The organism is Amycolatopsis sp. NPDC043887, from assembly GCF_056435665.1.
In genome coordinates this window covers 30437-87322 of record NZ_JBWKEB010000008.1, presented here as the reverse complement: position 1 = coordinate 87322, position 56886 = coordinate 30437, and the positions used below count along the sequence as shown (strand labels likewise).

Here is a 56886-nt window from a genome sequence, read left to right as displayed (position 1 = left end):
GGTCCCGGCCGACGCGCTGGAGGCCACCGTGCGGCGGTTCAACGGCTTCGCCGGAAGCGGCGTGGACGAGGACTTCCACCGCGGGCGCAGCGCGTACGACCACTACTACGGCGACCCGCGGAACAAACCCAACCCGAGTCTGGGCCCGCTGGACGTCGCGCCGTACTACGCGGTGAAGATCGTGCCCGGCGACCTGGGTACCAAGGGCGGCTTGAGGATCGACCCGCACGCGCGTGTCCTGCGCGAAGACGGGTCGGTGATCGACGGACTTTACGCGGCGGGCAACACGAGCGCGGCGGTGATGGGCCGCACCTACGCCGGCCCAGGCGCGACGATCGGCCCGGCGATGGTGTTCGGCTACCTTGCGGCCGAGCATCTCGCGCAGCAAGATCACACCAAAGCGGGAGGCAGCCGATGACGACGGAATCCGTACGGCAGATCGACGCGGGCGCGCCCCCTTCGCGGTTCGCGCGCGGCTGGCACTGTCTCGGCCTGGCCGAGCCGTTCCGCGACGGGAAGCCGCACGCCATCACGGCGTTCGGGACGAAACTGGTGGTCTTCGCCGATTCGTCCGGCAAGCTGAACGTGCTCGACGGGTACTGCCGCCATATGGGCGGCGACCTCACCCAGGGCGAGGTCAAGGGTGACGAGATCGCCTGCCCGTTCCACGACTGGCGCTGGAACGGCAACGGCAAATGCGTCTCGATCCCCTACGCCAAACGGGTTCCGCTGCGGGCACGGACGAAGTCGTGGAGCGTGCTGGAGGAGAACAAACAGCTGTTCGTCTGGCACGACCCGGAGGGCAACCCGCCGCCCGAGGACGTCGTCATCCCGCGGATCGAGGGCGTGTTCACCGGCGGGTGGAGCAACTGGACCTGGGACTCGGTGCTCATCGAGGGCTCCAACTGCCGCGAGATCATCGACAACATGGTCGACATGGCGCACTTCTTCTACATCCACTACGCCTTCCCGACCTACTTCAAGAACGTGTTCGAGGGCCACATCGCCACGCAGTACCTGAACACGAAGGGCCGCCCGGACAAGGGAATGGCGTCGAACTACGGCGGCGAAGAGAACCTGCTGCGGTCGGAGGCGTCGTATTTCGGGCCGTCGTACATGATCAACAAGCTGCTCAACACGTACCAGGGTTTCGAGATCGAGAACGTGCTGATCAACTGCCACTACCCGGTCACCGAGAACTCGTTCGTGCTGCAGTGGGGCGTGAGCGTGAAGAAGTTCGAGGGCGTCTCGGACGAGCACGCGGACAAGATCGCCGCGAAGTTCGCCAAGGGCATCGGCGTCGGCTTCCTGCAGGACGTGGAGATCTGGCGCAACAAGACCCGCATCGACAACCCGTTGCTGTGCGAGGAGGACGGGCCGGTCTACCAGCTGCGCCGCTGGTACGACCAGTTCTATGTGGACGCGGCCGACGTCACCGAGGACATGACGCGCCGGTTCGAGTTCGAAGTGGACACCAGCCGCGCCAACGAGGTCTGGGCGGCGGAGGTGGCCGAGAACCTGGCGCGGCAGCAGGCGGAAGAGGCCGGGGTGTGAAGCCCGAGACCGTCGAGTTCCTCACCGCCGGGCTTCAGCCGCTGAGCTGCCGCTCGTGCGGGACCCGCGTGCTGGTCAAGAAGAACAGCGTGCAGCACACCAGCATCCAGTGGACGACCGACGCTTCCCGCAGCTGCCCGGTGTTCGCCGAGCAGAAGGCTTCCGGGGCGCAGACGGCGTTGCTCGACACCTGCGGCAATCTCAGCGAGAGCATCGAAGCCGCGTTGAAGGACGGCCTGCTGGAGGTGCCCGAATGAGCGGTCCCGTCACCGTGACCGTGGCCGAGGTGATCACCGAGACGGCCGACGCGCGGTCGATCGTGTTCGAGATCCCGGCCGAGCACGCTTCGGCTTTCGCATACGCCCCAGGGCAGTTCCTCACTCTGCGCGTGCCGAGCGACCGGACCGGGTCGGTGGCCCGCTGCTACTCGCTCTCCAGCGCGCCGCATGAGAACCGGGTGCAGGTCACCGTCAAGCGCACCGCCGACGGCTATGGGTCGAACTGGCTTTGCGACAACCTCCAGGCCGGGCAGGAGGTGCAGGTCCTGCCGCCGGCCGGAGTGTTCAGCCCCGCGTCGCTCGATGAGGACTTCCTGCTGCTCGCGGGCGGCAGCGGTATCACGCCGGTGATGTCGATCCTCAAGTCCGCGCTGGAGCACGGCACCGGCAAGGTGGTGCTGCTGTACGCCAATCGCGACGAGCGTTCGGTGATCTTCGCGCGGGAGCTGGCGGACCTCGCCGCCCGGTACCAGGACCGGCTGGTCGTCGTGCACTGGCTGGAGAGCCTGCAAGGACTTCCGACCGAGGCACACCTGCGCGCCTTGGTGGCGCCGTACACCGCGCACGAGGCGTTCATCTGCGGGCCTGGCCCGTTCATGGACGCCGCGCGCACGGTGCTCAAGGACCTCGGGTTGCCGCGCAAGCGGATCCACCTGGAGCGGTTCCTTTCCCTGGGCGGGAATCCGTTCGAAGTGGCCGAGCCGGTCGCCGTCGAAGAGGCCGAGACCCCGGCGTCGGTCGAGGTCACCCTCGACGGGGAAACGAAGAAGCTCACCTGGCCCCGCCGGACGAAACTGCTGGACCTGTTGCTGGAAAAGGGCTTCGACGCGCCGTACTCGTGCCGCGAGGGCCAGTGCAGCGCGTGCGCCTGCCGAGTCACCTCCGGTGAGGTGAAGATGCTGAACAACGAGGTCCTCGACGGCGACGACATCGCCGAAGGCATCGTTCTGGCGTGCCAGTCCCTGCCGCTGACCGACGACGTCACCGTCACCTACGAGTAGGAGTTCCGAACATGCGTGCTTGGAGCCGGATCTCGCGTGCTTGGAGCCGGATCACGCAGTTCCGCCCCCAAGCACGCGAGTTCCGCCCCCAAGCACGCGTGTTCGGTCTCCAAGCACGCACAAACCACAGCATCTGAGGAGTCTCCGTGCCCATCGATCCCTCGGTCGCGATCGGCGCCGACCTCGGCGAGGTGACCTTCGCCTGGACCGCGTCGGACGTGCAGCTCTACCACCTGGCGCTCGGTGCGGGCGCGGATCCGGCGAGCCCGCGCGAGCTGCGCTACACCTACGAGGACGGCCTCCAGGTGCTGCCGACGTTCGCCACCGTGGCGGCGAACCTGCGCGTGTTCGAGCCGCCCGCGGTCTCGTTCCCCGGTGTCGAGGTCGACCTCGGGAAAGTGTTGCACGGCAAGCAGGAGGTGATCGCGCACCGGCCGATCCCGGTCTCGGGGAAGGCCGTGGCGCGCACGCGGATCGTCGACGTCTTCGACAAGGGCAAGGCGGCCGTGATCGTGAACGAGACGGTCGCCACCGACTCGGACGGCACTCCACTGTGGACTTTGCGGTCGAGCATCTTCGCCCGTGGCGAAGGAGGTTTCGGCGGCGAGCGCGGCCCGTCCGACCGCGTCGAGCTGCCGTCGCGGGATCCGGACGCGGTCATCGACACGCCGACGTTGCCGCAGCAGGCGCTGCTCTACCGGCTCTGCGGGGACCGCAACCCCCTGCACGCCGATCCCGCGTTCGCCGCGGCGGCCGGGTTCGACAAGCCGATCCTGCACGGCCTGTGCACCTACGGCGTCATCGCGAAGGCCGTCACCGACGAATTCCTCGACGGCGACACCGCCCGCGTCGCGTCGTTCTCGGCCAAGTTCGCCGGCGTCGTCTTCCCGGGCGAACCGCTGCGGACCCGGGTCTGGCGCGAGCCCGCCGGGCTGCTGATCACCACCACGGCACCGGACCGGGACGAGGCTCCCGTCCTTTCCGACACTTTCTTGACCACGACAGACTGAATCATCGTTCCCGCAGGTAGCGGCTCTGGCTAGACTCGGGCAGGTGCGCCCCTTGATCTCGGACCCGTATGCCGAACTCGGCCGGGACTACGCGCGATCGAGACGCCCGGATCCCCGCATCGCCGCCGCCGTCACCGCCGCTCTCGGCGACGCGCGCTCGGTGGTCAACGTCGGGGCCGGAGCCGGTTCCTACGAGCCGGAAGACCGCGACGTGGTGGCCGTCGAGCCGTCGCGGCGGATGATCGCGCAGCGTGCGTCCACCGCGGCCCCGGCCGTGCAGGCGTGCGCGGAAGGGCTGCCCTTCCCCGACAGTGCCTTCGATGCCGCCCTGGCGGTGCTGACCGTGCACCACTGGACGGACGTGACCGCCGGGCTGGCCGAGCTGCGACGCGTGTCCCGCCGCCAGGTGATCGTGACCTGGGATCAGGCGGTGTTCGCGCGGTTCTGGCTGGTGCGGGACTACCTGCCGGAGATCGCCGAACACGAAAGCAGGCTGGCCTGTCTCGACAGGGTCGTCGAGGAACTGACCGCGGCAGGGCAGACTCCCACGGTGGTTCCGCTGCCGGTGCCGTCGGACTGCGTCGACGGGTTCCTCGGCGCGTATTGGCGCAGGCCCGAGGCCTACCTGTCCGAGCGCGTGCGTGCGGGGATGTCCGGGGTGGCGCTGCTGGACCAGAACGTCGTCGCGACGGCGGTCGAGCGGCTGCGCGCCGATCTCGCGGACGGGCATTGGCACCGGCATCACGTCGGCCTCCTCGGCCGGACGGAACTCGACCTCGGGTACCGGCTCGTCACCACGTGATTCAGCCAGGTGGCGGAGCTGAGATGCCCCAGGCAAAGGGCTATACGCATGAACCCGCTCCGGCCGAAGGCCCCGCGATCGCGGTGGTAGATCGCGGACGCGGGTTCCTCCAGATGATTCAGTACACAGTGGACGCCTCTCGCGACGTGAACGGCGGTCGACCGCGGCTGCGAGGCATGATATTCATGGCTTTCGTGACGGCAGGGGACGGGAGCGGCATGACGGCGGAGTACTTCGTGGTCCGTGGCCAGGTGGAGAAGGGCGATCAGCGGGGCAGGGAACTGGGCTTCCCGACCGCCAACATCGCGCTGCGCGACCAAGACGGCCAAGTCGGCGACGGAGTGTGGGCGGGCTGGGCCGAACGCGCCGACGGCACCCGGATCGCGGCGGCGGTCTCGGTCGGCAGGCGGCCGACCTACTACGGCGCGGACGGCTACCGGCTCGTCGAGGCGCATCTGCTGGACTTCAGCGGCGACCTCTACGGCGAGGTGCTGACCGTCTGGCTGGGCCACCACCTGCGCGAGCAGGAGGCGTACCCGTCGTCGGAGGCGCTGATCGTCGCGCTGAACAAGGACATCACCAACGCCGCGAAGTGGGCCGCGGACAACCCGGCAGAGGGCCTGCCGGACGTGGGCACCGCCGAGGCGGGCGTCGTGCGCCGCGTCCCGGTCTCGTAAGTGGCCTTCGCGACACACCCCAGAGGTCAGACGGCGGCGCCCAGCAGCATGTAGCCCATCCCCAGCCCCATGATCACCCGGCACACCCGCCGCGACATCTGACCGGACTCCTCCGCGCCCCGCGCCGCGAGTACCCCCGCGCGCACGGCGTCCGCCGCGAAATACGCGGCCACGGCACCGAAGATCAGCGAAAGCCACAGTGCCGAAGTGCCACCGGGGCCGGACATCACCAGCCACGGCCCGTGGGTGACCTCGCTGTGCGGCATGAACGTCACCATGAACAGCATCGCGGTGGCGGAGACGGCGTGGTGCCCGCACGAGGCGTGCCCGGACCGCCGCCCCTTCCACCACGAGACGGCGAACCAGCCCGCGGTCAGCGCCAGCACCGCCTGCCAGCCCGCCGCCGGGATCGGGCCACCGACCGGGGACCGCATCGCGACCATGGCGACGACGAGCAGCAGTTCGGCCAGGTCGCCGTTGCGGACCGCCGCGCCCTGCCTGCCGTAGTCCAACCGGACGAGTCTCAGCACGCAGGGCAGGACGAGCGCGGCGAACACCGCGGTCAGGGTCCACGCGACGACGATTGGTCCGGACATGGCACCTCCCGGCCGGTAACCCTTTCACCGTGGCAGGTACCGCTCTAGTACACCATCGGGCATTGAGGTGATGTCAGCCCGCGGTCAGGACCAGTCCGCTCGTGGGGACGCCGGTACCGGCGGTCACCAGCATCCGTGACGCGCCGTCGACCTGGTTGACGGCGTCGCCCCGGAGCTGCCGGACGCCCTCGGCGATCCCGTTCATCCCATGGATGTAGGCCTCCCCCAGCTGCCCGCCGTGCGGGTTGAGCGGGAGTTTCCCGTCGAGTTCCAGGGTTCCGCCGCCGATGAAGTCCTTGGCCTCGCCCTTCCCGCAGAAACCGAGTTCTTCCAGCTGCATCAGGACATAAGGGGTGAAATGGTCGTACAGCACGGCCAGGTCCATGTCGCCGGGCCCCAGCCCGGACTGCTCCCACAGCTGCCGTCCCACGACACCCATTTCGGGCAGCGCCGGGAGATCGTCACGGTAGTAGCTGGTCATCACGTACTGGTCCGGCCCGCTCCCCTGCGCGGCCGCCGCGATCACGGCAGGCCGGTGCGGCAGGTCACGCGCCCGCTCGGCGCTGACGATCACCAGGGCGACCCCGCCGTCGCTCTCCTGGCAGCAGTCCAGCAGGTGCAACGGCTCGGCGACCCAGCGGGAGGCCTGATGATCTTCGAGCGTGATCGGTTTGCCGTAGAACCACGCCTTGGGGTTGGTCGCCGCGCGGGCACGGTCGACGACGGCCACCTTGCCGAAATCCTCGCTGGTCGCGCCGTACTCGTGCATGTACCGCCGGGCGAGCATGGCGACGGTCGCGGCCGGGGTCGCGATCCCCATCGGGTAGTGGAACGCGTTGTCGACGCCGGAGGAGTTCACCTGCCCCGCCGCGGCCGAGGACACCTGCCCGAACCGCATGCCGGACCGTTCGTTGAACGCCCGGTACGCGACGACGACGTCCGCGACCCCGGTCGCGACGGCCATCGCGGCCTGCTGCACGGTCGCGGCCGCGGCCCCGCCGCCGTAATGGATCCGGCTGAAGAACTTGAGTTCGGGGATGCCCAGTTCCCGCGCGACGGCGATCTCGCTGTTGCCGTCCATGGTGAACGACACCAGACCGTCCACATCGGACGGAGTGAGCCCCGCGTCCTTCACCGCGCTCGATACCGCTTCCGCCGCCAGCCGCAGCTCACTGCGCCCGGAATCCTTCGAGAACTCCGTGGCACCGATACCGGCGATGGCCGCCCGACCGGACAGGGTCATCACTCGCCTCCCAGCGTCAGTGCCACGGTGCCCACCACGTGCTCACCGAGACTGTCCACACCGGACACCGAGACCACCACGTCGTCGCCGTCCCGTTCGGTGACCCGTCCGGTGAAGGTCAGCGTGTCGTAGGCGTAACAGGGCACGCCGAGCCGGATCTTGATCGACCGCACGAACGCCTCCGGCCCCGCCCAGTCGGTGACGAACCGCTGCACCAGGCCGGTGTCGGTGAGGATGTTGAGGAAGATGTCCTTGGACCCGCGTTGCACGGCGGCGTCGCGGTCGTGGTGGACGTCCTGGAAGTCCCGGGTCGCCAGCGCGGTGCTCACCACGAACGTCGGGGTGGCTTCGATCGTCAGCGGCGGCAGCTCGGTGCCGACCGAACAGTCCTTCATCGCGCGACCCTCCAAGCCGGCAGCGTCAGTTCCTCATCGATCTTCACGAAAGCCGCCTCCACCGGGAGTCCGATGTGGATGGTTTCGGGATCGGTGTCGAGCAGCTCACCCATCACCCGGACGCCTTCCTCCAGTTCGACGAGCGCGACCACGAACGGCAGATCCTTGCCGGGGACCTTAGGATGGTGGTGCACCACGTAGCTGTAGACCGTGCCCCGGCCGGACGCGACGACGTAATCCGGCTTCGCGCCGAGGTCGCCGTCCGGCGGCATCGGACCGGGCGGATGACGCAGGGTCTCGCCCCATCGCTGGATCCGCAGTTCCCCGTCACGCAGTCCTGCCCAGAAGAACTCGGTGTCCTTGCTGATCACCGGTCGCAGTACCGGGGCGGCCGCCTTGGCGGGCTCGGCTCCCGGCGGGCGGAACTTCAGCACCCGGAACACCATGTCCGCGACGGCTTCGTCGCCGACGTACCAGGTGGTCTTCGTCGTCACGAACCAGCCTTCGCCCAGCGCGGTGCGTTTCGGCCCGACGACACTCTCGAGTTTCGCGGTCGCTTCGACCCGTTCGCCGTGCCGGAGGTAGCGGAAGTAGTTCTGCTCGGAGTTCGTCGCGACGACCGAGGTGAACCCGGCTTCGTCGAGCACCTCCATCATCGCGCCGAGCGGATCGTCCGACGCCCTCGTCCAGTGCAGCCCGCCCATCGTCCATACCTGCGCCATCGCGGGCGGCGCGACGAGTCCCTTGTGGACACTCTTGGTGGCGAACTCTTCGTCCACGTACACCGGATTGCGGTCGCCGATGGCTTCGACCCAGTTGTTCACCATCGCCTGGTTGACCGCGTCGCGCGCGGCCCTCGGCGCGGATTCCCCGCGTGCGGCGATACGTTCGGCGGCCTCCTGGATGCTCATCGCGGCACCCTCGGCAGTCCGAGCCCGGCGGTGGCGATCAGCTCGCGCTGGATCTCGTTGACGCCGCCGCCGAAGGTCAGCACCAGATTGCGTTTGGCCACCACGTCCAGCCACAGCGCCAGTTCCGCGGTTTCGGCGTCGGCCTGGTCGCCGTGTCGCGCCACGATCTCCTCCAGTCTCCTGGCCAGCCGCTGGATGCGTTCGGAACCGAAGATCTTGGTGGCCGACGCGTCGGCCACCGCCACCGGCCCGGTCGCCGACGACGCCGCGACCTGCCAGTTCAGCAGTTCGTTGACCCGGGCGGTCGCCAGGGTTTCCGCGAGCACCTCCCGGACGTCGGGCAGCTCGAGCAACGGCGTGCCGTCCGGCGCTTTCCTGGACGCCGCCCACTCGCGGACGCGGTCGTGGAGACCGCCGATCCGCCCGGCGGGGCCGAGCATGACGCGTTCGTGGTTCAGCTGGGTGGTGATCAGCCGCCAGCCCTCGTTCTCCTTGCCCACCAACATGTTCGCGGGCACCCGGACGTCCGAGTAGTAGGTGGCGTTCACGTGGTGCGCGCCGTCGCAGGTGATGATCGGCGTCCACGAATAGCCCGGATCGCGGGTGTCCATGATGAGGATCGAGATCCCCTTGTGTTTCGGCGCGTCCGGCGCGGTCCGCACGGCGAGCCAGATGTAGTCGGCGTCGTGCCCGCCGGTGGTGAAGATCTTCTGGCCGTTCACGACGTACTCGTCCCCCTCGCGCACCGCTGTCGTGCGCAGCGCGGCGAGGTCCGTTCCCGCGTCGGGCTCGGTGTAACCGATGGCGAAATGCACCTCGCCGGCGAGAATCTTGGGCAGGAACAGGGATTTCTGCTCCTCGGTGCCGAACGCCTGCAGCGTGGGCCCGACGGTCTGCAAGGTCACCGACGGCAGCTGGACGTCGGCGCGGGCCGCCTCGTCGACGAAGATGTGCTGCTCGATCTCGCCGAAACCCCGGCCGCCGTACTGTTCGGGCCAGCCGACGCCGAGCCAGCCGTCGCGGCCCATCCGCCGCACGATCTCGCGGTACACCGGGCCGTGCCGCTCCCGCAGCATCGCGCGCCGCTCGTCGGCGCTCACGAGCCCGGCGAAGTACTTCCGCAGTTCGGAGCGCAACTCGTGTTGCGCCGCGGTCAGTTCGATCAGCATCGGTTCACCCCGCCATCAGTTCGCCCAGACCGGCCAGCCGATACGAGGCGCCGCCGAGCGTTCGTCCCAGATCCTTGACCGCCGACGAGAACCGGTGCAGCGGATACGTTTCGTCCACGCCGATCCCGCCGTGCAGGTGATGGCAGACGGCCAGCGCCGCGGGCGCCTCGTCCGCCAGCCAGTACGCCGCGATGTCGAGCTCCGCCTCGGCGTCGAGCCCCGCCGCGAGCCGCCAGACCGCCGACCGCGCGGCAAGCTGGACCGTCCGCGAGGCGACGTAGACGTCCGCGATCTGTTGCGCCACAGCCTGGAACGCCGCCAGCGGACGCCCGAACTGCTCCCGTTCGCCGACGTGTTTCGTGGTCAGCGCGAGCGCGCCGGCGAGCAGCCCGTCGCCGAACGCCACGGCCCCCGCGAGCGCGAACCGGTGCAGCGTCGCGATCGACTCGCCGGGGCCGTGCCCGTTGAGGAGATCGGCGTCGGTGACGGTCACCGAATCGAGCGTCATCGTGTAATCCGGTGTGCCGGAAGAGGTTCTCGTCGGGGTCAGCGTCACGCCGTCCGCGCGGGGATCGACCAGGAAGACGCCGGTGCCGCCGGGCAACGAGGCGGGCGTCAGGATCCGGGTCGCCTCCGCCGCGAAGGGCACGCCGATCTTGACGCCGCTCAGGCGCCAGTCGCCTGCCGACTCCGCGACGGTCGCGGGCCGGGTGGTGAACGGCGCGGAAGGCTCGTGCAGGGCGGCGGTGAGCACGGCTTCGCCCGCGGCGACCGGCGGGAGCAGCGCCGAGCGCTGGTCCGGGCCACCGAGCGCGGCGACCGGCAGGACTCCGAACGCCAGCGACGCCAGCGCGGGCGTCGGCGAGGCGACGCGCCCGAGTTCGGTCAGCACCAAGGCGACCTCGGCGACGCCGAGGCCGTCACCGCCGAGTTCGGCGGGCAGCGCCAGCGCGAGCAGACCGGCGTCGGCGAGCGCGCGCCACGTGTCCGCGGGCTCGCGCTCCTTGCCGAGGACACGCGCGGCCAGCGCGGTGACCTCGGTCTGCGTCTCGTCGAACTGGAAGTCCACACTGGCTCCTCACCGGGGCGAACGGGCACAATATTGAAACCTGTTCTAGTCTTAACCGGAAGGAGGCGTGACGGCAAGGGGTGAGGATCTAGGAGGTGGCTTTGAGCAGTTCCGCGAGCGCGTCGGTGAAATGGTCGGCGAGCGGCCACAGGTCGCCGGTGAGTTCGCGCGCGCCGAGCAGGCCGACGTCGACCCTGCCCGCGTTGGACAGCACGGTGACGTTGAGCCCGGCGCCGTGGAACACCGGGCCGAGCGGGTAGAGCCCGGTGATCCGGCACCCCAGCAGGTACAGCGGCATCGGCGGCCCCGGCACGTTGGAGACCACCAGGTTGTGCACCACCGGATGCCGTTCGGCCAGGCGCAGCGCGGAATACGCGCGCACCGCGAGGCCGAACATGGTCGCCGCCGAGAACTGCGCCCAGTCCTGGAGCATGTCCGCGTCGATGTCGTGGTGGTGGTCCTTGGACAGCCGGTTGGATTCCGCGAGCATGAACAGCCGCGCGGCGGGGTCGTCGAGATGGGTCGGCAGCGACGCGAAGAACGCCGAGACCTTGTTGCTGCCGTGCTCGCGTTCGGTCCGGCCGTGCACCGACACCGGCACGGTCGCCACCAGCGGATCCTCCGGCAGCTCGCCCCGATCTCGCAGGAACTGCCGCAGCGCGCCGGCGACCACGGCGAGGACGACGTCGTTGACGGTCACCCCGAAGGCGTTCTTGATTCGTTTGACGTCGTCGAGATCGAGAGAGGAATAGGCGACACTGCGATGCGCGGTGATCGTCCCGTTGAACGACGTGCGCGGCGCCGTGAACGGGACTGGCATTCCCTTGCCCTGCAACGCTTTACCCAGCCATCTCGGCACGAGTTCGAGCAGGTCGGGGAGCAGTTTCACCAGCTCGGCCGGGCGTTTCGCGAACGACGTCAGCCCCGCGCCGAACAGCGCGCGTCTGCCGGGAACGCCCCCGTTGCGGCGTTCGTCCCGTGCGATCTCCGGCGGCGGGGCGTCCGGGTCGAGCCCGGCGAGAGAGGTGATCAGGCTGGCGCCGCCGACCCCGTCGACACTGGCGTGATGCATCTTCAACAGGACCGCGATCCCGCCGTCAGCCAGGCCTTCGATGACGTACAACTGCCAGAGCGGCTGTGCGCGGTCCAGTCGTTGTCCCGCGATGTGGGCGCAGAGTCCGGCCAGTTCCCGCCGGTCACCGGGCGCGGGTACGCCGATCCGGTGAACGTGGGCTTCGAGGTCGAAGTCCTCGTCCTCGACCCAGACCGGATGCGTCAGATTCCAGAGTGGATTGTGCAGCTTGCGCCGGAACGCCGGGATCAGCTCGACCCGTTCGGCCAGTTTCTCCTTGAAGCGCTCGAAATCGTAGCCGCCGGGCATGGTCGAACCGTCCAAGGTGAGCAGCCCGCACACGTGCAGTACCTGGGCCGGTGTCTCCAGGTAGAGAAAACTCGCGTCCAGACCACTCAATCTCTGCATAAGAATCACCTTAAGTGAACTTTGCAACAGGTTCTAGGCGGCCACCCGGCGGTAGGATCGGTGCCCATGCAGCCGAGTTTCGTCGTCCGTCAGGCGCTCCAGCTCGCGCTCACCGCGAACGCGCTGAAGCCGCCGAGAGGTGCACGTACAGCGATTCCGGCGTTCTTCGCGGGCTGGCTCACCGGGGAACTCGCTCCGCATCTGCTCGCGCTCACCGCCGCCGACGCGGCGGCGCATGTCGCCCGGCACCGGGGCGGGTCGAGCAAGACCGGGCTCGCCCTCGCGGCGGCGTCGGCGGCCGGGCTCGGCACGCTGATCGCCCAGTCCCAGCGGGCGCGCGACGAGATCGAGACAGCGCTCACCGAAGGCATCGGCGAGGCCTACGCCGACGAACTCGAGCACCCGCCGAGCCCGACCGACCTCGCGACACCGTGGGGCCAGCTGGCCATGCCGTTCCGCATGCGAGACCCCGACGTCCGGCGGACCCGCAACGTCGCCTACGCGCCCGGCGGGAAACGGTTCCTGCTCGACGTCTACGCCCCGCGCGAACCGGTCACCGGCGCGCCGATCCTGCTGCAGGTGCACGGGGGCGCCTGGGTGATCGGCAACAAGGACCAGCAGGGTCTGCCGCTGATGCTGCACATGGCCAAACGCGGCTGGATCTGCATCGCGATCAACTACCCGCTCTCCCCCGCCGCCCGCTGGCCCGCGCATATCGTCGCGGCGAAACGCGCGCTGGCCTGGATCCGCGACAACGCCGAGTCCTACGGCGGCGACCCGTCGTTCGTCGCCGTCACCGGCGGTTCCGCGGGCGGGCATCTCGCCGCGCTACTGGCCCTGACCGCGAACGACCCGGCGTTGCAGCCCGGCTTCACCGAAGCCGACACGAGCATCCAGGCGTGCGCCCCGCACTACGGCGTGTACGACTTCGCCGCGACCAGCGGACGACGCTCCAGCCAGGCCCGGCTGAAGACGCTGATCGCCCGGCACGTCTTCGAGGCGGACCGGGATCCGGTGAACTTCCTCGACGACTACATCGCGGCGTCTCCGCTGGACCGGATCACCGAGGACGCGCCGCCGTTCTTCGTCATCCACGGCGTCCACGACTCGTTGGTGCCGGTGGGCGAGGCCCGCGAATTCGTGCGGCGCCTGCGGGACAAGTCCCAGCGTGAGGTCGCGTACGCGGAGATCTCCGGCGCGCAGCACGCCTTCGACGTCTTCCCCTCGATCCGCAGCGCCCACGTCGTGCGCGGGGTGGAACGGTTCCTGGAGTGGAGCTATCGCACGTGGCGGCACCGGTCCAGCGGGTCGTGAGTGGCGTTTCGGGTTCTAACCCGAAACGCCACTCACGACCACCGCGCCCAACGCTCTCCGCCGGCTATTCGCAGGGCGGGTAGATCACGTCGGTCGGCCGGGCGGAAGACGGGCCGTCGACCCGCCAGCCTTCGCCGTCGCGCACAAACCGGTACCACCGTTCGTCACGGCCGTAGCGCAGTTGCAGATCGCCCTGGGTGATCCGGTTCCGCCAGGTCTTGGGCTCTTCCGGCAATCCCGACTCGGCGAGGTCCGCCCTGGCCTGGGCGAGCGGCGCCTGCCCCGGCCGCCACGCCTCCCGGACCACCGCCATCCCGCCCCGGCCCGCCTCACGCCAGGCCTGCGCCCACAGGGCCAGATCCCGCACCGCCACCCCGGCCGCTTCGGCGAGTTCGGCGATCACATGCGGGTCACTCGCCGCCGCGCGGCGCGCGAGGTCTTCCTCGAACGACAGCTCCACTTCACGCTCGGGCCCCATGACCAGCAGCTCCCAGGCCCTCGCGGCGGCGTCGGCCGCCAGTTCGACGAACATTTCGCCGCTCCAGCCGGTGCGGTGCGGCGGGTCGACGTCGAGGACCGCGGGCGGTCCGACCGTGCCCGGGACAGCCGGCCGCGGCGGGAGCGCGGCGATCCGCCGGGTGTACGCGCGTTTCGGGTCCACTCCGGGCGCGGCGGGGGCGCGCACCCGCTTGCCCGGCTCGCTCGCGGGCGCGCGGCGGGACCTCAGTTCCGCGAGCACGGCCTCCCTCGGCCTGCCGCGCAACAGGAACAGCACGAACGGATCGGCGTCGACCTCGTCCGCGACCAGGTAGTACACCGCGGCGACGTGCTTGCACGGGTTCGCGCTGTCGGGACAGGAGCACTTCGGGCGCAGATCTCCGGGACCCGGCAGCAGATCCGCGCCGGCGGCTCGAGCGTCCTCGGCCAGCTCACCGGGCAGCTCGCCGTCGAGGAGGGCGGCGACGTGCCCGAGCCGGGAGCCGACCATCCCGAGCAGGCTCTCCCACTGCTGTCCGGTGAACGCCCGCATGTGGATGGTCACCCGGTACGGCACCGCCCGGCTGCCCTGCACCCAGGCCGTCACCTCGCCCTCGCCGACCGCGAGCTTGCTGACCGTGCCCTTGCGCGCGTACGTCCGCCCGCGCGGCAAGCGGTTCGGATCGAGTTTGGCGCGTTCCTCCAGGGCCTCGACCCACGCCTTACCCCACCACGTGTTGCCGAAGGTGCGCCGTTTCCGCCCTGTCGCGCTCGGCATCAGGTCCCCCCAAGCCGGACGAGGTCGGCGAGTTCGTCGTCGGACAGTTCGGTGATCCAGTTCTCGCCCGCGCCGATGACCGCGTCCGCCAGCCCGCGTTTCGTCTCCAGCACCTTGGCGATGCGCTCCTCGAGCGTGCCCTCGGCGATCAGCCGGTGCACCTGGACCGGCCGGTCCTGCCCGATCCGGTACGCGCGGTCGGTGGCCTGGTCCTCGACCGCCGGGTTCCACCAGCGGTCGTAGTGGATCACGTGGGTGGCCTTGGTCAGGTTGAGCCCGACCCCGCCCGCCTTGAGCGAGAGCAGGAACACCGGCACCTCGCCGGCCTGGAACCGGGCGACCATGTCCTCCCGGACCTTGGGCGTGCTCGACCCGGACAGCAGCATCGTCGGCAGCCCGCGTTCGGCCAGGCGTTTCTCCAGCAGGCGGCACAGCTGGACGTACTGGCTGAACACGAGCACACTGTCGCCCTCGTCGAGGATGACGTCGAGCAGCTCTTCGAACGCGGCGAGCTTGCCGGACCGGCCGTGCAGCACCCCGGGTTCCTTGAGGTACTGCGCCGGATGGTTGCAGATCTGCTTGAGCTCGGTGAGCAGTTTGAGCACCTGCCCACGCCGGGCCACGCCGTCCAGCTCGCGGATCATCGCGAGGTTCTCCCGGACCACGGCCTCGTACAGCGTCGTCTGCTCGGCGGTGAGCGGGACGAACCGGTCGGTCTCGGTCTTGCGCGGCAACTCGGGGGCGATGTCCGGATCGGTCTTCTTGCGGCGCAACAGGAACGGCCGGACCGTCGTGGCCAGCCGTTCGGTGGCGGCGACGTCACGGTCGCGTTCGATCGGGCGGGCCACCTTGCGGCGGAACCCGTCGAGCGAACCGAGCAGGCCCGGCGTCGTCCAGTCGATGATGGACCACAGTTCGGTGAGCCGGTTCTCCATCGGCGTCCCGGTCAGCGCGACCTTCGCGGCGGCCGGGATCTTCCGCAATTCCTTGGCGGTGGCCGAAAGCGGGTTCTTGACGTGCTGCGCCTCGTCGGCGGCGATCATCCCCCAGTCCACTTCGGACAGTGTTTCACGATCCCGGCGGAGGACGCCGTACGTGGCGAGCACGACTTCGTCCGGCGCGACCTCGTCGAGATGCCGCCCGCCACCGTGGAACCGGCGTACCGGGATGTCCGGCGCGAACCGGGCGAACTCACGTTCCCAGTTGCCCAGCAACGACGTCGGGCACAGGACGAGGGTGGGGCCTTCGCCGAGGGGACGGCGGTGCAGGTGCAGGGAGATGAGCTGGATCGTCTTGCCGAGCCCCATGTCGTCGGCGAGGCAGGCGCCGAGACCGAGGCCGGTCATCGTCGCCAGCCAAGCCAGCCCCGCCTTCTGATAGGGCCGCAGGGTGGCCTTCAGATCCGCGGGTTGCTCGATCGGTTCCGCGGCGCTTTCCCGGATTCGCTGGAGCAGCCCCGTCAGCGCCGATGGCGCGGTGAACTCGACCTTTTCGCCGTCCAGCTCCAATTCGCCGGTGAGCGCCGCGGCGAGCGCCTCGGCCCCGGACAGCTTCTTCGCGCGGTGAGCACGCACCTTGGCGAGCAGGCGCGCGTCGACCTTGACCCATTTGCCCCGCAGCCGTACCAGCGGCCGCTTCGCCTCCGCGAGCGCCGTGACCTCGGCGTCGGTGAGGTCCTCGTCGCCGAGGCTCAGCCGCCAGCGGAACTGAAGCAGGCTCTTGAGCGTGAACTCGGGCCCGGTGACACTGCCAGGGGCCTGCGTCGCGCTCGCCTTCGCCTTGAGCTCGCCCGCGAAGAGGTCCTTTGGCCACTGCACTTCGATGCCGGCGCCGCCCAGCGCCGCGTCCCCGTGGGTCAGCAGGTCGACGACCTCGTCGTACTCGAGTGTCAGCCCGGTCGGCGCGGCGGACCGGAGCATGCGGCCGAGCGGCGCCCATGCCCTGGCGCCCCGGCGGAGGCCGAGCAGCAACTGCGTCTCGACCTGCTCGCCCATCCGTTCCAGCACCGCTTCGGGCGCGTCCCACAGCGTCGCCGCCTCGACGATCAGGCTCGGATCCGCGGCACTCCGCACCGCGAGGACCGCGGCGAACGTGGGTTCTTCTTCGGGGTTCTCGGGCTCGTGCACCTCCATGCGCAGGACGAGATGCGCGCCCTGCGCCTGCCGGGCGCTCAGTTCCGCCAGCCACGCGGCACCGTCCGGCCCGACCAGCGTCGGCTCGGTCGCGGCGAACGCCGGACCGCCCGCCGCGACGCTCGCGGCGGGCGTGCGGACCAGCACGTCCGCCGTCGCGTCCCAGAGCGCGCGGATCAACGACTCCGGCGAATGCAGGCGGATCCGCTTCAGCCCGGACAACGGCAGCGCGTGCGCCTCGGGAGGCAGCGCGGCGGCGAGCCCGCGCAGCATCTCCTCGTCGGCGACGTCGAGCGGCCCGACCCGCCACGAATCCACCCCGCCGGGTGAGGCCGCGGGCAGCAGCCTGCCGCGGGCGATGAGGTTCACCCCGGCTTCGGTGACGGCCGACCACGCGGCGATGGCCGGGCTCAAGTCGCCGTCCGCGGTGAGCAGCCGCGGAATCGCGCGTGACAACGGGACGAGTGCCGCGTCGACCTTCGTGCGCCGGAAGACCTTCCCCACCGGCAGCACGAGTTCGATCGCGGTGTCACCCGCTACGCCGTCTCCCCAGAGCGCCAGCACGCCGTCCCGCGGGGGATCCGAGGGGACGAAGGTGGCCTGGGTTCCTGTGCCGAACTCCACGCCCAGCACGCTAGAGCACCGGACCGACAGGCCGCGGGCGGCGGTGCTATGAAAGGTCCTTTCCTTGCAAAATTTGCAAGGAAAGGACCTTTCATAGCACGCGGAAGGGGCGTGACCGGGACTTTCACGACCCGGCTTTCAGGACCGGGGCAGCCCCAGCAACCGCTCGGCCGTCAGCGACAGCAGCACCTGAGTCGTCCCGCCCGCGATACTGAGGCACCGGGTCAGCAGGAACTCGTGCTGCGCGGGGTCGCCGGCGACGAGCGCGTTCTCCCCCAAAGCCTCCAGCGCGAACTCCGCCACAGCCTGCCGATGCCGCACACCCAGCAGCTTGCGCACACTCGACTCGGCACCCGGATCCTGGCCGTCGAGCCGCCGCAGCGTCGCCCGCAGGTCCAGGACCGAACACGCGCTGCCGTCGGCGATCAGCGCGCCGAGCCGCTCCCGATCGGCGTCGTCGCCCAGGGTGGCGAGCAGATTCTCGACCCCCTCCCCCACCGCCGATCCGCTCCCGAGGGCGACGCGCTCGTTCGCCAGCGTCGTCCGCGCGAGCCGCCAGCCGCCGTCGACCTCCCCGACCACCATCTCGTCCGGGACGAACACGTTGTCGAGGAACACCTCGTTGAAGACGGCGTCGCCGGTGATCTCGCGCAGCGGGCGTGTGCTGATCCCGTCCGCGGTCATGTCGACGAGGAAGTAGGTGATCCCCTTGTGCTTCGGCGCGTCCAGATCGGTGCGCGCCAGGCAGATCGCCCAATCGGCTTCGCGCGCGAGCGAGGTCCACACCTTCTGGCCGTTCAGCAGCCATCCGCCGTCGACGCGGCGGGCCGTCGTGCGGAGCGACGCGAGGTCGGAGCCCGCCTCGGGCTCGCTGAACAACTGGCACCAGGTGATCTCGCCGCGCAACGTGGGCGCGGCGAACCGTTCGCGCTGTTCCACCGAGCCGTGTTCCAGCAGGGTCGGGATCGCCCAGGCGCCGATCACCAGGTCGGGACGGCGGATGTCCGCGGCGGCGAGGGCGGCGTCGATCCGCAGTTGCTCGGCCGCGGCGGCGCCTCTGCCGTACGGCGCGGGCCAATGCGGGGCCAGCAGTCCCGAATCCGCCAATGCGACCCGGCGTTCCGGCTCGGGTAAGGCGGAGATTTCGCCTACCAGGTCACGGAGTCCGGTGTCCTCACCGACGTCGACGCTCAACGTCCGGCGGTCGCCGCGCAGCGCGAGTTCGGCCGCGCGACGACGCCAGCGGGCGGAACCACCCAGCCATTGCCGCAGCGCCACCGCGCGCCGCAGATAGAAATGCGCGTCATGCTCCCAGGTGAATCCGATACCGCCGAGGACCTGAATGCAGTCCTTCGCGTTGGCCACGGCCGCGTCGAGCGCGTAGGCCGCCGCGGTCGCCGCCGCGAGGGCGTGCTGCGCCGGGTCTTCGGCCGCTCTCGCCGCGTCCCACGCGAGCGCGTCGGTGGCTTCGGCCCGGCACAGCATTTCCGCGCACAGATGCTTGATCGCCTGGAATGACCCGATCGGACGGCCGAACTGTTCCCGCACTTTCGCGTACTCGACGGCGATCCGAAGACACCATCGTGCGATCCCCGCGGCTTCCGCGGCGCCGAGTGTGGCGGCGTGGGAATCCACTGGCAGCGCCTCGAAAACCGCTTCGGGCCGCACCTTCACGCACCGGACCCGGCCGACCGGCCGGGAGACGTCGAACGGCTCGCACCGCTCGATGTCCACTCCGGACGCTCCGGGTGGGATGAGCGCGGAGACGTCGCCGTCGGAGACCAGCGTCCACGCCGACGGGTGAACGTCGAGAGCCGGGCCCGACTGGCCGTCGACCACCGAATCCGCGATACGAAACCCGCCGCCCAGCACCACCGCCATCCTTTCGGTCCCGTCCGCGAGACCGGGCAGGATCTCCTTGACGGCCTGGGGAACCGTCGCGAGCAACGCGCCGCCCAACGCGGTCCCGAGGACCGGACCGGGCACGAGTGCTTCGGCCGCTTCGGCGAGCCCGGCGGCCAGATCGGCCAGCGTGCCGCCTGCCCCGCCGACGTCTTCGGGAATCGCCACGCCGAACAGGCCGAGTTCCGCCAGCCCTGGTGGCGGCTCGGTGATCCGGCCACTTCGGACGGCGTCGACGGGACGGGCGGAAGCCGCCCAAGCGCGGATCGACGCGGCCAGGGCCGCCTGTTCCTCGGTGAGCGCGATCGACACGGGTGAGACCTCCTCGCCGGACCTACCCGCGAGTGTAGAACGTGTTACAGTTTCTTGCCCAGTGGGTCACGTCTTGAACAGTTCGTCCGCTTAGGTACGCTACGCGGGGAAAGTGGAACAAGTTCCGAAGATCGGTTCGACGAAGGGGGACGTGGCGATGCCAGGGAAGGCCAAGGCACCCACGAGCGCGAAGGCGCGAAGCGGCAATGGTCTCTCCGCGCTGGGCGGCGAGGAACTCGGCTCCGCGGCACAACGCGACCGGCGGCGCCGCATCATCGACGCGACCCTCACCCTCGCCGCGAAAGGCGGGTACGACGCGGTCCAGATGCGCGCGGTCGCCGAGAAGGCGGACGTCGCGCTCGGCACGCTGTACCGCTACTTCCCCTCGAAGATCCACCTGCTGGTTTCCGGGCTCGCCAGGGAATTCGAACGCGCGCAGGAGAAACTCGACCGCGCGGCGATCCCCGGCGATACCCCGAGCGAACGGCTGATGTTCGTCCTCGGCCGCAACACCCGGCTGATGCAGCGGGACCCGCACCTGACCGAAGCCATGGTCCGCGCGTTCATGTTCGCCGACACGACCGCCGCCGCCGAGGTCGAGCAGGTCGGGCGGCTGATGGAGAACATGTTCGCCAAGGCCATGGGCATCGAGGACCCGACCGAGGCCGATCGCGACATCTTCCACGTCATCGCAGACGTCTGGATGGCGAATCTGGTCGCCTGGGTGACGCGGCGCGCGTCGGCGGCCGACGTCGCGAACCGGCTCGAACTGTCGGTGCACCTGCTGCTGGACAAGAACGTCTGACCCGACGCTTCCCGTGCGATGAAGGGGCCTTTCATAGCAAATTTCGCTATGAAAGGCCCCTTCATCGCAGCGCCGAGGCGGGTCAGGCGGTCAGCTTCGGCAGCACGTCCCGTCCGAAGGTCTCGATGAACGCGTCCTGGTTCCGGCCCACGTTGTGGATGTAGATCCTGTTGAACCCGGCGTCGACGTACTTCTGCAGCGCCGCGCGGTGCACGTCCGGATCGGACGAGACGACCATGCGGCCCTCGAAGTCCTCACGCCGCACCAGTTTCGCCATCTGCGCGAAGTCGAACGGCGAGCGGATGTCGGCCTTCGGGAACTTCATGCCGCCGTTGGGCCACTGGTCGAGCGCGTTGGCCCACGCCGTCTCGTCGTCCTCGGCCCACGACAGGTGCACCTGCAGCAGCTTCGGCATCGAGTCCGGGTCCTTGCCGGCCTTCCGCGCGCCGGTGCCGAAGTTGTCGAGGATCCCCGCCAGCTTCTCGATCGACGCGCCCGGCGTGATCAGCCCGTCCGCGAGCTCACCGGTCTTGCGCGAGGTGTACGGACCGGCCGACGCGATGTAGATCGGTGGCGGCTCGTCCGGCAGTGTCCAGAGCCGGGTGGTGTGCAGTTTGAAGAACTCGCCGCTGTGCTTGACGTCTTTGCCGGTGAACAGCTTCCGGATGATCTCGAGCGCCTCGAACATCCGCCGTACGCGCTCGGGTGCTTCGGGCCAGTAACCGCCGATGATGTGCTCGTTGAGCGCTTCGCCGGAGCCGATGCCGAGCCAGGTCCGGCCGGGGTACGTCGCCTCCAGCGTCGCCGCGGCCTGCGCGACCATCGACGGGTGGAGCCGGAACGATGGGCAGGTCACGCCCGGCCCGAGGTCGCCGGTGGTGTTCTCCGCCAGCGACGCGAGCACGCTCCACACGAACGAGGCTTCACCCTGCTGAGGGACCCACGGCTGGAAGTGGTCGGCGGCCATCTGGCCGGAGAATCCGTGCTGTTCGGCCAGCGTCGCCAGCCGGATCGACTCGCGCGGCGAGAACTGCTCCAGTGCCGCGGCCAAGCCGATTTGAACCTCAGTCACGCCTGCTGCCCCTTTCGAAAGCTCTCGGCGACCTTCGCGAACTGGTCGAGTCGTTCCAGTGTCGCCGCTTCGGGCTCGGTCGGCAGGAAGAGCGTCGCCTCGTCGACGCCGCCCTCGGCCAGCCTGCCCAGCGCGTCCTCTTCCGGGGTGGCACCGAAGGCCGAGAACTTGAGGTCACTACGGCCCTTGTCCGCCAGCCTTTGACGAGCCCGGCGAAGCTCCTCCGGCGGGGTGTGGGCGTGCGGCAGCCAGCCGTCCCCGTACTTGGCGATCCGCTCCATCGCCTTCTGCCCCGCGCCACCGATGTAGATCGGCGGATGTGGCTTCTGCACCGGCTTCGGCCACGCGAAGATCGGATCGTAGTCGATGTGCTCGCCGTGGAATTCGGCCTCGTCCTTCGTCCAGATCTCCTTCAGCGCCGCGAGTTGCTCGTCGACGAGCGCGCCGCGAGTGCGTGGATCGGTGCCGTGATTGCGCATTTCCTCCCGGTTCCATCCGACGCCGACGCCGAAGACGAACCGGCCTCGCGAGACCAGGTCCAGCGAAGCGACCTCTTTCGCCGTGTGGATGACGTCGCGTTGCTGCAGCAACGCGACGCCCGTGCCCAGCTTCAGGTTCGAAGTGGCCCCGGCGGCCGCCGTCAACGCGACGAACGGGTCCAAGGTCCGGTAGTACACGCGCGGCAGTTCGCCACCGCCCGGGTAGGGCGTTTCCCGGCTGACCGGGATATGCGAATGCTCCGCGATGTGGAGCGAGCTGGACCCGCGCTCTTCGGCGGCCGCGGCGAGGACGTCCGGTCTGATGCCTTCATCGGTGATGAAGGTGGCGACTCCGATCTCCATGTCCAGCAACTACCCGGACACGCGCCGCGATATTCCCAGGCCGCTACACGTTTCGCCGGTACTGCCCGCCCACCTCGAAGAAGGCCTCGGTGATCTGGCCGAGCGAGCACACCCGCGCCGCGTCCATCAGGACACCGAACAGGTTGCCGCCCCGGGTCGCGGCCTCGCGCAGTGTCTTGAGCGCGACCTGCGCCTCGGCCTGGTGCCGGTGCTGGAAGTCCTCGAGCCGCTCCAGCTGCGAACGCTTCTCGTCCTCGGTCGCCCGCGCGAGTTCGACCTCGACGTCGTTTTCGCCGCCGTTCGGGTTGCGGAAGGTGTTGACGCCGATGATCGGCAGTGTGCCGTCGTGCTTCTGGCGTTCGTACAGAATCGACTCGTCCTGGATCTTGCCGCGCTGGTAGCCGGTCTCCATCGCGCCCAGCACGCCGCCGCGTTCGGAGATCCGGTCGAACTCCAGCAGCACGGCCTCTTCCACCAGATCGGTCAGCTCGTCGATGATGAACGAGCCCTGCAACGGGTTCTCGTTCTTCGACAGGCCCCATTCCTTGTTGATGATCATCTGGATGGCCATCGCGCGCCGCACCGAGCTCTCCGACGGCGTGGTGATCGCCTCGTCGAAAGCGTTGGTGTGCAGGGAGTTCGCGTTGTCGTAGAGGGCGCACAGCGCCTGCAGCGTGGTCCGGATGTCGTTGAAGCTCATCTCCTGCGCGTGCAGCGACCGGCCGGAGGTCTGCACGTGGTACTTGAGCTTCTGCGAGCGCTCGTTGGCGCCGTAGCGCTCCCGCATCGCGACCGCCCAGATCCGGCGCGCGACCCGGCCCAGCACCGAGTACTCGGCGTCCATGCCGTTGGAGAAGAAGAACGACAGGTTGGGCGCGAAGTCGTCGATGTCCATCCCGCGCGCGAGGTAGCTCTCGACGTAGGCGAAACCGTTCGACAGGGTGAACGCCAGCTGCGAGATCGGGTTCGCCCCGGCCTCGGCGATGTGATAGCCGGAGATCGACACCGAGTAGAAGTTCCGGACGCCGTGCTCGATGAACCATTCCTGGATGTCGGCCATCATGCGCAGGCTGAACTCGGTGGAGAAGATGCAGGTGTTCTGCCCCTGGTCCTCCTTGAGGATGTCCGCCTGCACGGTGCCGCGGACGTTGCGGAGCGCCCACTCGCGCAGTTCGGCGGCCTCGGCGTCGGACGGCTCGCGGCCGTGCTCGGCCTTGAACGCCGCCATCCGCTGGTCGATCGCGGTGTTGAGGAAGAACGCGAGGATCGTCGGCGCCGGGCCGTTGATCGTCATCGACACCGACGTGCTCGGCGAGGTCAGGTCGAAACCGTCGTAGAGCACCTTCATGTCTTCGAGCGTCGCGATGGAGACGCCGGAGGTGCCGACCTTGCCGTAGATGTCGGGCCGGGTGTGCGGGTCGTGCCCGTACAGCGTCACCGAGTCGAAGGCGGTCGAAAGGCGCTTCGCCTCGGAGTCGGCCGAAAGGAGCTTGAACCGCTTGTTGGTGCGGAACGGGTCGCCCTCGCCCGCGAACATCCGCGCCGGGTCTTCACCCTCGCGCTTGAACGGGAAAACGCCCGCGGTGTAAGGGAAGTAACCGGGAAGGTGCTCGCGGCGCAGGAACGACAGCAGCTCGCCGGACTCGGTGTAGCGCGGCAGCGCCACGCGCGGGATCCGGTTGCCGGACAGCGTGTCGCGCCAGAGCTGGGTGCGCAGTTCCTTGTCGCGGATCTTCACGACCAGCTCGTCGGCGCGGTAGGACTTGGCGAGTTCCCGGAACCGGGCCAGCAGCTTCGTCGTTTCACCGTCCACATCGGACTCGGCGGCGGCGAGCAGGCCGTCGAGCGCGTCGGTGCTCGCGTCGGCGGCGGCCAGCGCCTCCTTGGCGGCGGCGAGGTGCTCGCGTTTGCGCAGGGCGGCGACCTGCTGCTCGGTCTTGGCGTGGTAACCCCGGACGGTCTCGGAGATCTCCGCGAGATAGCGCGTCCGGTTGGCCGGGATGATCGTGCTGGCGTCGGTGGACACCTTGCCCTCGACCTTCGGGAGCACGCCTGCCGAGACGGTCAGGCCACGCTCGGCGAGGGTGTCGCGCAGGTGCTGGTAGAGCGCGGTGACGCCGTCGTCGTTGAACTTCGCGGCGCTGGTGCCGTAGACCGGCATGTCCTCGGGCGAGGAGCTGAACGCCTCGCGGTTGCGCACGAGCTGGCGCGCGACGTCGCGGCGGGCGTCTTCGGCGCCGCGGCGCTCGAACTTGTTGATCGCCACCGCGTCGGCGAAGTCGAGCATGTCGATCTTCTCCAGCTGCGACGCCGCGCCGAACTCCGGCGTCATGACATACAGCGACTGGTCCACGTAGTCGACGATGCCGGCGTCGCCCTGGCCGATACCGGGCGTCTCGACGATCACCAGGTCGAATCCGGCGGCCTTGCACGCGAGGATGGACTCGGAGAGCCCGCTGGGGATCTCGCCGCTGGTGGTCCGCGTGGCGAGCGAACGGAAGTAGACCGGGCTGCCGTCGAGGCAGTTCATCCGGATGCGGTCGCCGAGCAGCGCTCCCCCGCCCTTGCGGCGCGACGGGTCGACGGCGAGCACGGCGATGCGGAGCTTGTCCTCCTGGTCCAGCCGGAACCGGCGGATCAGTTCGTCGGTGAGCGAGGACTTGCCGGAACCACCCGTCCCGGTGATGCCGAGGACCGGCACCGTCCGCGACTTGGCGGCCTCGGTGATCTTGTCGAGCGCGTCCTGCGGCAGCGCCTCGCGCTGAAGCTGCGTGATGACCCGGGACAGCGCCGGGATGTCCCCCGAAAGCAGCTTGTCCAGCGAGCCGGGCGACTGCGCGGACAGGTCCGTGTCGCAGGCCTTGATCATCAGGTTGATCATGCCCGGGAGGCCCATCTCGTAGCCGTCCTCCGGCGAGAAGATCCGCGCCACGCCCCGGGAGTGCAGCAGGTCGATCTCCTCGCGGACGATGACCCCGCCGCCACCGCCGAACACCTTGATATGCCCCGCGCCGCGCTCGTTGAGCAGCTCGACCAGGTAGCTGAAGTACTCGACGTGCCCGCCCTGGTAGGCGCTGATGGCCACACCCTGGACGTCCTCGGCGATGGCCGCGGTGGCGACCTCGTCGACCGACCGGTTGTGCCCGAGGTGCACGACCTCCGCGCCCTGCGACTGCAGGATGCGCCGCATGATGTTGATGGACGCGTCGTGCCCGTCGAAGAGGCTCGACGCCGTCACGAAACGAACGGGGTTCACGGGCCGGTGCAGGTCGCTGCTCATCCCTCCAAAATACTTGGACTTCCTACTGTTTTAAACCCATCCACTCGCGTGATGACGCTCTCACTCGTCCTTGACAGATCGACTCGCACCAGTATATTCAACCTAAGGGTTAAACAACCGATTGATTGAGCAGCGATGACCACTGATCAGCTCAGCGCCACGTTCGCCGCACTGGCGGACCCCACCCGGCGGGCGATCCTCGCCCGGCTGGCCACCGGCGAGGCCGGCGTCAACGAGCTGGCCGAACCCTTTCCGGTCAGCCTCCAAGCCATCTCCAAGCATCTCAAGGTCCTCGAGCGCGCGGGCTTGATCAGCCGGAGCCGGACCGCGCAATGGCGGCCCTGCCGGCTGGAGGCCGCCCCGCTCGGCGACGTCTCCGAGTGGGTCGAGCGCTACCGGCGCTTCTGGGAAGGCGGTTTCGACCGCATGGAAGAGCACCTCGCGGAACTGAGGAAAGGCGAACACAATGACTGAGACCGTCACCCTGCCGGAAGTCGTCTCGGCGGGCGAATGGCAGATCGCCCGAGACGCGTTGCTGGCCAAGGAAAAGGAGCTCACCCGCGCGGCGGACGCGATCGCCGCCGAACGGCGACGGCTGCCGATGGTCCGCTTCGACAGCACCTACGAATTCGACGGGCCCGAGGGCCGGGTCACCCTCCTCGACCTGTTCGAGGGGCGGCGGCAGCTGATCATCTACCACTTCATGCTCGCCCCCGGGCAGAAGGCGGGCTGCCCCGGCTGCTCGATGGTCGTGGACAACATCGGTCACCTCGCCCACCTGCACGCCCGCGACACCACGCTGTACGTCGTCGCGCCGGCGACACTGCCCGAGATCGAGCGGTACAAGGAGCGGATGGGCTGGACCGTCCCGTGGGTCTCGACCGCCGACGGCTTCAACCCGGACTGCGGCATCGACGGCGGGTTCGGCATCAGTGTCTTCCTGCGCGACGGCGACGAGGTGTACCGGACGTACTTCACCACCGGTCGCGGCGGGGACCAGCTGGTGGGAACGCTGCGATACCTGGACCTGACCCCGTTCGGGCGGCAGGAGGCCTGGGAGGAGTCCGGCCGCGGGACAGACGGCCCCGGGCACTGGTGGAAGCGGCACGACGAGTACTGAGCCCTGCCGCATTTAGTCCTCTGAATGCGCCCCGAGCGCATCGAGAGGACTAAATGCGGGAGGCATGTCGAGAACCCCGCGCCCGCTCCGACCCCTCGGTGTCCGGCGCCCGGAAGGCGGGCGCCACACCGGAGGGATCAAGCCATGCGCAAGCTCGTCTACGCCGTCCACACCTCGCTCGACGGCCGCATCGAAGGCCCGGAGGGCGAGTTCGACTGGACCACGATGGGCCCGGAGCTTTCCGCCCACTCCCAGGAACTGGTCGACCGCGCCGACACCTTCGTCTACGGACGACGGGTCTGGGACATGATGGCGTCGTACTGGCCGCAGGCCGAATCGATCTCCGACGACCCGCACGATCTGCGGTTCGCCCCGATCTGGCGGAAGACGCCGAAGATCGTCTTCTCCAGGACGCTGGAGAACGCGGACTGGGGCACCGAAGTCGTGGCGGGTGACCTCGCCGAACGCGCGGCCGAACTCAAGGGCAGGCCCGGTAAGGATCTGCTGCTGATGGGCGGGGCCGAGCTGGCCACCGCGCTCGCCGACCACGGCCTGATCGACGAGTTCCACGTCGTCGTGCACCCGGTGGTACTCGGCGGCGGCAAGCAGGTGTTCGCGGGCGGAGCGCGCACGGACCTGCGGCTGACCGGCACCCGGACGATGGACGGGCGCGCGGTACTGCTGACCTACGAAGCGAAGTGAGGTGAGGTGAACCCCCTGGGCGGCAGCCCCTACGCTGCCGCCGTCAGGTTCACCTCGCGTTGCTCGCGCGCAAGGCGATCCACTGCCGCATCGCGTACTCGACCAGCGTGATCAGTGTCTGCTTCGTCGACTCCCGTTCCCGGGCGTCGCAGCGGACGATCGGGATGTTGGGGTCGATCGACAGCGCTTCACGCACGTCGTTGATGTCGTGCTCGAGGATGCCGTCGAAGGTGTTCACCCCGACGATATAAGGCAGGCCCCGGTCCTCGAAGAAGTCGATCGGCGCGAACGAGTCGGCCAGCCGTCGCGTGTCGGCCAGCACCACGGCGCCGATCGCGCCGCGGACGAGGTCGTCCCACATGAACCAGAACCGCTGCTGCCCGGGCGTGCCGAACAGGTAGAGGATCAGGTCCGCGTCCAGGGAGACCCGGCCGAAGTCCATCGCGACCGTGGTGGTCGATTTGTTGGGCGTCTGGTCGAGGTTGTCGATCCCCCGACTGGCGTCCGTCATCATCGCCTCGGTGGTGAGCGGGACGATCTCCGACACCGAACCGACGAAGGTCGTCTTACCCGCACCGAAGCCACCCGCCACGACGATCTTCGCGGATGTCATGGTCGGGGGCGCGGTTTCCCGCGGTGCCTTAAAGCCGACGGAGTCCACTCAAAACCCTTTCCATCAACACCAGATGTGCCTCGGCGCCGTCATTGCCCGAAATCGTCTTGTGCACGCTGACCAGTCCCGCGTCCGCCGCGTCGCTGATCAGCACGCGCGCCACACCCAGCGGCACGCGCAGGGTCGCCGCGATCTCGGCGACCGAACGCGGGGTGCGGCACTCCTCGATGATCGAAACGCACTCGATCTGGTCCGCGGCGGCCGCGGGGAGGCTACCCGCGGCGACGTGGTCCTTGGTGGAGATGAGGGTCTCCAGCTCGAGAGCGTAGTTCGCCTTGGTCCGGCCCCCGGTGAGGGCATAGGGACGGACGATCGCCGTCTCTTCGAGCGGCGACGGCGCCTGCTCGAAGACGGCGGGCATGATGAACTCGCCGCTGGGCGGGCCCGGGTCGAAAAGACCACCTGGTCTCGGCCCGACGGCGCCTGCGCCGCTGTCGGGTGGAGAAGCAAGTGAGGTCACGCGGTCTCCTTGATCGGTCGGCTGCGGGACTGCCGATTCCCCGGTGGCGGGTGTTCCGCCCGCCCGGGAATCCTGAGGGTGCTTGTTCTTCTTGCGCTTCCGACGACCACGTCCCGAATCCAGGGTGAAGCCGTTCAGGACGTCGGCGAAGGTGCCGTCGTCCCGTGAACCGGCAGCATGGGCAGCCCCCGCGTGCGGAGGCTGGTGTTCACCCGTCCCCGGCGGTTCGCCGAAGGATCCGGACCCGGTGCTCATCGGGACATCATCCCACCGGTTCGCCGATCAGCGACCCACCGGCGCCCTGCAATTGTGCGCGAAGTTCCGGGGTGAGGATCTGGCCGACGCGATCGACGAGCATCGTCATCTCGTAGGCGACCTGTCCGATGTCGCAGTTCGGGGCGGCGAGGATGGCCAGGCAGGAACCGTCACTGATGGACATCAGCACCATGATGCCGAGTTCCATCTCGACGACGGTCTCGTTGACCGCGCCCGCCTCGAAACATCGCGCGGCGCCCTGGGTCAGGCTGACCAGGCCGGACGCGACGGCGGCCAGCTGGTCGGCCCGGTCCAGCGGGAGCCTGCTGGACGCGGTGAGCAGGAGGCCGTCCGCCGACACCACCACGGCGTGCGCCACTCCGGGTACCCGCTCGGCGAAGTCGTTGACCAGCCACCCGAACTGGTTCTGCTGGGGCTGGGCCGGGTTCGGCGAGGTCATTCACCCTCCAGGGTTTCGTGGTTGGCTTCGGTCGCCTGGGCCGTGCGGTGCCGTCCGCGCTGGATGCCCTGCTGGAAACTGCTCAGGCGACCGCGCACGTCGTGCGCGTCTCGCTGTGGTCGGGGGGTGACCGCCCCGGCGGGCGGTCCCGCGCTGCCCGGGAGCAGTTGCTCCCCGCGACGGCGCCTGGGTAATCCTGCCGAAGTCATCAGCGAGGGCACGGACTGGGACACCGCTTGGGCCGCTTTCCAGCCTTCGTCGGAGCCGAAGTTCCAGGCGTCCGTCCGCTCGGGGGCGGCGACCGGTTCCGGTTCCGGGCTCGCTGCCTGCGGTTTCCTGCTCGGCAGCGCGGCGGGCGGGACCGCCGGACGCGCGGCCGTCTCCGGCGCCTTCGACGGCTCGGGCGCCGCTGCCTGCTCGGCCTTCGCGTCCGGCTGGGCGGTGGCAGGCTTCGTGGCGACGGGCTCGGTGGTGGCCGGCGTGGCCTTGTCCGCCGCTTCCTTGCGTCCCCTCTTGACACCCTGCTGGAAGCTGCTCAGCCTGCCGCGCACGTTCGCCGGGTCGCGGACCGGCAGCTCCGCCTTGGCCGCGGGTTCGGCGGCCGGGATCGACGACGCCGCGCTACCCGGCAGAAGCTGCTCGCCCTTGCGGCGACGCGGCAACCCGGCCTGGGTGAACGTCGACGGGGCATTCTGGGAGACCTCCTGCACCGTGCGGAAGGCCTTATCGCTGGCGAAGTCCCAGGTGCGGGCCTCCTGCTCGGCGGTCGGAGCGGGCTCGGCCGTCTTCTTCTCTTCGGGTGCCTTCGTCCCCGGCTTCGCCTTCTTGCCCGCGGGCTTTTCCGGAGCGGGCGCGGGCGAACGGAACCACGCCGAGAGCATCTCGTCGAAGATCGGCGTCGTCTCCGACGCGGTGGGCGGCGGCGGGGTCGCCGGGGCCGGCGGCGTGGTCGCCTGGTTCCACCATTCGCTCAGCGTGGTGTTGTTCTTGGCCTCGAACAGTTCCTTGCCGCTGGGCAGATCGCCTTCCGCCGGGGCGGGCTTCTCCGCTTCCTTGGCGACCGGCTCGGGCTCGGCGGCGGGTTCCGGTTCGGGGCGGCGGGGTTCCGGCGCGGGCGGCGGTGTCGTCGTCTCGTCCCGGGGAATCGGGCTGAACAGCGCCGTTCCCGAAATCTCCAGATCGGACGGCGGCCGCGACTCCTTGGGACCGTGCCCGTTGACCGCGGGCTTGGTGTGGCCCGCCAGATCTTTCGCCGACGGCCACCGCTCCCCACCTTGCGAGGGCACGCCCGGCATCGCGGGGCGCGAACCGTTCGTGGGCCGCTGGCGGCGGGGCAGGCCGCCCGGCTGCTGCGGCGGCAGCGGCGCGAGGCGCTGGGTGATCGGGCCGGTGGCGGGGCCGGGGTCTCCCCCGGGCGGGGCCATCACCAGGTCCGCCGGGACCGAGACGGTGGCGCGCACGCCGACGATGTCCTTGCCGCCGTGCAGCGAGACACCGATGCGGTGCCTGCTGGCCAGCCGCCCGACCACGAACAGGCCCATCCGGCGCGAAGTGGTGAGGTCGACGTTGGGCGCCTCGGTGAGCCGGGCGTTGGCCTCGGCGACCTCGGCCTCGTTCATGCCGATGCCCTTGTCGAGGATGTCGATGCCGAACGAGCCGTCTTCGACGAGCCTGGTCGCGACCGTCACCTGGGTTTCCGGGGCGGAGAAGGCCGTGGCGTTGTCCAGCAGTTCGGCGATCAGGCGCATCAGATCGTTGGCCGCGTACCCGACCAGCCGCACCGGCGGCGGATTCTGCACGGTGACCCGCTGGTACTGCTCGATCTCGGACACCGCCGCGCGCACCACGTCGGTGGCGGAGACCGGCTGCCCGGAGCGCCTGCCCGGCTCGGCGCCGGAGAGGACCATCAGGTTCTCGTTGTTGCGGCGCATGCGGGTGGCGAGGTGGTCCAGCTGGAACAGCGTGGCGAGCTGGTCTGCGTCCTCTTCGTCGCGCTCCAGCCGCTCGATCAGCTGCAGCTGCCGCTGCACGAGGCTCTGGCTGCGGCGGGAGAGGTTGACGAACACGTTGCTGTAGCCGGTCCGCATCGAGGCCTGCTCGGTGGCCAGGCGCAGTGCCTGGTGGTGCACCTTGTCGAAGGCCCTGGCGACTTCGCCGATCTCGTCGTCGCCGCCGACCGGGACCGGCCGCACGTCGGTGCCCTGCGAGCGCCCCTCCTGGATGTTGCGGACCGCGTCGGGCAGCTGCTTTTCGGCGACGTCGAGCGCGCTGGCGCGCAACACCTTCAGCGAGCGCAGCAGCTGGCGGGTGATGAGGAAGACGACGGCGACGGCGAGCACCATCGCGCCGAACAGCAGGACCGCGAGCAGGCCCGCGCCGCTGCTGGCGTCGTCGACCAGTTCGGCCGACACCGCGCTCGTCTCGGCACCGAATTTGTTCGCGACCTCGCCGACCTTGCCGATCACCGCGGCCGAGGCGTCGGTCCAGCCCTGCGCGGACAGCGAGCGGAAGGCTTGCGCGGACGGGGTTCCCTGTTCACCGAGGGCAGTTTTCGCGAGCCTGTCACGGTTTTCCATCGCTTGGCCGGTGACGGCGGCGCTGAACTCCTGGCGCTGCTGTTCCGAAGCGGCGGCACGGAAGTCGGTGAGGCGGTCGGCCAGCCGGAGTTCGGCGGTGCGCACCTGGTCGAGCTCGCTCGGCGCGAGACTCGACCGGGCGATGCCGAAGGAGACCAGAGCCTGGCTCAGCGAGAGCTGTTCCTTCATCATGGCGAGGTCGTGCAAGGCCGTGGGGGTGCCACCGAGGACGTCCTGGCCGGCACCGGCCGCCAGCGCGGTGTCGAGAGCGAGCAGCGCGGTGGTGACGTCGGTGTACTCACCGATCGCCTGGACGGGGTCGAGCTGTCCGGACGAGGCCCGCTGCCGGATGTCGGGCAGCCTGTCGAGCTGAGCGGCGGCCGCTTCCCGCGCCTGACGGAGCGACGGCTCGTTCTCCACCGCCCGGGTCGCGGCGGCGCCGTAGAGAGGGATGGCGGTGTCGACGTCGGCGCGGGCCGAGGCGAGCTCGAGGGTCCCGCCGACGGTGCCGGCGGTCAGCCCCGCGGCGGACTGGGTGCGTTCGCGGCCGAGGCCGTCGGCGAGGGTGCGGATATGCCCGCTCAGCGCGACGAGCCGGTCCAGCCGCTGGTAGCCGTCGGACCGGCCGACCTGGCCGGCGATGGTGGCGATGCCCAGTGCGAGCGCGATGAGGATCGGCACCAGCGTCACGGCCGACAGCTTCACCGGCAGGCTCCAGTCCCGCCAGCGCACGAGCGTGCGCCAGCCGGTGGCCCACCGAGATGGCCGGGGAGTGCGTCCCAGCAGCTCCCCGACAGGCACTTGGCCTTCTCCTGCAACGGTCACGTAGGTGACTCCCTGTCCGGCGTCCTGGCACGGTCTGAGGCGCCCGTTCCCGTGAGGTACCTGCCTGCGGGGAACTCGGCCCCGGTCTGACCGCGTGATCGATCGCGACCTGAGGGACCCCGTCCGGGGATCCGGGTGTCCCCAGGAACCCCGGTCCACCTCAGGAGTTCTTGCACCTGCACGTGCAGGTCGCAACCTGCGAAGTGCATGGTCGTCGAGATCAACTTTTCTTTGCCAATCGATCACTGCGGGTCAGCCGGGCCAAAGAATCGTACACCAATCCCGGTGCCGTCAATTCTGTTCAGTACACGGCTGCTGACCAGCGAAAAGCGTGCGTCCGAACGATCTACCGGGCCGGAAAACCGCTCGCGCGTCACAAACGAGGGAATTCCGGTTACGGGTTGCGTGGATGCACAGGGTGCCCTAATCACCCGATCAGCCTACGTACGGTAGCCGCGTCGCCCGGTCGAACTACTTTCCGTGCCCCCAAAGGGTGGGTCAAGCCCAAATATGTGCCCGATGTTGTGGCCTTGCCGCCCAAGCCGGTTCGATATCGCCCCGACATGGTGATTTCTTTCGATACACCCGATGCGACGGGGGATCTTCCCCGGTCCGGGATGGCGGGCACGGTATCGGAACCCGCCCTGCCCTGGTAGCGAAACTACGATCTGTCACCAAAACGAGGGACAGAGCGTGGTCATCATCCGTCGTTTGCCGCAGTGGGCCGTTCGGGCGACGACCGCGCGTGACAACCCGGCTCACTATGACGAGTGATAAACCCGGTTTCATTCCGGCCGAAACGATTTCCCGAAACACTAATGGAAGGTAAAACCGAATACCGGCTCACGCCTTCGCGGAACCGGGGTCGCCTATTCAGAGCAGGTGAAGCCGTAGATAGTATGTGCGCTCCCCGTACCGCGCCACGGATGCAAGCCCCGGAGGAACCCATGCCCGACGTCGCGCGTCCTTACGCGGCGAGCAACGCCCTGGAGGACACCGGGCAGATGCCCGCGCTGTTCGTCCGCGAGCGCCAGCCCACTCCCCCGCCACCGCGCGCCACCGGCCCGGACTACGACCGGATCCAGCACGGCAAGGAGTTCGTCGCACTGCGCAAGACCTTCCGCCGGTTCGTGTTCCCGATGAGCCTGCTCTTCTTCACCTGGTACATGACGTTCGTGCTGCTGGCGGCCTACGCGCACGACTTCATGAGCCGGAAGGTATGGGGCGAGGTCAACGTCGGCATGCTGCTCGGGCTCGGCCAGTTCGCCAGCACGATCCTGATCACGATCGCCTACCTGAAGTTCACGAACAAGCGGCTCGACCCCAAGGTCGAGGCGCTGCGGGCCTCCGTCGGGGCGGGTGAGCGATGAGCATCCCCGACAACAACCCGGTGCTGAACATCGCGGTGTTCGCGCTCTTCGTCGCGATCACCCTGTACGTCGTGTACCGCGTCAGCACGCGTAACTCGTCCACTTCGGACTACTACGCGGCAGGCAGCGCCTTCACCGGGCGACAGAACGGCATCGCACTTTCGGGTGACTTCCTCTCGGCGGCGTCGTTCCTTGGTATCGCCGGGGCGATCGCGATCCACGGCTACGACGGCTTCCTGTACTCGATCGGGTTCCTCGTCGCGTGGATGGTCGACCTGCTGCTGATCGCGGAGCTGCTGCGCAACACCGGCCGCTTCACCATGGGCGACGTGCTGAGCTTCCGGATGAAGCAGCGCCCGGTCCGCGCCGCGGCCGCGACGTCGACCCTGGTGATCTCCTTCTTCTACATGCTCGCGCAGATGGCGGGCGCCGGCGGCCTGGTGGCGCTGCTGCTGGACATCCACGGTGGTATCGGCCAGGCGCTGGTGATCGGCGTCGTCGGTGTCGTCATGGTGCTGTACGTGCTGGTCGGCGGAATGAAGGGCACCACGTGGGTGCAGATCATCAAGGCCACGATCCTGTTGCTGACCGGTGCGCTGATCACCGTGTTCCTGTTCGGCAAGTTCGGCTTCAGCTTCTCGAATCTGCTCGCGGCCGCCGCCGACAACAGCCCGCTCGGTGACGAACTGCTGGAGCCGGGCGGCTCGTACGGCAAGAGCGAGGTCACGAAGCTCGACTTCGTCTCGCTGGCACTGGCCCTGGTCCTCGGCGCCGCCGCGCTCCCGCACGTGCTGATGCGCTTCTACACGGTGCCGAACTCGCGCGAGGCGCGACGCTCGGTGGTGTGGGCGACCGCGTGCATGACGATCTTCTATCTCTGCACCCTGGTCATCGGTTTCGGCGCGGCCGCGCTGGTCGGCCCGGAGGCGATCAAGAACGCGCCCGGCGGGGAGAACTCGGCGGCGCCGCTGCTCGCGCTGAACATCGGCGGCACCCTCCTGCTCGGCATCGTCTCGGCGGTGGCCTTCGCGACCATCCTCGCCGTCGTCGCCGGGCTGACGATCACCGCTTCGGCGTCCTTCGCGCACGACGTGTACGCGAACATCTTCAAGCGCGGCAAGGCCGAGCCGGCCGCGGAGGTCCGGGTCGCCCGGCTGACCGCGGTCGCCGTCGGGGCGCTCGCGATCGTGGGCGGCATCCTGGCGAACGGGCAGAACATCGCGTTCCTGGTGGCGCTGGCGTTCGCCGTCGCGGCGTCGGCGAACCTCTCGACGCTGCTGTACTCGCTGTTCTGGAAACGCTTCAACACCACCGGCACGCTGTGGGGCATCTACGGCGGGCTGATCGCGAGCCTGGTGCTCGTGTTCTTCTCGCCGGTGATGTCCGGGGCCGCGGACTCGATCATCAAGAGCGTCGACTTCCACTGGTTCCCGCTGAAGAACCCGGGCCTGGTGTCGATCCCGTTCTCGTTCCTGTGCGGGTTCGTGGGCACGTTCGTCGGCCGGTCGAAGGCCGATCCGGTCAAGCACGCGGAGATGGAGGTGCGGTCCCTCACCGGGATCGGCTCCTGACCCGCGCGCCATGAAAGGTCCTTTCCTTGCGAAATTTGCAAGGAAAGGACCTTTCATGGCATCCGGAGACCGTCCAGCACGATCGCGAGAAGCCGCTTCGTGTCCTCCTCCGAAGCCTTGCTCGCGGCCGAGCCCAGCCCATGGCCGAGCCGCAAGATGTCGACGCCCGCGACGTCGGGCCGGAGCACACCCTCGTCCTGAGCCGCCTTCACGATCGTGTCAGCAGCGGCCCGCAGGCGTGACTGGCACCAGCCGAAGACTTCGGAGCCCGCGTCGACGGACGCCTTCAGCGTCATCGCGAGCCCATGCTTCTCGACAACGTAGATGACGTGCGTGGCCAGCCAAGTCTCGAGTGCCTTGCCCGGCGGCAATTCGTCGAGCAGGTCGTACGCCTGCTGCGCCAGCCCGTCGATCTCGTCGCGGTAGACGGCCTCGATCAGCTTGTCGCGCGTCGGGAAGTGCCGGTACAACGTGCCCGCGCCGACACCGGCGCGTTTGGCGATGTCGTCGGCGGGCACGTCCACGCCGTCGGCGGTGAACGCCTCCTTCGCCACGGCCACGATGCGCTCGTAGTTGCGCCGCGCGTCCGCGCGCATGGGGCGGGCCGGATCGGCCGTGACCATCTGCACCTCCTCGGGCGACGAAAACGGAGACGTTCTCCGAATTCACTTGCGTAAGCGGAGACGGTCTCCATATCATCGCTCACGACCTCAAGTGGAGAATCTCTCCGCTTCATCTCGTTACGTCTTCGGAGTATTCCTTGACCGAGCGAACCCTGCGTGCCGAGCCCCGGCCCGAACCGGCCGAGGCCCCGCCACCTCCGCACCGGCTGGTCCTCCCGATCATCCTGACCTGCCAGCTCATGCTCATCCTCGACGCGACGGTGATGAACGTCGCGCTCCCGCGAATCCAGTCCGAACTCGGCTTCACCGATACTGGCCTGTCCTGGGTGATGACGGCGTACAGCCTGGTCTTCGGCGGCTTGCTGCTCCTCGGCGGCCGGGCGGGCGACTTGTTCGGCCGCCGCCGGACGTTCGTCGTCGGCGCGGCCGTGTTCACCGCCGCCTCCCTGCTCGGCGGCCTCGCCGGTTCGGCGGAACTGCTGATCGCCGCCCGGGTCGCGCAGGGCTTCGGCGCCGCGCTCGCCGGGCCGAGCACACTGGCGCTGATCACCAGCACGTTCACCGAAGCCAAGGCACGAGTGCGCGCGCTGGCGTTGTTCTCGGCGATGTCCAGCAGCGGTTTCGCGATCGGCCTGCTGCTCGGCGGGCTGCTGACCGAATGGATCTCGTGGCGTGCGGCGCTGTACATCAACGTCCCGTTCGGGCTCGCGATCGTGCTGCTCACTTCCCGGTACGTCGCCGATCCTCCACGACGGCGCGCCCGGCTGGATCTTCCCGGCGCGTTCACCGGCACCCTCGGCGTCGGCTCGCTCGTGTTCGCCTTCACCCACGCCGCTTCGCACGGCTGGGGCGACATGATCACCCTCGGCAGCCTCGCCGCCGGGGTGACGCTGCTGGCCGCGTTCCTCACCATCGAGACGAGGGTGCGCGAACCGCTGATCCCCCTGCGCCTGTTCGCCGAACGCGACCGCGCCGCGGCCTACGTCAACTTCTTCCTCGGGCCGATGGCGATGATGTCGATGTTCTTCTTCCTGACCCAGTTCCTGCAGGACATCGCGGGTTTCGCCGCACTGGAGACCGGCTTCGCGTTCCTGCCGATGGCGGTCTGCATGTTCCTCCTGAGCAGGCTGATCCCGAAGCTGCTCCCCCGGTTCGGGCCGAAGCCGCTCGCGCTGACCGGGACCGCGCTGATGACCGGCGGGGTCGTCTGGCTGACCACCCTGACCACGGACAGCGGCTACTTCTCGCATCTGCTCGGGCCGATGCTGCTGATGGGCGTGGGCGCCGGGCTGGCGTTCTCCCCGCTCAGCGTGATCATCATGGCGACGGTGCCCACCGACGACGCGGGTGCCGCCGGCGGCGCGCTGCAGACGTCGCAGCAGGTCGGGGCGACATTGGGGCTGGCGATCCTGATCACCGTGTTCGGCGCGGCGACCCGCACGCCGTCCGGGAGCCCGGCGGAGACTGCCGTCGCCGGGATGACCGCGGCGTTCACCGCCGCGGCCGTCGTGACGGCGGTGTCGTTCCTGGTGGCACTGACCTTCCGGCGCCGGCTTAGAGCTTGACGCCCGCCTGGACCTTGTGCGTGACCTTGCGCTCCATCACGAACGAGAAGAACGGGATGCAGCCGGCGATCAGCACGAGGAGCGTGCCCTTCATCGACCAGCGGGCCTTGATCGCGAGGTCGACCGCGAGCAGCAGGTAGATCAGGTAGAGCCCACCGTGGACCATGGGGATCATCTTCACGAACTGGGGAAGTTCCACGCGGAAGACGTACTGCAGCAGCATTTCGACGACCAGCCCGAGCAGGGCCACACCGGTGGCGTACGCCGCGACGCGGAACCGGATCAGCGGTCCGCCCAACGAGACCGGGCGGGCCGGGGCGGCGTCGTCAGTTCGGGTGGTCATAGGGTCTCGAACCTCTCTGGGGACTACTTGTCGCGGGCGTTGAGTTCGCGCAGGTACCTGTTGTACGCGGCGAGCTCGTCGTCCTCGGGGGGCGGCGGCGCCGGAGCCCGTCGCTGCCGGGGAGCGGGCACTTCGGGGACGGCGGTCTCGGCCACCGTCTCCTGGGCGTCGGCCTCGGCGGCGCGACGGCGGAGCTTGCGGATCCGCCAGAACATGAAGGCGGGGAACAGTCCGAACAGCGGCCACTGCAGAACGTAGCCGAGGTTCTGGAACGTCCCGCTGGCCGAGGAGAACCGCTCCCACTGCCACCACGCGAGCCCGCAGCACAGCGCCAGGCTCACCAGGCAGACGCCGGCGATGCCGAGACGGCGCAGGGTGACGGACGAAGCGGGCACATATCGACGCTAGCACTGGGCGCGCGGCGAAACATCGCCGACCTGGGCGCTCGGGACCTTGGTCCCGAGCCGCGACCTCGCGCGTGAGGCGAAGGTGTCGTGAGTGAGTTGGGGGCGTGCCGCCGGTGCACAGATGGCGGTTTCGCGTGACCGGATGGACGACACACGTGATTGAACGGACGCGCACACCGGTCCGTGAAGGCCCCCTTGCCTACCCTGAAGGTAGTGAAGGAGGCCCTCACTACCCACCGATGTGACGCCTTGTGACGCTGGGACAGCCGTGACGCCTGGAAGCCTTCACAGAACGATCCGACCGGGCCGAATCGCTCACGAACGCGAGGCGACGGCCTTCGCGTAGTCGTCCGCCAGCCCGAAGACCTTCTGCGCGTACTCGGTCGAGTTGTTGTACGACAGGATTCCCTGCCACCACCCCGATGCGGCCGACATGTCCCGGTTGTTCACGCACAGGTACCGCGCCGCCGCCAGCGTCGCGTCGTCGATCTGCTGCGGGTCGCCGAGGCCGTCGCGGTTGCCGTCGGCGGCGTACCGGCGCCAGGTGCTGGGGATGAACTGCATCGGGCCGACCGCGCGGTCGACGGCCGCGTCGCCGTCGAATTGGCCGCCGTCGGTGTCGCCGATCGCCTTCACGCCGGGCGATCCGTCGAGCGGGACGCCGATGATCGGCTTCGACGGCCGTCCGTCCTGGCCGAGGACGGCGCCGCCGTACTGACCGTGGTTCGACTCGATCCGGCCGATACCCGCCAGGGTCGCCCACGAGATCTTGCAGTTCGGCTGCATCTGGCGCATCGCCAGCTCGGCGTTGCCGTAGGCGAGCAGCGCCCTCGCCGGGATGCCGGTGGCCTGCGCCGCCCGCTCGGTCCAGGCGGTCAGCGGGTCCTTGCCCGGCTTCGGTTGCGCCTGCTGCGGCGCGGTCTGCTGGGTGGCGCCGCCCGCGAGGGTGGCGTTGACCGGGGCGACCGAACCGGGTTTGACGTCCGCCGCCTTGACCTGCAGCGCGGGGATCTCCATCGTCGTGGGGCTCGCGACCGGGGCGGACGCCTTGGTCACCAGCCAGATCCCGCCGCCGGCGAGGCCGAGCACGGCCAGCACGATCACCAGCCTGCCGAATACGGCGGCGCCCACCCCGCGGCGTGGCGGAGCGGGCGTGGCCGGGTCGGCGACGAGCTCGTCGTTTTCCGGGGTGGTGCGCACGAAGCGGGTCCTCCAGCGTGGGCGGCGATCACGACCGATGCTCGAACAACGAGCCCGCGCAGGTTAGCGTTACGCGGTCGCCGGAATCGCCCTTGCCACGCCGGTTCACCCGCGCGTGCGAGAAGTTCTCATCAGGCGGACTTCTGCTGCCTCGCCAGCCGCGCCACGCACCAGGCCGGGGCGCTGCCGCGACGGAGGTGCTGCAAAACGGTCATCGGGCCGAGACGGCGGCTCAGGTCGGACGGGGCGAGCCCGGCCGCGCGGTAGTCGAGCGCACGCTGGTCGAGCGGGCTGATGCCGGCGTCCCACCAGGCTTCGGCCTCGGCGACGCCGCCGACCATCTGCCACCAGCCGGCGGCCGCGACGAGCAGCTCCTGTGGGACCTCCGGGAGACGACGGCGCATGGCGTCGAGGTAGCCGGGATCGGCGGCCTCGACCGGCGCCCAGCGCCCCTGGCCGGACTGCTGACGCTGGCCGGGGATTCCGGGAGCCTGCCTCGGCACATCGGCCAGCCACGCCGACGCGATGCGATCGGCTTCCTGCTCCTCGGGGGTCTGCTCACGCTCGGCCGCCCACTGCCGGATCAACGCATCGACTCCGGGATCTCCGGTCATCCCTGCCTCCTCATGATTCCCCGACTGACAAGCCCTGACTTACTTGCCCGGCTGAAAGTTCCGCTGCCGTGAGGCTTGCACCTGCGGAAACTCCTCGCCCAGGAGGCCGGCTCCGGCGCCTGGAGGACCAACCGATCACGCAATGTGAGCACCGTAGGGGCGCGGAGGTCTTTTCCGCCAGAGCTTCCAGGGCACGAATTCGTCGACCAGCGGGTTTTCGGGGGCAATCCACCCGGATGGTCGAGTCATCCGACCGAAATCCGAGACGGGTGACGCTGAGTGATAACCGCTGGTGGCCGCGCACAGCGATCACCGGCATCACCAGGGACGCCGGTGATCGCCGCGATGGGTCAGGAGAAGAGGCTCCGGACGAACGTCACGATGGCTTCGGCACCGGACCGGAGCCAGCCGAGCGCGGTGTGGACGGCGTCGGCGGATTGCGTCGGCCTGCTGATCAGAAAGAAGAGCACGAGCGCGACGACGGCGATCACAACGAATTTCTTCAAGCCGGGCGACATGGCTCCATCCCATCACACCGTAGTGTCCAGACGATGACTCCGCGCGCACTGCGGACTTTGTCACCACTTTAAGGAGAATCGGGCCCTGTTGCCCACCCGGTTTCCCCGAGGGAGCGATCGATGAGCGAAAACGTTCTTGTCCACCGGGAGGGGCCGGTGACGACGATCACGCTGAACCGCCCCGAGTCGCGCAACGCCGTGGACGGTCCGACGGCGAACGCTCTGGCGGACGCGTTCCGCGCGTTCGACTCCGACGAACAGGCCGCGGTCGCCGTCCTCACCGGTTCGGGTGACGCCTTCTGCGCCGGAGCCGATCTGAAGGCCGTCGGCACCGGCCGCACCAACTCGCTCAGCCCGGCGGGTGACGGGCCGATGGGCCCGACGCGCATGGCGCTGTCGAAGCCGGTGATCGCCGCGGTCCGCGGGCACGCCGTCGCGGGCGGCCTGGAACTGGCGCTGTGGTGCGATCTCCGGGTCGCCGACAGCACTGCCGTGTTCGGCGTGTTCTGCCGCCGCTGGGGGGTGCCGCTGATCGACGGCGGCACGGTGCGCCTCCCCCGGCTGATCGGGCATTCGCGGGCGATGGACCTGATCCTCACCGGCAGGCCGGTGGACGCCGACGAGGCGCTCGCGATCGGGCTTGCGAACCGGGTCGTGCCGGATGGCGAGGCCCTGGCGGCCGCGCAAGCGCTGGCACGCGAACTGGCCGCGTTCCCCCAGGCGTGTCTGCGCGCGGATCGCAAATCCGCGTACGGCCAGTTCGGACTGACCGAGGACGAGGCGATGCGCGCCGAGTTCTCGAACGCGCTGATCGGCGGAGGGCTCGCCGAGGAGGCCGTCGCGGGCGCGAGCCGGTTCAGTGACGGCGCGGGGCGTCACGGCAGTTTCGACGGCCCACGGCTCTAGGGTCTGTCGGATGACAGAAACCGGAGTCGCGCTCAGACCGGTCTACGAAGACGACCTGCCGATGCTGGAAGCGCTGACGAACGATCCGCGGGCCGCGGGCACGTTCGAATGGCACGGCTGGCACGACCCGCACTTCCTGCGCCGCCGCTGGGCCGAGACCGGCATGCTCGCGGCGGACAACGGGATGCTGATGATCGAGCTCGACGGGCAGCGGCTCGGTTTCGTCTCCTGGCACAAGACGAGGACGGGCTCGACGTCGTACTGCTGGAACGCCGGGCTCGTGCTCATCCCCGAGGCACGCGGCCACGGCTACGGAACCGAGGCGCAGCGGTTGCTGGTCCGCTACCTCTTCGCGCACACGCAGATGAACCGGGTCGAGGCGTCGACGGAGGCGGGCAACCTCGCCGAGCAGCGCTCCCTGACGAAGGCGGGCTTCACCCGGGAGGGTGTGCTGCGCGGCTACGGGTTCCGGGACGGCGCCTGGCGCGACCACATCCTCTATTCGGTGGTGCGATCGGACCTGGGCCCCGCGAATGGGAAGGCCGGTTAGAGCCGATCGTGTCTTGGCTACCTACCGCCGACGCGCGTGACGGGATGGACGACTCGCGGCGGGGCCCGGCCACGGTCGTGTCGTCCCACCAATCACGCGTGTCGTCCGCCGGATCACGTGACATCGCCGGTGCGGTCTCGTGAGTGGTAAGGACGGTTAGAACCGTCCTTACCACTCACGAGGCCGATCACTAAGCGATCGTCCCGGCGGCCCTGAGCCGTTCGATCCCCTCGGCGTCCACGCCGAGTTCGGCGAGGACCTCGGCGGTGTCGCCACCCTTGGGCCGAGGCGGTTCCGGCGTCTCGGCCGGCGTGCGGTCGAACCTCGGCGCCGGCGCGGGCTGCAGCATGCCGCCGACGTCGATGAACGTCTTGCGCGCGACGTTGTGCGGATGCGACGGCGCCTCCTTCGGGGAGAGCACCGCCGTCAGGCACGCGTCGGTGCCCTCGGCCTTCGCGACCAGCTCGTCGCGGGTGTGCTTCGCGACGGCTTCGGCGACGATCTTGCGCAGCTTCGGCCACTCGTTCTTGTCGACGTGGACCGGGGTCTCCTCGGGGTCGAGGCCGAGCACCTTCACCAGGTCGCCCCAGAACCGCATCTCGATCGCGCCGATGGCGACGTATTTGCCGTCGGCGGTCTCGTAGGTGTCGTAGAACGGCGCGCCGCCGTCGAGCATGTTCTCGCCGCGCCCACCGGACCACAACCCGGAATCCAGCAGCCCGTGCAGGCTGGTGGTCAGCAGCGCCGCACCGTCCACCATGGACGCGTCGACCACCTGTCCCTTGCCGGACGTCTGGCGTTCGAACAGCGCCGCCAGCACACCCATGGCGAGCAGGAGGCCACCGCCGCCGAAGTCACCGACGAGGTTGAGCGGCACCACCGGCCGCTGCCCGGCGTGCCCGATGGGTTCGAGCGCGCCGGAGATGCCGATGTAGTTGATGTCGTGCCCGGCGACGGTCGCCAGCGGGCCGTCCTGGCCGTAGCCGGTCATCCGGCCGTAGACCAGCCGCGGATTGCGGGCGTGGACCTGTTCCGGCCCGATGCCCATTCGCTCGGCGACGCCGGGGCGGAAACCCTCGATGAGCACGTCGGCGTCGTCGGCGAGTTTCAGCACCAGTTCGACGCCCTCGGGGGTCTTGGTGTTGATCCCGATCGACCGCCTGCCGCGCGCGAGCGGATCGTTCGGGAACCCGATGACGTCGTTGCCCGGTGTCGCCCGGTCGATCCGGACGACCTCCGCGCCGAGATCGGCGAGGATCGTGCAGGCGAACGGCGCCGGGGCGAGCCCGGCCAGTTCGACGACCTTGAGCCCGCTGAGCGGGCCGGCCTTTTTCGCCACGTTCTTCCTTCCTACGCCAACGGTTTCTCAGAGCGTGCGAGAGATGATTTCCTTCATGATCTCGCTGGTGCCACCGAAGATGCGGGAGATCCGGATGTCGGCCCACGCGCGCGCGATCGGGTACTCGGTCATGTAGCCGTAGCCGCCGAAGAGCTGCAGGCAGTCGTCGACGACCTTGTTGACCCGTTCGGTGGTCCACAGCTTCGCCATCGCCGCGCCCTGCACGTCGAGTTCCTTGCGCAGGTGCCGTTCGATGCACTGGTCGAGGAACGCGCGGGACACCGCGGCCTCGGTCGCGGCCTCGGCGAGCTTGAACTTCGTGTTCTGGAAGTTGTAGACCGGGCGGCCGAACGCCTGGCGGTCCTTGGTGTAGGCGATGGTCTGGTCGATCGCGGCCTCCATCCCGGCGACCGCGGTGACGGCGATGATCAGCCGTTCCTGCGGCAGCTGCTGCATGAGCTGGATGAAGCCGAGACCTTCCTGTGCGCCGAGGAGGTTGGCGGCGGGCACGCGGACGTCGTCGAAGTTCAGCTCCGCCGTGTCCTGCCCCTTGAGGCCGATCTTGTCGAGGACGCGGCCGCGGCTGAAGCCGGGCGTGTCGGTCTCGACGGCGATCAGCGAGACACCCTGCGCGCCCGCCTCCGGGTCGGTCTTCACCGCGACCACGACGAGGTCGGCGTGGAAACCGTTGGTGATGAACGTCTTCGCGCCGTTGATCACGTAGTGGTCGCCGTCGCGTACCGCGCGGGTCTTGATGTTCTGCAGGTCCGAACCGGTGCCGGGCTCGGTCATCGCGACCGCGCCGACCATCTCGCCGGAGGCGAACTTCGGCAGCCACGCCTTCTTCTGCTCTTCGTTCGCGTACTCGAGGATGTAGTGCGCGACAATTCCATTGTGGACGGTGACGCCCCAAGCGCTGTCACCGGACCGGGCCTGCTCTTCGTAGAGCACGGCTTCGTGGGCGAACGTGCCGCCGCCACCGCCGTACTCCTCCGGGATGGACAGGGCCAGCAGGCCGACCTCGCCCGCCTTCGTCCACAGCTCGCGGTCGACCTTCTTCTCGGCCACCCAGCGCTCCTGGTTCGGCACGAGTTCCTTCTGGCAGAAGGTCCGGGCGAGGTCCCGGAGGTCTTCGAGCTCCGTCGTGCTCCACGAACTCTTCTGGATCTGCAAGGGCACGGCCAACGCCTCCTGATCGGACCTGGAAAACATGACGCTTAGGATGTAAGTTCCATTCGGAATGTACATCCGTACCGAGCTGCACGTAAAGGGGGCCGGAGCCGGTGAGCGTGCTCGGCAGGACCCACCGCACCCAGGCCGAGCGGCGCGAGCAGACCCGCACCGCGCTGCTCGACGCGACCATCGACTGCCTGGTCGACCTCGGCTACGCGCGCACCTCGGTCCAGGAGATCTGCGCCCGCGCCGGCGTCTCGAAGGGCGCCGTGCAACATCACTTCTCCGCGAAGGCCGAACTCATGGCGGCCGCCGTCGAGCATCTGACCGAAAAGCTGCGCGGGCGGCTCGCGGCGTCGATCACGGCGCTTCCCGGCGGCGCCTCGGGGGTCGCGGCGGCGATCGACCTGCTGTGGGAGGGCTACTCGGGCACGCTGTCCACGGCCGCCACGGAACTGTGGGTCGCGGCGCGCACCGACCCCGAACTCCGCGAGGCGATCCGCCCGGTCGACAGGGCGCTGGGCCGCTCGACGCTGGAGCACGTCACCGCGGTCGCCGGGGATCTGCCGAAGGAACGCGCGGAGATCCTCTTCTGGCTGACCGTGAACCTCACCCGGGGACTGGCGCTGGACGCCGAACTCGGCGGCGATCCGAAGCGACGGCGGCAACTGCTCGACGAATGGAAGCGCGTCGCGGTGATGTTGTACGAGGACACCTCCTCTTAGCACGCACGAAAGCACCTTGACCAGAGCACAGCTGACACTTATCCCGTCGGCCGATCCGTGGTGGAATTCCTTGCTGGACAACCGAACCGGCGGAGGAGTCGACCATGAACGCGCCGCAGCAGCAGCCGTACCAACCGACTGGCCCGTTCGGCGCAGTACCGCCCGCCACCGCACCGCGCCCGCCGTCCGACGTGCGGCTCCCCCGCCTCTTCGCCGCGATGATGGGGGTTTTCGCCGGCCTGCTGGTCCTTCTCGCGACTTTTCTCCCGCAGTCGACGTACGAGCAAGTGTCCGACGGCAAGGCGGTGTCGAAATTCGCCGAGACCGGCTGGACGCGGATCTTCGACATCGAACCGTCGGCGGAGGAGAAGGAGTTCTACGACAAGACGCATGTCGCCCGCTACGGCATCCCGCTGTCCGCCGCCGCGCTGACCCTGTTCGCCGGGGCCGCGGTGGGTTTCGCCGCGTACCAGCGCAATTCGGGTTCGCCCGCCGCGACGACGTCGAGGACGCTCCTCATCGCGGGCGGGGCGGGGACCGCGGTCGGCGTCTGGATGCTCGGCATGGACATCTCGGCGAGCCTGAGCTTCGGACAGGACACCGGCCGGTTCGTCTCGCGTTATGGGACCGGGAGCGGATTCTGGATCCTGCTCGCCGGCGGGCTCGTGGCGTTGCTCACGGTCGGGCTGGCGGTCGTGGCCAACCGTCGTGAACCGGCGCCGCCCCCACAGGCCCCTTACCCGGTCACCTACACCCCTTATGCTCCCGGTGTCCCTCAGCAGCAGTATCCGCAGGCCTACGAGCCGCCGTCGCCCCCGACGCCGCCCGCGGGATCCGCGTTGCAGCAGCAGGACATCCTGCGCCCGTCCCCGGACAATCCGCCACGACCCGACAATACGTGAAACTGATTCATATCAGCACTGGACAGTCTCCATACCGGCGGTATGCTGTACTCGTCGGTAACACCTGGGCTCTGCGTGGCGCCTTCCGGCTCCGCGCGGCATGGAACGGAGACGGCATGACGAGCACGACACCGGCGAGTGCGGGCCAGCACACCGAAGGACCGTCCACCATCGGCGGCGTTCCCGGCGCCCCCGCCATGACGAGGGCGGAACGGCTCGTGCGCCGGGTCGTGGGCGGTGCGGACTCGGCGCCCGTCCAGATGCGCGCGCCCTTCACCGGACAGCCGATCGCGACCCTTCCCCAAGCCACCGACGCCGACGTCCGCGCCGTGTTCGACCAGGCGCGGGAAGCTCAGCGCGCATGGGCCGAGCGACCGGTCGAAGACCGCCAGCGCATCCTGATCCGCCTGCACGATCTGGTGCTGAAGCGGCAGGAAGAGGCGCTCGACCTCGTGCAGATCGAGGCGGGCAAAGCACGGATGGACGCCTTCGACGAAGTCAGCGCCACCGCGCTCGTGGCCGCCTACTACGGCAAGCACAGCGCGAAGTTCCTGTCGCCGCGCCGCGCCGCCGGGCTGATCCCGGTGTTGACGAAGGTCGGCGAGATCCGGCACCCCAAGGGTGTCGTCGGGATCATCTCGCCGTGGAACTACCCCCTCGCGCTGACCGCGATGGACGTCCTGCCCGCGCTCGCGGCGGGCAACGCCGTCGTGCAGAAGCCGGACAACCAGACCGCGCTCTCAGCGCTGTGGCTGCAGGAGGTCGCCGAGGAGGCCGGGCTGCCCGCCGGTGTCTGGCAGATCGTGCTCGGCCGGGGTTCGCAGATCGGCGACGCGCTGGTCGAAGAGTCGGACTATCTCTGCTTCACCGGATCCACCCCCACGGGCAAGGGCCTCGCCGCGAAGGTGGCGGAGCGGCTGACGAGCTACTCACTCGAACTCGGCGGCAAGAACCCGATGATCGTGCTGCCCGACGCGGACATCGCCAAGACCGCCACGGGCGCGGTGACCGCGTGCTTCTCCTCCGCGGGGCAGCTGTGCGTCTCGGTCGAGCGCATCTACGTGCACGAGTCGATCCGCGAGGAGTTCACTCGCGCGTTCGTCGCCAAGACCGCCGCGCTGCGGCTGGGCGGCGCCCTGGACTACCAGGCGCAGATGGGATCCCTGACCTCCGAGGCCCAGCTGGAGACGGTGTCGGCGCACGTCGAGGACGCCCGCTCCAAGGGCGCGAAGGTGCTCACCGGTGGCAAGGCGCGGCCCGACCTCGGCCCGCTGTTCTACGAGCCGACCGTGCTCACCGACGTCACCGAAGACGTCAAGCTGTTCGCCGAGGAGACCTTCGGGCCGGTCGTGTCGATCTACGGCTACACCGACGTCACCGACGCGATCGAGCGGGCCAACGACACGAAGTTCGGGCTGAACGCGAGCGTGTGGTCGCGCAACGGCCGGGCGGGCTGGGAGGTCGCGGCGCGGCTGAAGGCCGGGACCGTCAACATCAACGAAGGCTTCGCGGCGACTTTCGGGACCGTGGGCCTGCCGATGGGCGGGATGAAGGAGTCCGGCGTCGGGCGGCGCAACGGTGCCGAAGGCCTGCTCAAGTACACCGAGGCCCAGGCGATCGCTTTGCAGCGCGGGATGCCGCTGCGCCCCGGCCGCGGAATCCCGCCGAAGCTCTGGGTGCGGGCACTGAGCACGAGTCTGAAAGCCCTGCGCCGCCTCCCGCGCCGCTGATCCCCCTCCCGCATTTCGTCCTCTGAACGCGGTACTTGCACACGCAAGGATCGCATTCAGAGGACGAAACGCGGCTAGGAGGAAGAGGTCGGAGCGGCCAGCAGGCCCCGGTCGTAGGCGATCGCGACCGCCTCGGCCCGGCGGCTCGCGCCGAGTTTCGCCATCACGCGCGAAAGGTGGACGCTCACCGTCTTCTCGCTGATGTACAGCTCTTCACCGACCTGCCGGTTGGTCCGGCCGAGCGCGACGCGCTCCAGCACGTCGCGCTCCCGATCGGTGAGCGGATCGACGACGTCACGACGCGGCGCCGCGGCCTCCCCGGGAAGCTCGACGCGCGCCCTGTGGCTGAGCTCCCGGACGGCTTCGCGCAGCGGGCAGGCGCCCAGCCGATCGGCCACCGCGTGCACGGCCAGCAGCTCCGACGCGGCGAGCGCGGTGTCGCCGTCCGAAGCCAGCAGGGATTTCGCGTGCTGCAGACGGCACATGGCCTGCTCGTACACCGCGCCGTACCCGAACGCCTCGACCGCCTTCGCCCACAGCGCCGGATCCCCCGCGCCGCGCAGGCTGCCGCCGAGCGCCTCCAGCCGGGCTAGCCACGCCAGCGCTTCCGGGCCCAGCGACACCGAACGCGGGATGCCGTGTTCGGCGCAATGGCGGCCGTGGGCGAGGAACTTCTCGCCCGATTCCACCGCGGCCTCGACTGCCGCCTGATCACCACGTACCCGTGCCTCGGCGGCCTGGGCGACGGCCGCCGTGAGACCGTGCACGCTGATCCGGATGCCGCCCAGCACGGCGGGTTCGACCTCTTCGAGCCAGTCGATCAGCTCATGCGCATGACGCACCGCACCCGCGTGATCTCCTCGCCACGACGCGAGCTGGATCGCGGCGTCGCCCGCCGCGAGCGCGATCGAGTAGTCCGCGCTCCAGTGCTGACGGAGGCTGGGCAGGATCTTGTCCGCGTCCGCGAACCGGCCCCTGCCGACGACGAACTGTGCCCAGATCCCCAGGAAGCGCCCGGCGACGACACTCGAAACACCGCGGCCCGCGCGGCCGGCGTCGTCGTCTTCCGGCCAATCCCCGCTGACGTACCGCAGCGTGAGGTGTTTGGTCCGCAGCTCGATGCCGAACGAGCTCCAGGTCAGCCCGGTCTCCTTGGCCCGCTTGATGCCCTTGGCGTAGTACTTCAAGGCGGAATGGATCTCTGCCCTGTCGTCGTAGCTCAGCCCGAGGAAGTGCAGGGCCCGTAGCTCGCCGTTGAGCGCGCCGGAATCCCTGGCCTTCCGCTCGGCCTCGCGCAGCCTCTCCCGCGCCTCCTCGACGTCGCCCGCCGAATCGGCCAGCGTCCCGAGCGAGACCAGCGCCGCCGCCTCCGCCCCGCCCGCGCCGACGGCCCTGGCGTCGGCGACCGCGGCCAGCGCGCACTGCAGCGCCTCGTCGTGCCTGTCGATCAGCCGCAGGATCCCGGCGCGGGTGGCGAGCACCCAGGCCCGCGCGGCACTCGCCTCGGTGTGTTCGACCAGCTCCCAGGCCTTGTCGATCGCCTCGACGACCTCGTCCAGCGTGCCGTCGACCGAAAGCAGCGCCTCGGCGTGCCGTCGCCAGACCTTGGCGGCCCGCTCGTTGCCGGTGTCCGGGCCCAAGGCCTCGGTCGCGGACCGCGAATAGGCGACCGCGCGCTCCGGCTCCCCCGACGTGCTCGCGAAATACGACGCCTCGTGCAGAAGGCGGAGCTCGTCGACGTCCGACGGCCGGTCCGCCGCGGGCACGGCGTCCCAAATGGACAGTGCCTGCTCGACGTGCCTCAGCGCGGAGCCGGGCGCGCCCAGCTTCTCCGCTTCGTCCATCGCGCGCAGCAACGCGGCCAGTGCGGTGACGAAGTCCTTGCTCTCCATGCTGTGGTGCGCGAGCCGCGCGTCCTGGCCCCGGCCTTGTGTGCGGTTACGGATGCGTGCCGCGTACGCCGCGTGCATGCGCACCCGCTCCCCCGGCAACAGGTCGCCGTACACGGCTTCCTGCAGCAGCGCGTGACGAAAGGTGTAGAAACCGTTCTCGATCACCAACACGTGATGCTGCACGGCCTCGCGCAGCGCCTCGTCGAGTTCGAGTTCGTCCAGGCCGGAGATCTCGGCGAGCGCGGCGTGCGCCACCGCGTCCTTCGCGACCGAGACCACGCGCAGCACCCGGCGCGTGATCTGCGAAAGCTGCTCCACCCTGGCGAGGAGCACTTCGGCCAGCCCGGCGGGGAGCTCGCGGCAGTCCTTCGCGGACGCGAGCAGCTCCTCGACGAAGAACGGATTGCCCTCGGACCGGGTGACGATGTCGGCGATCAGGTCCTGGCCGATCGGCTCGTCGGCCAGCGCCTCGACGAACGCGCGCGCGTCCTCGGCGCCGAACGGCTTGACCTCGACACGTTCGACCGCGCCCAGCCGCACCACCTCGGACAGCACCGCTCGGAGCGGATGCCGCCGGTGGACGTCCTCCTCGCGATAGCTCGCCACCACCAGCAGCCGCTGGGTGCGCAGCCTCGTCAGCAGGAAGGACAGCAGGTTCCGGGTGGAACCGTCGGCCCAGTGCAGATCCTCCAGCAGGATCACCACGGGCCGGCGCTGCGCGATGACGGTCAGCACCCCCAGTACCGCGTCGAACAGCTGGAGCTGGCCGAGGTCCCGTTCGGGCCCGAGGCGCTGCGTCGACACCCGTTCGCTCGCGGTGAGCTGACCGTCTTCGATGGCGGGGTAGTCCTCCGCCTGCTGCATCTGCGGGAGCAGCCTGCCCAGCGCCGGCCGGGCCCGGAGCGCGGCGGTGACCGCGGGATCGGACGTCGTCGCCAGCGGCGCCAGCGCCTCGGCGAACGGAAGATAGGGAAGACCGCCCTCATGGACGTCGATACAGCGCCCGGTGAGCACCAGGGCGCCCGCGCCCGCGGTGTACTCGCCGAGCGCGGTCAGAAGGCGGGTCTTGCCGACGCCGGCGTCACCGGAGAGCAGCACCGCGCCGGCCTCGCCCCGTTCTGCACGGGCGAAGGCGGCGCGGAGCTGCCGCATCTCCTGTGTGCGGGCGACGATCGGGATTCCGGAGCCAAGACGGGGCACGAGGTGCATTCTTGCCTACCGGGCCGACAACTTCGCCTGTGTTTTCGCCGAGAGCTTCATCGCACTCGACCTCTACCGGGTGATGTCGCCGCTGCGGGCGGGCGCCTGCCGGACCTCTCGGCGCTCCTGGGCGGGCACCTGGACTTCGGCGCGCTGAGCGCGGATCCGCTTACTCGCCCGGCGGGCCCGCTCGACCCATATGCTGCGGCCCGCTCGCTGCAGCTCTTCCCGGCGGTACTCGACCTCGGCCAGTACGCCGGTGAGCAAAGCGTCGTTCGTGTTCATCACTGTCTCCCCTTAGGAACTTCACTGCCTTGTTGGTAGTGAAGAGATTCGTCCTGAGGGGTGCCCTGAGGCATCGGGTGATCACCTACACCCGGACGTGATTCGACCCCTTACGCCGGCCCATCCCCTGCTCGGGGGGCGTAAGGGGTCGAGTTCGGGGATCTTCAGTCGTGAGCGGGGCCACTCGTGCGCACGGCGCCGAGCAGCCCACGCCAAGCCTGCGGCGAGAGGCGGAAGGCACCTCCCTCAGGGTCCTTGGAGTCCCTCAGCGCGGCACCGGAACCGGTGAAGGCGACCTCGACGCAGTCGTTGCCGCCACCGCTGTGGCTGCTCTTGAACCACCGGGCCTGGGAAAGATCATCGTTGGGCGTCATGCTCCCCGCTCCTTACTTGTTTCCAGGGACTTCTCCGGAAGGGCCGCCTGTTCGGCGAACCTTCCGGCGGCCTCGGCGATCACCTCGACCGAGTCGTCCGGCTTCAACGCGGCGGCACGCAGATGGTCGAACATCAACGCGTATCGCCGGACGTCCGGGGGTTCCTCCAGGTACAGCCCGCTGGAGGTGCTGTCGACGTAGACCACGTCGGTGTCGGCCAGTTCGGGGAAGCCCATGATGAGGAACGGACCCTCCATCCCGGGATGGGCACCCGCGCCGAACGGCACGATCTGGACGGTCACGTTCGGCTGCGCCGCCATCGTGACCATCCGGTACAGCTGCTCCGCCATGACCTCGGGGCCGTCGACCACGCGGTGCAGGACCGCTTCGTCGATGACGGCCCAGTACTCCGGGGGCGAGGGATCGGTCAGCAGTTCCTGCCGCGCCATCCTCGCCGCCACCCGGCGCCTGATCTCGGCGTCCTCGGCGTCGGGCCGCATCGCCCTGATCACGGCCTTGGCGTACCGCTCGGTCTGCAACAGGCCCGGGACCAGCAGCGCCTGGAACGCCCGCAGCGAACTCGCGTCCGCCTCCAACCCGACGAAGGTGCCGGTGAACACCTCGTTATACGCGTGCCACCAGCCGCGTTTGCGGGCTTCCCTGGCCAGCTGGACGAGCGCTTCCTGCTCGTCGCCCGCGATGCCGTACAGCTCGAGCATGTCGCGCGCGTCGCGCGGGGTGACACCGACATGCCCCGTCTCGATGCGGCTGACCTTCGACGCCGAGCATTCGAGCTTCTCACTCACCTCGTCGATCGTGAGGTCGGCCGCCTCGCGCAACCGCCTCAACTCGCTCGCCAGCCGCCGGCGGCGCACGGTGGGTCCCTGACCCCTCGTCATCACGGCACCCTCCACAAGCTGTCCGAGCAACACCGATCGCGACACGGCGAGGAGAACAGTGTTCAGTAACCTCGCACGAAGCACATCTAACCAGCCCGAGACACATTCGGTGAGATGGTCACACGACCATTTTCACCCACGCCTCGATTTTCATCCTGCAATTTGCAGATTGCCGTTGTAGGTTGAGCATTGTGCAACGCGGTACGCCCGCCCTCACCGGCGGCAGCGGATCCGCTCGCGGCACAGGCGCGGGGCCGCGAGCTGCACCGATGGGCTTTCGGAAGGATACCCGTCGAAGCCGGATTCACCCCCGGTGCGGGGCCGGAGCCGTCCCCCGATCGGTTCCGGCCCTCCCTTTATGCCCGCATCCATTCCGTAATGCTCTGGCTCCAGATGTTAATTCGTTTCGCCATTCCCTCTAAAGGGTGGACAAGACGACATCTCCGATGCGGAACGTCACCGTTCACACGACCCGCAGAAGACCTTCCTGCACCACGGTGGCGATATGCGTTCCGTCCGCGGCGAAGAACCGGCCGGTCGCCAGCCCGCGGGCACCCGACGCGGTCGGCGATGCGCTGTCGTAGAGGAACCACTCGTCGGCCCGGAACGGACGGTGGAACCAGAGCGCGTGGTCGAGGCTCGCGCCCAGCACCTTGTCGAGATCCCAGTAGACGCCGTGGCGCGCGAGGACCGAGTCCAGAAGCGTCATGTCGGAGGCGTAGGTCAGCACGCAGACGTGCAGCAGCTGCTGGTCCGGGAGCTTGCCGTCGGCCCGCATCCAGACCTGGTTCCTGGCGGGCCGGTCGCCCGATTTCCTGGTCACCCACGGCGGATCGTTGACGTAACGCAGGTCGATCGGGCGCGGCCGGTCGAGATGACCCATGAAGTACCCCTCGGCCCGCTCCTGCAGCGTCGGGAGCGACTCGGGGTCGGGGACGTCCGGCATGGTCTCGGAGTGTTCGATACCGCCTTCGTCCTTCTGGAACGAGGCGGACAGGGAGAAGATCGCCTTGCCGTGCTGGATGCCCACGACGCGGCGAGTGGTGAACGAGCGGCCGTCGCGGATGCGGTCGACCTCGTAGACGATCGGGACACTCGGGTCGCCGCCGCGGATGAAGTACGCGTGCAGCGAGTGGACCTTCCGCTCCTCGGGGACCGTGCGGCCGGCGGCGACCAGCGCCTGCCCCGCGACCTGCCCGCCGAACACCCGCACCGGCGAATGGGCGGGCGAGACACCTCGGAAGATGTTCTCCTCGATCTTCTCCAAGTCCAGCAGCGCGACCAGCCGGTCGAGCACGGGCTGTCCGCCCACCCCACCGGCGTTGTCGAAACCGGCCGCGGCTTCCCTGGCCATCTCAGTCATGTCCTGAACTTTAGGCCGTGCGGGTGCCGTGGGCCCGGGTGAGGCGGGACGTTTGTCGCGAAGGCCACCTTCGGTACACCTTGGACTCTCGGGGCGGCTGGCGGCCGACATCTCCGGCGAGGGGGCGGTACGGGCGGTCGGGCCAAGACGAAGTGAAGGCCTCCTTCCCTACTCTGACGGTGGGGAAGGAGGCCTTCACGGCACAGTCGCGGCCTCGTGAGCCGACGTCAGGCGTGGTCGTCCTCGCCGAGGCGGTGCACCCGGATGAGGTTGGTCGAGCCGACGGTCCCGGGCGGGGAACCGGCCACGATGACCACCAGATCGCCCTTTGCGTACTTGCCCATTTCGAGCATCGCGTGGTCGACCTGCTGGATCATCTGGTCGGTGGAGCCCACCTTCGGCACGATCCGCGTCGTGGTGCCCCAGGTCATCGCGAGCTGGCTGCGGACGCTCTCCTCCGGCGTGAACGCCAGCAGCGGCAGCCGCGTGTGCAGCCGCGCGAGCCGCCGGACGGTGTCACCGGACTGGGTGAAGGCGACCAGCGCCTTGGCGTTGAGCCGCTCGCCGATGTCCCGCGCCGCGTAGGAGATGACGCCTCGCTTGGTGCGCGGGACGTGCGACAGCGGAGGCACGACCGGCGAGTCGGTCTCGACGGCTTCGATGATCCGGCCCATGGTCTTGACCACGTCGATGGCGTAGCGGCCGACGCTGGTCTCACCCGAGAGCATGAGCGCGTCCGCGCCGTCGAGCACCGCGTTGGCGACGTCCGAGGCCTCGGCGCGCGTCGGACGGGAGCTGTTGATCATCGACTCGAGCATCTGCGTCGCGACGATGACCGGCTTCGCGTTCTCGCGGGCGATCTGGATGGTGCGCTTCTGCACCAGCGGGACCTGCTCCAGCGGGAGTTCCACGCCGAGATCACCGCGGGCGATCATCACCGCGTCGAAGGCCAGCACGATGGCTTCGAGGTTGTAGACCGCTTCGGGCTTCTCGATCTTCGCGACGACCGGGAGGCGTCCCTTGCCGACGCGGTCCATCACCTGGTGGACCAGGTCGATGTCGGCGGGTGAGCGGACGAACGAGAGCGCGATGAAGTCCACGCCGAGTTCGAGCGCGAACTCGAGGTCTTCGATGTCCTTTTCGGACAGCGCCGGCACGGAGACGTCCATGCCCGGCAAGGAGACGCCCTTGTTGTTGCTGACGGGGCCGCCTTCAGTGACCTCGCAGACGACGTCCGGGCCGTCGACCTCCTTGACCACGAGGCCGACCTTGCCGTCGTCCACGAGGAGACGGTCGCCGGGCTTCGCGTCGTCGGCGAGTCCCTTGTAGGTGGTCGAGACGCGGTCGTGGGTTCCCGCGACGTCCTCGACGGTGATGCGCACGATGTCGCCGTTGTGCCACTCGACCGGGCCACCCGCGAAGGTGCCGAGACGGATCTTCGGCCCCTGGAGGTCGGCGAGGATGCCCACCGCGCGGCCCGATTCGGCGGCGGCGGTGCGGATGAGGTCGTAGACCTGCTTGTGGTCGCTGTGCGTCCCGTGGCTGAAGTTCATCCTCGCGACGTCCATCCCGGCGTCGACGAGTTGCCGCATCTTCTCCGGCGTAGCGGTCGCGGGGCCCAGGGTACAAACGATCTTCGCGCGTCGGCTCACGTTCGCACAGCGTAGTCCCTCATCGCGGATACGTCTGTACCGATACCGAAAGTTCAAGAAAAGTGTCAGTCGACCTGGCGATGAGGGCAACCGTCGACCAGCGTTCGGTGGTTATCGTCGCGGCTTCTCGCTCGGCCCGACGCGGTCACGCGCCCACTCGTTGAACGCGCGGACCTGCCGCCATGCTTTCCGCACCCGGTCGAGCGTGCCCCGTTCGTGCAGGACGTCGTCCGGCTCCCAGCCGCGGACGGCGTACACGGAGCGGTACTTCAGCAGGTCGATGCGGGGATGGTCCTCGGTGAAGCCGCGCGGCTTCGACTTGAGCCTGTCCCCCTTGATCTCCCAGCCCGCCTTCTCCAGCTTCGCGAGGATCTTGGCCAGCTCGGCGCCTCGCAGTTCGGTGTCGACGGCCTTGCGGAAGCGGGCGAGCTGATCGGACTCGAAGTGGAAGCAGCCGCCGCCGACACGCAGCCCGGCCGGGCCGACCTCGACGTAGTACGCGCCGCCGCCGCGGCCCTGTTCGATCACCGCGCCGCAGTGGGTCTTGTACGGCGTCTTGTCCTTGGCGAACCGGACGTCGCGGTACGGACGGAAGACCTTGCCCTCGCCGAAGCCGTCGCCGAACTCCGGGACCAGCTCGGCGAGCAGCGCCTCCATCGGCGCGCGGACGTCGGCCTTGTAGGTGGCGAGATTCGCGTCCCAATAGGACTTGGAGTTGTCCGCCTCGAGACCGTCGTAGAAGTCGATGGCGTACTCGCCGAAACCCTCGAAAGCCATACGCAGACCGTAATCCTCACCTCCGACAGAAGCGCGTGAAGGCCCCCCTCCCTCGGCTGAGCCGAGGGAAGGGGGCCTTCACGCGCGCCCGAGGGAGGCTTACCTGGGCAGCGT

Annotated in this window: 52 protein-coding genes (1 of these 52 running past the window's edge); 20 read left to right on the top strand and 32 right to left on the bottom strand. The window is 69.2% G+C overall.

From position 1 onward, the window contains the following. The 7 genes from kstD to AC069H_RS22055 all read left to right on the top strand — a co-directional run. A protein-coding gene (gene kstD, locus AC069H_RS22085; protein ID WP_478233649.1) for a 3-oxosteroid 1-dehydrogenase crosses the window boundary here: on the top strand, positions 1 to 418 show its end. The gene continues 1253 nt to the left of window position 1, outside the view; only the last 418 of its 1671 coding nucleotides appear in the window; the start codon falls outside the window, past its left edge; it ends in the stop codon at positions 416 to 418. Beyond that, on the top strand, positions 415 to 1554 hold the full coding sequence (locus AC069H_RS22080) for a 3-ketosteroid-9-alpha-monooxygenase, oxygenase component (RefSeq protein WP_478233648.1): 1140 nt from the start codon (positions 415 to 417) through the stop codon (positions 1552 to 1554). The genes kstD and AC069H_RS22080 overlap by 4 nt, the downstream gene beginning before the upstream one ends. Further along, entirely contained in the window at positions 1551 to 1811 is a 261-nt protein-coding gene (locus AC069H_RS22075; protein ID WP_478233647.1) for a hypothetical protein, read from the top strand. The genes AC069H_RS22080 and AC069H_RS22075 overlap by 4 nt, the downstream gene beginning before the upstream one ends. Further along, a complete protein-coding gene (locus AC069H_RS22070; protein WP_478233646.1) occupies positions 1808 to 2833 on the top strand; it encodes a 2Fe-2S iron-sulfur cluster-binding protein in 1026 nt (341 codons plus the stop codon). The genes AC069H_RS22075 and AC069H_RS22070 overlap by 4 nt, the downstream gene beginning before the upstream one ends. A gap of 146 nt (positions 2834 to 2979) precedes the next feature. Beyond that, positions 2980 to 3843 (top strand): MaoC/PaaZ C-terminal domain-containing protein, encoded by an 864-nt coding sequence (locus AC069H_RS22065; protein ID WP_478233645.1) that lies wholly within the window; start codon positions 2980 to 2982, stop codon positions 3841 to 3843. A 52-nt stretch (positions 3844 to 3895) separates the two neighbouring features. Then, positions 3896 to 4645, top strand: a complete 750-nt coding sequence (locus AC069H_RS22060) for a class I SAM-dependent methyltransferase (protein WP_478233857.1) — start codon at positions 3896 to 3898, stop codon at positions 4643 to 4645. A gap of 218 nt (positions 4646 to 4863) precedes the next feature. Next, entirely contained in the window at positions 4864 to 5322 is a 459-nt protein-coding gene (locus AC069H_RS22055) for a riboflavin kinase (RefSeq protein ID WP_478233856.1), read from the top strand. A 26-nt stretch (positions 5323 to 5348) separates the two neighbouring features. Here the strand turns inward: AC069H_RS22055 and AC069H_RS22050 are convergent, their stop codons facing one another. The 7 genes from AC069H_RS22050 to AC069H_RS22020 form a co-directional block, all read right to left on the bottom strand. Next, positions 5349 to 5918: a DUF5134 domain-containing protein gene (locus AC069H_RS22050; RefSeq protein ID WP_478233644.1), complete on the bottom strand. Its 570-nt coding sequence runs from the start codon at positions 5916 to 5918 to the stop codon at positions 5349 to 5351. 73 nt (positions 5919 to 5991) lie between these two features. Continuing rightward, positions 5992 to 7161, bottom strand: coding sequence for a lipid-transfer protein (locus tag AC069H_RS22045; protein WP_478233643.1), 1170 nt, complete (start codon positions 7159 to 7161; stop codon positions 5992 to 5994). After that, positions 7161 to 7556 (bottom strand): MaoC family dehydratase, encoded by a 396-nt coding sequence (locus AC069H_RS22040; protein WP_478230585.1) that lies wholly within the window; start codon positions 7554 to 7556, stop codon positions 7161 to 7163. Before AC069H_RS22040 ends, AC069H_RS22045 begins: the two co-directional genes overlap by 1 nt. Then, positions 7553 to 8467: a bifunctional MaoC family dehydratase N-terminal/OB-fold nucleic acid binding domain-containing protein gene (locus AC069H_RS22035; protein ID WP_478233642.1), complete on the bottom strand. Its 915-nt coding sequence runs from the start codon at positions 8465 to 8467 to the stop codon at positions 7553 to 7555. Before AC069H_RS22035 ends, AC069H_RS22040 begins: the two co-directional genes overlap by 4 nt. After that, positions 8464 to 9636 (bottom strand): acyl-CoA dehydrogenase family protein, encoded by a 1173-nt coding sequence (locus AC069H_RS22030; RefSeq protein ID WP_478233641.1) that lies wholly within the window; start codon positions 9634 to 9636, stop codon positions 8464 to 8466. The genes AC069H_RS22035 and AC069H_RS22030 overlap by 4 nt, the downstream gene beginning before the upstream one ends. 4 nt (positions 9637 to 9640) lie before the next feature. Then, complete coding sequence (locus tag AC069H_RS22025; RefSeq protein ID WP_478233640.1) at positions 9641 to 10705, bottom strand: acyl-CoA dehydrogenase family protein; 1065 nt, start codon at positions 10703 to 10705, stop codon at positions 9641 to 9643. 88 nt (positions 10706 to 10793) lie between these two features. Next, complete coding sequence (locus tag AC069H_RS22020) at positions 10794 to 12185, bottom strand: WS/DGAT/MGAT family O-acyltransferase (protein WP_478233639.1); 1392 nt, start codon at positions 12183 to 12185, stop codon at positions 10794 to 10796. 66 nt (positions 12186 to 12251) lie between these two features. On the opposite strand from AC069H_RS22020, the gene AC069H_RS22015 reads away from it, so the two are divergent. Next, on the top strand, positions 12252 to 13499 hold the full coding sequence (locus AC069H_RS22015) for an alpha/beta hydrolase fold domain-containing protein (RefSeq protein ID WP_478233638.1): 1248 nt from the start codon (positions 12252 to 12254) through the stop codon (positions 13497 to 13499). Positions 13500 to 13563: 64 nt separating this feature from the next. On the opposite strand, the gene AC069H_RS22010 is transcribed toward AC069H_RS22015, so the two are convergent. The 3 genes from AC069H_RS22010 to AC069H_RS22000 form a co-directional block, all read right to left on the bottom strand. Continuing rightward, entirely contained in the window at positions 13564 to 14754 is a 1191-nt protein-coding gene (locus tag AC069H_RS22010; RefSeq protein WP_478233637.1) for an SWIM zinc finger family protein, read from the bottom strand. Then, the gene (locus AC069H_RS22005; RefSeq protein WP_478233636.1) at positions 14754 to 17510 is read right to left on the bottom strand and encodes a DEAD/DEAH box helicase; all 2757 of its coding nucleotides are present in this window, start codon (positions 17508 to 17510) and stop codon (positions 14754 to 14756) included. Before AC069H_RS22005 ends, AC069H_RS22010 begins: the two co-directional genes overlap by 1 nt. Positions 17511 to 17648: 138 nt before the next feature. Then, entirely contained in the window at positions 17649 to 19724 is a 2076-nt protein-coding gene (locus AC069H_RS22000) for an acyl-CoA dehydrogenase family protein (RefSeq protein ID WP_478233635.1), read from the bottom strand. A gap of 157 nt (positions 19725 to 19881) precedes the next feature. Between AC069H_RS22000 and kstR the strand changes: the two genes are divergently transcribed. Beyond that, on the top strand, positions 19882 to 20529 hold the full coding sequence (gene kstR, locus AC069H_RS21995; protein WP_038523880.1) for a cholesterol catabolism transcriptional regulator KstR: 648 nt from the start codon (positions 19882 to 19884) through the stop codon (positions 20527 to 20529). An 82-nt stretch (positions 20530 to 20611) separates the two neighbouring features. On the opposite strand, the gene AC069H_RS21990 is transcribed toward kstR, so the two are convergent. From AC069H_RS21990 to icmF, 3 genes are read right to left on the bottom strand one after another with little or no spacing between them, the layout of a single operon-like run. After that, entirely contained in the window at positions 20612 to 21601 is a 990-nt protein-coding gene (locus tag AC069H_RS21990; RefSeq protein WP_478230031.1) for a TIGR03557 family F420-dependent LLM class oxidoreductase, read from the bottom strand. Then, complete coding sequence (locus AC069H_RS21985) at positions 21598 to 22443, bottom strand: LLM class F420-dependent oxidoreductase (RefSeq protein WP_478233634.1); 846 nt, start codon at positions 22441 to 22443, stop codon at positions 21598 to 21600. The genes AC069H_RS21990 and AC069H_RS21985 overlap by 4 nt, the downstream gene beginning before the upstream one ends. A 43-nt stretch (positions 22444 to 22486) precedes the next feature. After that, positions 22487 to 25723 carry a fused isobutyryl-CoA mutase/GTPase IcmF gene (gene icmF, locus AC069H_RS21980; RefSeq protein WP_478233633.1) on the bottom strand — a complete coding sequence of 1079 codons (3237 nt, stop codon included), beginning with the start codon at positions 25721 to 25723 and terminating at the stop codon, positions 22487 to 22489. Positions 25724 to 25858: 135 nt separating this feature from the next. Here icmF and AC069H_RS21975 point away from each other — a divergent pair, with 135 nt between their 5' ends. From AC069H_RS21975 to AC069H_RS21965, 3 genes are all read left to right on the top strand, one after another. After that, positions 25859 to 26197, top strand: a complete 339-nt coding sequence (locus AC069H_RS21975) for an ArsR/SmtB family transcription factor (protein WP_478230028.1) — start codon at positions 25859 to 25861, stop codon at positions 26195 to 26197. Further along, positions 26190 to 26843, top strand: a complete 654-nt coding sequence (locus AC069H_RS21970; RefSeq protein ID WP_478230027.1) for a DUF899 domain-containing protein — start codon at positions 26190 to 26192, stop codon at positions 26841 to 26843. The genes AC069H_RS21975 and AC069H_RS21970 overlap by 8 nt, the downstream gene beginning before the upstream one ends. A 144-nt stretch (positions 26844 to 26987) precedes the next feature. Then, positions 26988 to 27545, top strand: a complete 558-nt coding sequence (locus AC069H_RS21965; RefSeq protein WP_478233632.1) for a dihydrofolate reductase family protein — start codon at positions 26988 to 26990, stop codon at positions 27543 to 27545. A 49-nt stretch (positions 27546 to 27594) separates the two neighbouring features. On the opposite strand, the gene AC069H_RS21960 is transcribed toward AC069H_RS21965, so the two are convergent. Genes AC069H_RS21960 through AC069H_RS21945 form a run of 4 tightly spaced genes read right to left on the bottom strand, consistent with a single transcriptional unit; the run spans position 27595 to position 32770 of the window. Beyond that, positions 27595 to 28158, bottom strand: coding sequence for a GTP-binding protein (locus tag AC069H_RS21960; RefSeq protein WP_007033694.1), 564 nt, complete (start codon positions 28156 to 28158; stop codon positions 27595 to 27597). A gap of 28 nt (positions 28159 to 28186) precedes the next feature. Beyond that, positions 28187 to 28933, bottom strand: a complete 747-nt coding sequence (locus AC069H_RS21955) for a DUF742 domain-containing protein (protein ID WP_478233631.1) — start codon at positions 28931 to 28933, stop codon at positions 28187 to 28189. Between the two features lie 7 nt (positions 28934 to 28940). After that, on the bottom strand, positions 28941 to 29393 hold the full coding sequence (locus tag AC069H_RS21950; protein WP_005166055.1) for a roadblock/LC7 domain-containing protein: 453 nt from the start codon (positions 29391 to 29393) through the stop codon (positions 28941 to 28943). Then, the gene (locus AC069H_RS21945; RefSeq protein ID WP_478233630.1) at positions 29390 to 32770 is read right to left on the bottom strand and encodes a sensor histidine kinase; all 3381 of its coding nucleotides are present in this window, start codon (positions 32768 to 32770) and stop codon (positions 29390 to 29392) included. Before AC069H_RS21945 ends, AC069H_RS21950 begins: the two co-directional genes overlap by 4 nt. Before the next feature lie 971 nt (positions 32771 to 33741). On the opposite strand from AC069H_RS21945, the gene AC069H_RS21940 reads away from it, so the two are divergent. Next, positions 33742 to 34164 (top strand): DUF485 domain-containing protein, encoded by a 423-nt coding sequence (locus AC069H_RS21940; RefSeq protein ID WP_478230023.1) that lies wholly within the window; start codon positions 33742 to 33744, stop codon positions 34162 to 34164. Beyond that, positions 34161 to 35735, top strand: a complete 1575-nt coding sequence (locus tag AC069H_RS21935) for a solute symporter family protein (RefSeq protein WP_340685105.1) — start codon at positions 34161 to 34163, stop codon at positions 35733 to 35735. The genes AC069H_RS21940 and AC069H_RS21935 overlap by 4 nt, the downstream gene beginning before the upstream one ends. Before the next feature lie 53 nt (positions 35736 to 35788). Here AC069H_RS21935 and AC069H_RS21930 read toward each other — a convergent pair whose 3' ends face one another. Then, positions 35789 to 36358: a TetR/AcrR family transcriptional regulator gene (locus AC069H_RS21930; RefSeq protein ID WP_478230037.1), complete on the bottom strand. Its 570-nt coding sequence runs from the start codon at positions 36356 to 36358 to the stop codon at positions 35789 to 35791. Positions 36359 to 36495: 137 nt separating this feature from the next. Here AC069H_RS21930 and AC069H_RS21925 point away from each other — a divergent pair, with 137 nt between their 5' ends. Next, the gene (locus tag AC069H_RS21925; protein WP_478230022.1) at positions 36496 to 37923 is read left to right on the top strand and encodes an MFS transporter; all 1428 of its coding nucleotides are present in this window, start codon (positions 36496 to 36498) and stop codon (positions 37921 to 37923) included. Here AC069H_RS21925 and AC069H_RS21920 read toward each other — a convergent pair. The 5 genes from AC069H_RS21920 to AC069H_RS21900 all read right to left on the bottom strand — a co-directional run bounded on the left by AC069H_RS21920 (position 37913) and on the right by AC069H_RS21900 (position 40993). Beyond that, entirely contained in the window at positions 37913 to 38266 is a 354-nt protein-coding gene (locus AC069H_RS21920; RefSeq protein WP_034322453.1) for a DUF3817 domain-containing protein, read from the bottom strand. The two genes, AC069H_RS21925 and AC069H_RS21920, sit on opposite strands and share 11 nt — an antisense overlap. A gap of 23 nt (positions 38267 to 38289) precedes the next feature. After that, the gene (locus AC069H_RS21915) at positions 38290 to 38661 is read right to left on the bottom strand and encodes a hypothetical protein (protein WP_340685101.1); all 372 of its coding nucleotides are present in this window, start codon (positions 38659 to 38661) and stop codon (positions 38290 to 38292) included. Between the two features lie 327 nt (positions 38662 to 38988). Beyond that, positions 38989 to 39873, bottom strand: a complete 885-nt coding sequence (locus AC069H_RS21910) for a lytic transglycosylase domain-containing protein (protein WP_478233629.1) — start codon at positions 39871 to 39873, stop codon at positions 38989 to 38991. Positions 39874 to 40004: 131 nt separating this feature from the next. Next, positions 40005 to 40487, bottom strand: a complete 483-nt coding sequence (locus AC069H_RS21905; RefSeq protein WP_478230020.1) for a helix-turn-helix transcriptional regulator — start codon at positions 40485 to 40487, stop codon at positions 40005 to 40007. A gap of 350 nt (positions 40488 to 40837) precedes the next feature. Beyond that, the gene (locus tag AC069H_RS21900) at positions 40838 to 40993 is read right to left on the bottom strand and encodes a hypothetical protein (RefSeq protein WP_162182762.1); all 156 of its coding nucleotides are present in this window, start codon (positions 40991 to 40993) and stop codon (positions 40838 to 40840) included. A 132-nt stretch (positions 40994 to 41125) separates the two neighbouring features. Here AC069H_RS21900 and AC069H_RS21895 point away from each other — a divergent pair, with 132 nt between their 5' ends. Both AC069H_RS21895 and AC069H_RS21890 read left to right on the top strand, forming a co-directional pair. Then, positions 41126 to 41911, top strand: coding sequence for a crotonase/enoyl-CoA hydratase family protein (locus AC069H_RS21895; protein ID WP_478230019.1), 786 nt, complete (start codon positions 41126 to 41128; stop codon positions 41909 to 41911). 10 nt (positions 41912 to 41921) lie between these two features. After that, positions 41922 to 42461: a GNAT family N-acetyltransferase gene (locus AC069H_RS21890; protein WP_478233628.1), complete on the top strand. Its 540-nt coding sequence runs from the start codon at positions 41922 to 41924 to the stop codon at positions 42459 to 42461. A 190-nt stretch (positions 42462 to 42651) separates the two neighbouring features. Here the strand turns inward: AC069H_RS21890 and AC069H_RS21885 are convergent, their stop codons facing one another. Together AC069H_RS21885 and AC069H_RS21880 are read right to left on the bottom strand one after the other, a co-directional pair. Further along, on the bottom strand, positions 42652 to 43800 hold the full coding sequence (locus AC069H_RS21885; protein ID WP_478230017.1) for a CaiB/BaiF CoA transferase family protein: 1149 nt from the start codon (positions 43798 to 43800) through the stop codon (positions 42652 to 42654). A gap of 27 nt (positions 43801 to 43827) precedes the next feature. Further along, positions 43828 to 44979, bottom strand: a complete 1152-nt coding sequence (locus AC069H_RS21880) for an acyl-CoA dehydrogenase family protein (protein ID WP_478233855.1) — start codon at positions 44977 to 44979, stop codon at positions 43828 to 43830. A gap of 104 nt (positions 44980 to 45083) precedes the next feature. Here AC069H_RS21880 and AC069H_RS21875 point away from each other — a divergent pair, with 104 nt between their 5' ends. From AC069H_RS21875 to AC069H_RS21865, 3 genes are all read left to right on the top strand, one after another. After that, positions 45084 to 45698 (top strand): TetR/AcrR family transcriptional regulator, encoded by a 615-nt coding sequence (locus AC069H_RS21875; protein ID WP_478230016.1) that lies wholly within the window; start codon positions 45084 to 45086, stop codon positions 45696 to 45698. A 104-nt stretch (positions 45699 to 45802) separates the two neighbouring features. Further along, positions 45803 to 46600 (top strand): hypothetical protein, encoded by a 798-nt coding sequence (locus AC069H_RS21870; protein WP_478233627.1) that lies wholly within the window; start codon positions 45803 to 45805, stop codon positions 46598 to 46600. A 116-nt stretch (positions 46601 to 46716) separates the two neighbouring features. Further along, complete coding sequence (locus tag AC069H_RS21865) at positions 46717 to 48330, top strand: succinic semialdehyde dehydrogenase (protein WP_478233626.1); 1614 nt, start codon at positions 46717 to 46719, stop codon at positions 48328 to 48330. 74 nt (positions 48331 to 48404) lie between these two features. Here the strand turns inward: AC069H_RS21865 and AC069H_RS21860 are convergent, their stop codons facing one another. From AC069H_RS21860 to AC069H_RS21830, 7 genes are all read right to left on the bottom strand, one after another. Then, positions 48405 to 51431, bottom strand: coding sequence for a helix-turn-helix transcriptional regulator (locus tag AC069H_RS21860; protein WP_478230008.1), 3027 nt, complete (start codon positions 51429 to 51431; stop codon positions 48405 to 48407). A gap of 63 nt (positions 51432 to 51494) precedes the next feature. Next, on the bottom strand, positions 51495 to 51707 hold the full coding sequence (locus AC069H_RS21855) for a hypothetical protein (RefSeq protein WP_340685091.1): 213 nt from the start codon (positions 51705 to 51707) through the stop codon (positions 51495 to 51497). 164 nt (positions 51708 to 51871) lie between these two features. Further along, on the bottom strand, positions 51872 to 52081 hold the full coding sequence (locus AC069H_RS21850; RefSeq protein ID WP_125675531.1) for a DUF397 domain-containing protein: 210 nt from the start codon (positions 52079 to 52081) through the stop codon (positions 51872 to 51874). Continuing rightward, positions 52078 to 52980, bottom strand: a complete 903-nt coding sequence (locus tag AC069H_RS21845; RefSeq protein ID WP_478230007.1) for a helix-turn-helix domain-containing protein — start codon at positions 52978 to 52980, stop codon at positions 52078 to 52080. Before AC069H_RS21845 ends, AC069H_RS21850 begins: the two co-directional genes overlap by 4 nt. A gap of 463 nt (positions 52981 to 53443) precedes the next feature. Then, positions 53444 to 54343 carry an acyl-CoA thioesterase II gene (gene tesB / locus AC069H_RS21840; protein ID WP_034322491.1) on the bottom strand — a complete coding sequence of 300 codons (900 nt, stop codon included), beginning with the start codon at positions 54341 to 54343 and terminating at the stop codon, positions 53444 to 53446. A 227-nt stretch (positions 54344 to 54570) separates the two neighbouring features. Then, positions 54571 to 55995 (bottom strand): pyruvate kinase, encoded by a 1425-nt coding sequence (gene pyk, locus AC069H_RS21835; protein WP_043848002.1) that lies wholly within the window; start codon positions 55993 to 55995, stop codon positions 54571 to 54573. 111 nt (positions 55996 to 56106) lie between these two features. Beyond that, positions 56107 to 56772, bottom strand: a complete 666-nt coding sequence (locus AC069H_RS21830) for a DUF2461 domain-containing protein (RefSeq protein ID WP_478230006.1) — start codon at positions 56770 to 56772, stop codon at positions 56107 to 56109. Positions 56773 to 56886: the final 114 nt, after the last annotated feature.

Coding starts and splice junctions, on each gene's coding strand:
- AC069H_RS21895 (WP_478230019.1), top strand. CDS start 41,126: ATGAGCGAAAACGTTCTTGTCCACCGGGAGGGGCCGGTGACGACGATC.
- AC069H_RS21860 (WP_478230008.1), bottom strand. CDS start 51,431: ATGCACCTCGTGCCCCGTCTTGGCTCCGGAATCCCGATCGTCGCCCGC.
- AC069H_RS21975 (WP_478230028.1), top strand. CDS start 25,859: ATGACCACTGATCAGCTCAGCGCCACGTTCGCCGCACTGGCGGACCCC.
- AC069H_RS21850 (WP_125675531.1), bottom strand. CDS start 52,081: ATGACGCCCAACGATGATCTTTCCCAGGCCCGGTGGTTCAAGAGCAGC.
- AC069H_RS21870 (WP_478233627.1), top strand. CDS start 45,803: ATGAACGCGCCGCAGCAGCAGCCGTACCAACCGACTGGCCCGTTCGGC.
- AC069H_RS21920 (WP_034322453.1), bottom strand. CDS start 38,266: ATGACCACCCGAACTGACGACGCCGCCCCGGCCCGCCCGGTCTCGTTG.
- AC069H_RS22045 (WP_478233643.1), bottom strand. CDS start 7,161: ATGACCCTGTCCGGTCGGGCGGCCATCGCCGGTATCGGTGCCACGGAG.
- AC069H_RS22015 (WP_478233638.1), top strand. CDS start 12,252: ATGCAGCCGAGTTTCGTCGTCCGTCAGGCGCTCCAGCTCGCGCTCACC.
- AC069H_RS21830 (WP_478230006.1), bottom strand. CDS start 56,772: ATGGCTTTCGAGGGTTTCGGCGAGTACGCCATCGACTTCTACGACGGT.
- AC069H_RS21855 (WP_340685091.1), bottom strand. CDS start 51,707: ATGAACACGAACGACGCTTTGCTCACCGGCGTACTGGCCGAGGTCGAG.
- AC069H_RS21890 (WP_478233628.1), top strand. CDS start 41,922: ATGACAGAAACCGGAGTCGCGCTCAGACCGGTCTACGAAGACGACCTG.
- AC069H_RS21985 (WP_478233634.1), bottom strand. CDS start 22,443: ATGGAGATCGGAGTCGCCACCTTCATCACCGATGAAGGCATCAGACCG.
- AC069H_RS21935 (WP_340685105.1), top strand. CDS start 34,161: ATGAGCATCCCCGACAACAACCCGGTGCTGAACATCGCGGTGTTCGCG.
- AC069H_RS21930 (WP_478230037.1), bottom strand. CDS start 36,358: ATGGTCACGGCCGATCCGGCCCGCCCCATGCGCGCGGACGCGCGGCGC.
- AC069H_RS22070 (WP_478233646.1), top strand. CDS start 1,808: ATGAGCGGTCCCGTCACCGTGACCGTGGCCGAGGTGATCACCGAGACG.
- AC069H_RS22055 (WP_478233856.1), top strand. CDS start 4,864: ATGACGGCGGAGTACTTCGTGGTCCGTGGCCAGGTGGAGAAGGGCGAT.
- AC069H_RS22020 (WP_478233639.1), bottom strand. CDS start 12,185: ATGCAGAGATTGAGTGGTCTGGACGCGAGTTTTCTCTACCTGGAGACA.
- AC069H_RS22050 (WP_478233644.1), bottom strand. CDS start 5,918: ATGTCCGGACCAATCGTCGTCGCGTGGACCCTGACCGCGGTGTTCGCC.
- tesB (WP_034322491.1), bottom strand. CDS start 54,343: ATGACTGAGATGGCCAGGGAAGCCGCGGCCGGTTTCGACAACGCCGGT.
- AC069H_RS22010 (WP_478233637.1), bottom strand. CDS start 14,754: ATGCCGAGCGCGACAGGGCGGAAACGGCGCACCTTCGGCAACACGTGG.
- icmF (WP_478233633.1), bottom strand. CDS start 25,723: ATGAGCAGCGACCTGCACCGGCCCGTGAACCCCGTTCGTTTCGTGACG.
- AC069H_RS22030 (WP_478233641.1), bottom strand. CDS start 9,636: ATGCTGATCGAACTGACCGCGGCGCAACACGAGTTGCGCTCCGAACTG.
- AC069H_RS21970 (WP_478230027.1), top strand. CDS start 26,190: ATGACTGAGACCGTCACCCTGCCGGAAGTCGTCTCGGCGGGCGAATGG.
- AC069H_RS22080 (WP_478233648.1), top strand. CDS start 415: ATGACGACGGAATCCGTACGGCAGATCGACGCGGGCGCGCCCCCTTCG.
- AC069H_RS21960 (WP_007033694.1), bottom strand. CDS start 28,158: ATGACATCCGCGAAGATCGTCGTGGCGGGTGGCTTCGGTGCGGGTAAG.
- AC069H_RS21965 (WP_478233632.1), top strand. CDS start 26,988: ATGCGCAAGCTCGTCTACGCCGTCCACACCTCGCTCGACGGCCGCATC.
- AC069H_RS21845 (WP_478230007.1), bottom strand. CDS start 52,980: ATGACGAGGGGTCAGGGACCCACCGTGCGCCGCCGGCGGCTGGCGAGC.
- AC069H_RS21950 (WP_005166055.1), bottom strand. CDS start 29,393: ATGACCTCGCCGAACCCGGCCCAGCCCCAGCAGAACCAGTTCGGGTGG.
- kstR (WP_038523880.1), top strand. CDS start 19,882: ATGCCAGGGAAGGCCAAGGCACCCACGAGCGCGAAGGCGCGAAGCGGC.
- AC069H_RS21865 (WP_478233626.1), top strand. CDS start 46,717: ATGACGAGCACGACACCGGCGAGTGCGGGCCAGCACACCGAAGGACCG.
- AC069H_RS21955 (WP_478233631.1), bottom strand. CDS start 28,933: ATGAGCACCGGGTCCGGATCCTTCGGCGAACCGCCGGGGACGGGTGAA.
- AC069H_RS22040 (WP_478230585.1), bottom strand. CDS start 7,556: ATGAAGGACTGTTCGGTCGGCACCGAGCTGCCGCCGCTGACGATCGAA.
- AC069H_RS21905 (WP_478230020.1), bottom strand. CDS start 40,487: ATGACCGGAGATCCCGGAGTCGATGCGTTGATCCGGCAGTGGGCGGCC.
- AC069H_RS22035 (WP_478233642.1), bottom strand. CDS start 8,467: ATGAGCATCCAGGAGGCCGCCGAACGTATCGCCGCACGCGGGGAATCC.
- AC069H_RS21940 (WP_478230023.1), top strand. CDS start 33,742: ATGCCCGACGTCGCGCGTCCTTACGCGGCGAGCAACGCCCTGGAGGAC.